The organism is Pseudomonas sp. UV AK001, assembly GCF_046097675.1.
Classification (GTDB): domain Bacteria; phylum Pseudomonadota; class Gammaproteobacteria; order Pseudomonadales; family Pseudomonadaceae; genus Aquipseudomonas; species Aquipseudomonas kribbensis.
This window is the reverse complement of sequence record NZ_JBJUVZ010000009.1, coordinates 56,232-111,420: the sequence shown is the minus strand read 5'-3', so window position 1 is coordinate 111,420 and position 55,189 is coordinate 56,232. Positions and strand designations below refer to the sequence as shown.

The 55,189-nt window shown below is 60.2% G+C and carries 56 protein-coding genes and 1 tRNA gene (2 of these 57 only partly in view); 26 read left to right on the top strand and 31 right to left on the bottom strand.

What is annotated here, in order from left to right:
- From tauB to ACKLNA_RS22800, 5 genes are all read right to left on the bottom strand, one after another.
- Window positions 1-87, bottom strand: partial view of a taurine ABC transporter ATP-binding subunit gene (gene tauB, locus ACKLNA_RS22820; RefSeq protein ID WP_408987170.1) — the beginning only. It extends 708 nt beyond the left edge of the window; only the first 87 of its 795 coding nucleotides appear in the window; it begins with the start codon at window positions 85-87; the stop codon falls past the left edge of the window.
- 16 nt (window positions 88-103) lie between these two features.
- Window positions 104-1,081, bottom strand: a complete 978-nt coding sequence (gene tauA / locus ACKLNA_RS22815) for a taurine ABC transporter substrate-binding protein (protein ID WP_408987169.1) — start codon at window positions 1,079-1,081, stop codon at window positions 104-106.
- A gap of 182 nt (window positions 1,082-1,263) precedes the next feature.
- Window positions 1,264-2,847 (bottom strand): glutamate--cysteine ligase, encoded by a 1,584-nt coding sequence (gshA, locus tag ACKLNA_RS22810; RefSeq protein ID WP_085712708.1) that lies wholly within the window; start codon window positions 2,845-2,847, stop codon window positions 1,264-1,266.
- A gap of 214 nt (window positions 2,848-3,061) precedes the next feature.
- The gene (locus tag ACKLNA_RS22805) at window positions 3,062-3,445 is read right to left on the bottom strand and encodes a PaaI family thioesterase (protein ID WP_085712709.1); all 384 of its coding nucleotides are present in this window, start codon (window positions 3,443-3,445) and stop codon (window positions 3,062-3,064) included.
- Window positions 3,445-5,769 carry a Tex family protein gene (locus tag ACKLNA_RS22800; protein ID WP_265812651.1) on the bottom strand — a complete coding sequence of 775 codons (2,325 nt, stop codon included), beginning with the start codon at window positions 5,767-5,769 and terminating at the stop codon, window positions 3,445-3,447. The genes ACKLNA_RS22805 and ACKLNA_RS22800 overlap by 1 nt, the downstream gene beginning before the upstream one ends.
- A gap of 360 nt (window positions 5,770-6,129) precedes the next feature.
- On the opposite strand from ACKLNA_RS22800, the gene ompR reads away from it, so the two are divergent.
- Window positions 6,130-6,870, top strand: a complete 741-nt coding sequence (gene ompR, locus ACKLNA_RS22795) for a two-component system response regulator OmpR (RefSeq protein WP_007952694.1) — start codon at window positions 6,130-6,132, stop codon at window positions 6,868-6,870.
- 114 nt (window positions 6,871-6,984) lie between these two features.
- The gene (locus ACKLNA_RS22790; RefSeq protein ID WP_085712711.1) at window positions 6,985-8,298 is read left to right on the top strand and encodes an ATP-binding protein; all 1,314 of its coding nucleotides are present in this window, start codon (window positions 6,985-6,987) and stop codon (window positions 8,296-8,298) included.
- A gap of 218 nt (window positions 8,299-8,516) precedes the next feature.
- Here ACKLNA_RS22790 and rimK read toward each other — a convergent pair whose 3' ends face one another.
- On the bottom strand, window positions 8,517-9,422 hold the full coding sequence (gene rimK, locus ACKLNA_RS22785; protein ID WP_007949201.1) for a 30S ribosomal protein S6--L-glutamate ligase: 906 nt from the start codon (window positions 9,420-9,422) through the stop codon (window positions 8,517-8,519).
- Window positions 9,419-9,865: an ATP-dependent zinc protease gene (locus ACKLNA_RS22780; protein WP_169432582.1), complete on the bottom strand. Its 447-nt coding sequence runs from the start codon at window positions 9,863-9,865 to the stop codon at window positions 9,419-9,421. Before ACKLNA_RS22780 ends, rimK begins: the two co-directional genes overlap by 4 nt.
- Window positions 9,866-10,116: 251 nt before the next feature.
- Here ACKLNA_RS22780 and ACKLNA_RS22775 point away from each other — a divergent pair, with 251 nt between their 5' ends.
- Window positions 10,117-10,524 (top strand): RNA-binding S4 domain-containing protein, encoded by a 408-nt coding sequence (locus tag ACKLNA_RS22775; protein ID WP_085712712.1) that lies wholly within the window; start codon window positions 10,117-10,119, stop codon window positions 10,522-10,524.
- A gap of 67 nt (window positions 10,525-10,591) precedes the next feature.
- Here the strand turns inward: ACKLNA_RS22775 and ACKLNA_RS22770 are convergent, their stop codons facing one another.
- Window positions 10,592-11,392 carry a phosphatase PAP2 family protein gene (locus tag ACKLNA_RS22770; RefSeq protein ID WP_114881018.1) on the bottom strand — a complete coding sequence of 267 codons (801 nt, stop codon included), beginning with the start codon at window positions 11,390-11,392 and terminating at the stop codon, window positions 10,592-10,594.
- A 104-nt stretch (window positions 11,393-11,496) separates the two neighbouring features.
- Here ACKLNA_RS22770 and hslO point away from each other — a divergent pair, with 104 nt between their 5' ends.
- Window positions 11,497-12,399, top strand: a complete 903-nt coding sequence (gene hslO / locus ACKLNA_RS22765) for an Hsp33 family molecular chaperone HslO (protein ID WP_085712714.1) — start codon at window positions 11,497-11,499, stop codon at window positions 12,397-12,399.
- A gap of 181 nt (window positions 12,400-12,580) precedes the next feature.
- Complete coding sequence (locus tag ACKLNA_RS22760; protein ID WP_085712715.1) at window positions 12,581-14,122, top strand: phosphoenolpyruvate carboxykinase; 1,542 nt, start codon at window positions 12,581-12,583, stop codon at window positions 14,120-14,122.
- 172 nt (window positions 14,123-14,294) lie between these two features.
- Here ACKLNA_RS22760 and ACKLNA_RS22755 read toward each other — a convergent pair whose 3' ends face one another.
- The 5 genes from ACKLNA_RS22755 to ACKLNA_RS22735 form a co-directional block, all read right to left on the bottom strand.
- Window positions 14,295-14,567, bottom strand: a complete 273-nt coding sequence (locus ACKLNA_RS22755; protein ID WP_248744133.1) for a type II toxin-antitoxin system RelE/ParE family toxin — start codon at window positions 14,565-14,567, stop codon at window positions 14,295-14,297.
- Window positions 14,567-15,010, bottom strand: a complete 444-nt coding sequence (locus ACKLNA_RS22750) for a hypothetical protein (protein ID WP_134825142.1) — start codon at window positions 15,008-15,010, stop codon at window positions 14,567-14,569. Before ACKLNA_RS22750 ends, ACKLNA_RS22755 begins: the two co-directional genes overlap by 1 nt.
- 157 nt (window positions 15,011-15,167) lie before the next feature.
- Window positions 15,168-15,467 (bottom strand): hypothetical protein, encoded by a 300-nt coding sequence (locus ACKLNA_RS22745; RefSeq protein ID WP_085712718.1) that lies wholly within the window; start codon window positions 15,465-15,467, stop codon window positions 15,168-15,170.
- A 347-nt stretch (window positions 15,468-15,814) separates the two neighbouring features.
- Window positions 15,815-16,942, bottom strand: coding sequence for a hypothetical protein (locus ACKLNA_RS22740; protein ID WP_408987168.1), 1,128 nt, complete (start codon window positions 16,940-16,942; stop codon window positions 15,815-15,817).
- Between the two features lie 102 nt (window positions 16,943-17,044).
- The gene (locus ACKLNA_RS22735; RefSeq protein ID WP_408987167.1) at window positions 17,045-17,326 is read right to left on the bottom strand and encodes a hypothetical protein; all 282 of its coding nucleotides are present in this window, start codon (window positions 17,324-17,326) and stop codon (window positions 17,045-17,047) included.
- A 303-nt stretch (window positions 17,327-17,629) separates the two neighbouring features.
- Here ACKLNA_RS22735 and ACKLNA_RS22730 point away from each other — a divergent pair, with 303 nt between their 5' ends.
- From ACKLNA_RS22730 to ACKLNA_RS22715, 4 genes are all read left to right on the top strand, one after another.
- Window positions 17,630-18,133, top strand: coding sequence for a polysaccharide deacetylase (locus tag ACKLNA_RS22730; RefSeq protein WP_408987166.1), 504 nt, complete (start codon window positions 17,630-17,632; stop codon window positions 18,131-18,133).
- Between the two features lie 386 nt (window positions 18,134-18,519).
- Entirely contained in the window at window positions 18,520-20,448 is a 1,929-nt protein-coding gene (locus ACKLNA_RS22725; RefSeq protein ID WP_408987165.1) for an ATP-dependent DNA helicase RecQ, read from the top strand.
- A gap of 109 nt (window positions 20,449-20,557) precedes the next feature.
- The gene (locus ACKLNA_RS22720; RefSeq protein ID WP_408987164.1) at window positions 20,558-21,781 is read left to right on the top strand and encodes a 3-hydroxyacyl-CoA dehydrogenase NAD-binding domain-containing protein; all 1,224 of its coding nucleotides are present in this window, start codon (window positions 20,558-20,560) and stop codon (window positions 21,779-21,781) included.
- 31 nt (window positions 21,782-21,812) lie between these two features.
- A complete protein-coding gene (locus ACKLNA_RS22715; RefSeq protein ID WP_408987163.1) occupies window positions 21,813-22,244 on the top strand; it encodes an acyl-CoA thioesterase in 432 nt (143 codons plus the stop codon).
- A 64-nt stretch (window positions 22,245-22,308) separates the two neighbouring features.
- Here ACKLNA_RS22715 and ACKLNA_RS22710 read toward each other — a convergent pair whose 3' ends face one another.
- The 4 genes from ACKLNA_RS22710 to ACKLNA_RS22695 form a co-directional block, all read right to left on the bottom strand.
- Complete coding sequence (locus ACKLNA_RS22710; RefSeq protein ID WP_408987162.1) at window positions 22,309-22,788, bottom strand: glycine zipper domain-containing protein; 480 nt, start codon at window positions 22,786-22,788, stop codon at window positions 22,309-22,311.
- Between the two features lie 210 nt (window positions 22,789-22,998).
- Window positions 22,999-25,347, bottom strand: coding sequence for an FdhF/YdeP family oxidoreductase (locus ACKLNA_RS22705; protein ID WP_408987161.1), 2,349 nt, complete (start codon window positions 25,345-25,347; stop codon window positions 22,999-23,001).
- The gene (fdhD, locus tag ACKLNA_RS22700) at window positions 25,344-26,183 is read right to left on the bottom strand and encodes a formate dehydrogenase accessory sulfurtransferase FdhD (RefSeq protein WP_085712726.1); all 840 of its coding nucleotides are present in this window, start codon (window positions 26,181-26,183) and stop codon (window positions 25,344-25,346) included. Before fdhD ends, ACKLNA_RS22705 begins: the two co-directional genes overlap by 4 nt.
- Before the next feature lie 92 nt (window positions 26,184-26,275).
- Window positions 26,276-27,163, bottom strand: coding sequence for a LysR family transcriptional regulator (locus ACKLNA_RS22695; RefSeq protein WP_085712727.1), 888 nt, complete (start codon window positions 27,161-27,163; stop codon window positions 26,276-26,278).
- 137 nt (window positions 27,164-27,300) lie between these two features.
- On the opposite strand from ACKLNA_RS22695, the gene lysM reads away from it, so the two are divergent.
- Complete coding sequence (lysM, locus tag ACKLNA_RS22690; protein ID WP_408987160.1) at window positions 27,301-27,741, top strand: peptidoglycan-binding protein LysM; 441 nt, start codon at window positions 27,301-27,303, stop codon at window positions 27,739-27,741.
- 41 nt (window positions 27,742-27,782) lie between these two features.
- On the opposite strand, the gene yrfG is transcribed toward lysM, so the two are convergent.
- The gene (gene yrfG / locus ACKLNA_RS22685) at window positions 27,783-28,445 is read right to left on the bottom strand and encodes a GMP/IMP nucleotidase (RefSeq protein WP_408987159.1); all 663 of its coding nucleotides are present in this window, start codon (window positions 28,443-28,445) and stop codon (window positions 27,783-27,785) included.
- Window positions 28,446-28,533: 88 nt separating this feature from the next.
- Here yrfG and nudE point away from each other — a divergent pair, with 88 nt between their 5' ends.
- Both nudE and cysQ read left to right on the top strand, forming a co-directional pair.
- Entirely contained in the window at window positions 28,534-29,100 is a 567-nt protein-coding gene (gene nudE / locus ACKLNA_RS22680; protein ID WP_102620611.1) for an ADP compounds hydrolase NudE, read from the top strand.
- Window positions 29,101-29,105: 5 nt separating this feature from the next.
- Window positions 29,106-29,939, top strand: a complete 834-nt coding sequence (cysQ, locus tag ACKLNA_RS22675) for a 3'(2'),5'-bisphosphate nucleotidase CysQ (protein ID WP_408987251.1) — start codon at window positions 29,106-29,108, stop codon at window positions 29,937-29,939.
- A gap of 15 nt (window positions 29,940-29,954) precedes the next feature.
- On the opposite strand, the gene ACKLNA_RS22670 is transcribed toward cysQ, so the two are convergent.
- Genes ACKLNA_RS22670 through rfbC form a run of 4 tightly spaced genes read right to left on the bottom strand, consistent with a single transcriptional unit; the run spans window position 29,955 to window position 34,195 of the window.
- Window positions 29,955-30,410 carry a YiiD C-terminal domain-containing protein gene (locus ACKLNA_RS22670; RefSeq protein WP_408987158.1) on the bottom strand — a complete coding sequence of 152 codons (456 nt, stop codon included), beginning with the start codon at window positions 30,408-30,410 and terminating at the stop codon, window positions 29,955-29,957.
- Entirely contained in the window at window positions 30,407-31,792 is a 1,386-nt protein-coding gene (locus ACKLNA_RS22665) for a sigma-54-dependent transcriptional regulator (protein WP_408987157.1), read from the bottom strand. The genes ACKLNA_RS22670 and ACKLNA_RS22665 overlap by 4 nt, the downstream gene beginning before the upstream one ends.
- Complete coding sequence (locus ACKLNA_RS22660) at window positions 31,789-33,597, bottom strand: ATP-binding protein (RefSeq protein WP_408987156.1); 1,809 nt, start codon at window positions 33,595-33,597, stop codon at window positions 31,789-31,791. Before ACKLNA_RS22660 ends, ACKLNA_RS22665 begins: the two co-directional genes overlap by 4 nt.
- Before the next feature lie 52 nt (window positions 33,598-33,649).
- Window positions 33,650-34,195, bottom strand: a complete 546-nt coding sequence (gene rfbC / locus ACKLNA_RS22655) for a dTDP-4-dehydrorhamnose 3,5-epimerase (RefSeq protein ID WP_408987155.1) — start codon at window positions 34,193-34,195, stop codon at window positions 33,650-33,652.
- 180 nt (window positions 34,196-34,375) lie between these two features.
- Between rfbC and ACKLNA_RS22650 the strand changes: the two genes are divergently transcribed.
- The 3 genes from ACKLNA_RS22650 to ACKLNA_RS22640 all read left to right on the top strand — a co-directional run bounded on the left by ACKLNA_RS22650 (window position 34,376) and on the right by ACKLNA_RS22640 (window position 39,032).
- Complete coding sequence (locus tag ACKLNA_RS22650; RefSeq protein ID WP_408987154.1) at window positions 34,376-37,288, top strand: aminotransferase; 2,913 nt, start codon at window positions 34,376-34,378, stop codon at window positions 37,286-37,288.
- Window positions 37,289-37,467: 179 nt separating this feature from the next.
- Window positions 37,468-38,574 carry an agmatine deiminase gene (gene aguA / locus ACKLNA_RS22645; RefSeq protein WP_114881031.1) on the top strand — a complete coding sequence of 369 codons (1,107 nt, stop codon included), beginning with the start codon at window positions 37,468-37,470 and terminating at the stop codon, window positions 38,572-38,574.
- A gap of 245 nt (window positions 38,575-38,819) precedes the next feature.
- Window positions 38,820-39,032: a hypothetical protein gene (locus tag ACKLNA_RS22640; protein WP_065257771.1), complete on the top strand. Its 213-nt coding sequence runs from the start codon at window positions 38,820-38,822 to the stop codon at window positions 39,030-39,032.
- A gap of 64 nt (window positions 39,033-39,096) precedes the next feature.
- Here ACKLNA_RS22640 and ACKLNA_RS22635 read toward each other — a convergent pair whose 3' ends face one another.
- Complete coding sequence (locus tag ACKLNA_RS22635; protein ID WP_408987153.1) at window positions 39,097-41,184, bottom strand: TonB-dependent receptor; 2,088 nt, start codon at window positions 41,182-41,184, stop codon at window positions 39,097-39,099.
- A 244-nt stretch (window positions 41,185-41,428) separates the two neighbouring features.
- Between ACKLNA_RS22635 and ACKLNA_RS22630 the strand changes: the two genes are divergently transcribed.
- The 6 genes from ACKLNA_RS22630 to ACKLNA_RS22605 all read left to right on the top strand — a co-directional run bounded on the left by ACKLNA_RS22630 (window position 41,429) and on the right by ACKLNA_RS22605 (window position 46,127).
- Entirely contained in the window at window positions 41,429-42,097 is a 669-nt protein-coding gene (locus tag ACKLNA_RS22630) for a DsbA family protein (protein WP_408987152.1), read from the top strand.
- A 298-nt stretch (window positions 42,098-42,395) separates the two neighbouring features.
- Window positions 42,396-43,682, top strand: coding sequence for an OprD family porin (locus ACKLNA_RS22625; RefSeq protein WP_114881034.1), 1,287 nt, complete (start codon window positions 42,396-42,398; stop codon window positions 43,680-43,682).
- Window positions 43,683-43,914: 232 nt separating this feature from the next.
- Complete coding sequence (locus ACKLNA_RS22620) at window positions 43,915-44,661, top strand: 2OG-Fe dioxygenase family protein (protein WP_114881035.1); 747 nt, start codon at window positions 43,915-43,917, stop codon at window positions 44,659-44,661.
- A gap of 79 nt (window positions 44,662-44,740) precedes the next feature.
- Window positions 44,741-45,118, top strand: coding sequence for a GNAT family N-acetyltransferase (locus ACKLNA_RS22615; protein WP_007952618.1), 378 nt, complete (start codon window positions 44,741-44,743; stop codon window positions 45,116-45,118).
- Window positions 45,115-45,831, top strand: a complete 717-nt coding sequence (locus tag ACKLNA_RS22610; RefSeq protein ID WP_085608636.1) for an AzlC family ABC transporter permease — start codon at window positions 45,115-45,117, stop codon at window positions 45,829-45,831. The genes ACKLNA_RS22615 and ACKLNA_RS22610 overlap by 4 nt, the downstream gene beginning before the upstream one ends.
- Entirely contained in the window at window positions 45,810-46,127 is a 318-nt protein-coding gene (locus ACKLNA_RS22605; protein ID WP_007952614.1) for an AzlD domain-containing protein, read from the top strand. The genes ACKLNA_RS22610 and ACKLNA_RS22605 overlap by 22 nt, the downstream gene beginning before the upstream one ends.
- Here the strand turns inward: ACKLNA_RS22605 and ACKLNA_RS22600 are convergent.
- Entirely contained in the window at window positions 46,044-46,970 is a 927-nt protein-coding gene (locus ACKLNA_RS22600; RefSeq protein ID WP_115076202.1) for a LysR family transcriptional regulator, read from the bottom strand. The two genes, ACKLNA_RS22605 and ACKLNA_RS22600, sit on opposite strands and share 84 nt — an antisense overlap.
- 459 nt (window positions 46,971-47,429) lie before the next feature.
- On the opposite strand from ACKLNA_RS22600, the gene ACKLNA_RS22595 reads away from it, so the two are divergent.
- The 4 genes from ACKLNA_RS22595 (at window position 47,430) to ACKLNA_RS22580 (ending at window position 49,303) form a co-directional block, all read left to right on the top strand.
- Window positions 47,430-47,720, top strand: a complete 291-nt coding sequence (locus ACKLNA_RS22595; protein WP_408987151.1) for a type II toxin-antitoxin system RelB/DinJ family antitoxin — start codon at window positions 47,430-47,432, stop codon at window positions 47,718-47,720.
- The gene (locus ACKLNA_RS22590) at window positions 47,686-48,000 is read left to right on the top strand and encodes a type II toxin-antitoxin system YafQ family toxin (RefSeq protein WP_119428637.1); all 315 of its coding nucleotides are present in this window, start codon (window positions 47,686-47,688) and stop codon (window positions 47,998-48,000) included. The genes ACKLNA_RS22595 and ACKLNA_RS22590 overlap by 35 nt, the downstream gene beginning before the upstream one ends.
- 324 nt (window positions 48,001-48,324) lie before the next feature.
- Window positions 48,325-48,543, top strand: coding sequence for a 4-oxalocrotonate tautomerase family protein (locus ACKLNA_RS22585; protein ID WP_065257763.1), 219 nt, complete (start codon window positions 48,325-48,327; stop codon window positions 48,541-48,543).
- Window positions 48,544-48,592: 49 nt separating this feature from the next.
- Window positions 48,593-49,303, top strand: a complete 711-nt coding sequence (locus tag ACKLNA_RS22580; RefSeq protein ID WP_408987150.1) for an SDR family NAD(P)-dependent oxidoreductase — start codon at window positions 48,593-48,595, stop codon at window positions 49,301-49,303.
- Between the two features lie 58 nt (window positions 49,304-49,361).
- On the opposite strand, the gene ACKLNA_RS22575 is transcribed toward ACKLNA_RS22580, so the two are convergent.
- On the bottom strand, window positions 49,362-49,628 hold the full coding sequence (locus tag ACKLNA_RS22575; RefSeq protein ID WP_408987149.1) for a DUF3077 domain-containing protein: 267 nt from the start codon (window positions 49,626-49,628) through the stop codon (window positions 49,362-49,364).
- Between the two features lie 500 nt (window positions 49,629-50,128).
- Here ACKLNA_RS22575 and ACKLNA_RS22570 point away from each other — a divergent pair, with 500 nt between their 5' ends.
- Window positions 50,129-50,554 carry a type II toxin-antitoxin system HicB family antitoxin gene (locus ACKLNA_RS22570; protein ID WP_408987250.1) on the top strand — a complete coding sequence of 142 codons (426 nt, stop codon included), beginning with the start codon at window positions 50,129-50,131 and terminating at the stop codon, window positions 50,552-50,554.
- Window positions 50,555-50,653: 99 nt separating this feature from the next.
- Here the strand turns inward: ACKLNA_RS22570 and ACKLNA_RS22565 are convergent.
- The 6 genes from ACKLNA_RS22565 to ACKLNA_RS22540 form a co-directional block, all read right to left on the bottom strand.
- A tRNA-Thr gene (locus ACKLNA_RS22565) sits at window positions 50,654-50,729 on the bottom strand.
- 76 nt (window positions 50,730-50,805) lie between these two features.
- Complete coding sequence (locus tag ACKLNA_RS22560) at window positions 50,806-51,621, bottom strand: FkbM family methyltransferase (protein ID WP_408987148.1); 816 nt, start codon at window positions 51,619-51,621, stop codon at window positions 50,806-50,808.
- 344 nt (window positions 51,622-51,965) lie between these two features.
- On the bottom strand, window positions 51,966-53,201 hold the full coding sequence (locus ACKLNA_RS22555) for a methyltransferase (protein ID WP_408987147.1): 1,236 nt from the start codon (window positions 53,199-53,201) through the stop codon (window positions 51,966-51,968).
- The gene (locus tag ACKLNA_RS22550) at window positions 53,182-53,871 is read right to left on the bottom strand and encodes an ABC transporter permease (RefSeq protein ID WP_085712748.1); all 690 of its coding nucleotides are present in this window, start codon (window positions 53,869-53,871) and stop codon (window positions 53,182-53,184) included. The genes ACKLNA_RS22555 and ACKLNA_RS22550 overlap by 20 nt, the downstream gene beginning before the upstream one ends.
- Window positions 53,868-54,563, bottom strand: coding sequence for an ABC transporter permease (locus ACKLNA_RS22545; RefSeq protein ID WP_114881079.1), 696 nt, complete (start codon window positions 54,561-54,563; stop codon window positions 53,868-53,870). The genes ACKLNA_RS22550 and ACKLNA_RS22545 overlap by 4 nt, the downstream gene beginning before the upstream one ends.
- A gap of 78 nt (window positions 54,564-54,641) precedes the next feature.
- A protein-coding gene (locus tag ACKLNA_RS22540) for an ABC transporter substrate-binding protein (protein WP_085712750.1) crosses the window boundary here: on the bottom strand, window positions 54,642-55,189 show its 3' portion. 202 nt of this gene lie beyond the right edge of the window; only the last 548 of its 750 coding nucleotides appear in the window; the start codon falls outside the window, past its right edge; the stop codon is at window positions 54,642-54,644.

Sequence of the window (55,189 nt, the reverse complement as noted above, 5' to 3'; positions counted from 1 at the left end):
CCCCAGAGTCAGAGAGATATCCGCCAGCACCGGTTCCGGGCTGCCGGGATACTGTGCGCTGATGCGCTCCAGCTGTAGCAAGGCCATCGCGATTAACTCCCGATCAGTTGGTGATGTACTTGGGGGTGACGTACGGCGTGTAGTCCGGCAGTACCGCTTCGACCTTGCCTTGCTCCTTGAGGAACGCGGCGGTGTCGGTGATGGCCTTGGTGGTCGGCGCGCCGAGGTCACTGACCTGATCCGCCGCCAGCGGGTAGACGTTGCCTTGCAGCAACAATGGGATGTCGCTGGCCTTGGCGCCGGACAGTTTCACCAGTTTGTCGACGTTGCTCTGATTGGCCAGCCAGGCTTTCGGATCCTTGCGGTAGTCGGCGTAGGCGTCGAGGGTGACCTTGGCGAACGCGGTGACGATTTCCGGATGCTTCTCGGCGAAGTCCTTGCGCACGATCCAGGCGTCGAAGGTCGGCGCGCCGAACTTGGCCAGCTCGCCGGAAGTGATCAGCACTTTGCCGTTTTCCTTGGCCACGCCCAGCGCCGGATCCCAGACGTAGGTGGCGTCGATGTCACCGCGCTTCCACGCGGCAATAATTGCCGGCGGGGCGAGGTTGAGGACGGTGACTTTCGAAGGATCAATGTTCCAGTGCTTCAGCGCGGCCAGCAGGCTGTAGTGACCGGTGGACACGAACGGCACGGCGATTTTCTTGCCGACCAGATCCTGCGGCGTCTTGATGCCGGAGCCGTCGCGGGCGACCAGCGCTTCGGCGGCACCGATCTGGGTGGCGATGAGGAAGGTTTCCACCGGGACTTTGCGGGTGACGGCTGCGGTCAGCGGGCTGGAACCGAGGTAGCCGATCTGCACGTCGCCGGAAGCGATGGCCGAGATGACGTCCGCGCCGTTGTCGAACTTGCGCCAGCTGATGTCGGCCTTGGTGGCTTTCTCATAGGCGCCGTCGGCCTGGGCGACTTTCGCCGGGTCAACGGTGGTCTGGTAGGCGACGGTGAGGTCGGCGGCCTGGGCCAGGAAACTCGCAGCGGCCAGAGAGGCCACGGCCAGCAGGCGAAGCGGGACATTCAGTTTCATTGAAGAGCTCCATATCAGGCGACCGAGCGTCGGCGTGAAAGGAGACTAAATGATCTAAGAAACTAAAAATAAATAACTTTTTAGACTTAGCTTATGAGCGGAAAAATCTAAGGGAGAGAGCGTGATCGTTCCCACGCGGACGGTTCGACGCCTCGACGTGGGAACGATCAGAGAAGGAAGTGTCAGTTGCTGATCGCCAGAATACTCGCCTGATACGACCCGACAAATACGTCGAAATCGCCCACCTCGTTCTGCTCCAGCTCAGCCTGTTGCGCCAGTGACGAGCGCGCCAGTTCTTCAAACTTCGCCTGTTCGTCAGCCGCCAACGGTTCGCTGCGGAAGAACTCGGCGTGGGCCTGGCTCTGGCGCAGGGAGAACTGCGCGAAGCTTTCCTTGTGTTCTGCCATGGCCGCCAGCACCTGGGCCGATGGCGTCAGGGACGAATCCTTGACCTTGGCCAGTTGCGCATCGAGGGCCTTGCTGTGGGCATCGCCGCCGTGGCTCTGATCCAGCAGCGCGGCCAGCGGAGCGATTTTTTCCAGCAGCTCCGCCGCCCATTCCTTCATGTCGACCGGTTGACCGTCGCGCTGCAATTGCAGGCCCGGACGGCGACCTTCCTTGACCACGCTGAGGAAGTTCGACGTGGCGTTGCCGCAGCTGATGTTGGTCAGCAGCGGGCTGTCGTTCAGCGCGCAGTACAGCAGGAACGCGTCGAGGAAGCGCGACTCGGTGAGGTCGATGCCCATCGGCAGGAACGGGTTGATGTCCAGGCAGCGCACTTCGACGTACTGGATGCCACGGGCCATCAAGGCCTGGATCGGCCGCTCGCCGGTGTAGGTCACGCGTTTCGGGCGGATGTTCGAGTAGTACTCGTTTTCGATCTGCAGGATGTTGGTGTTCAGTTGCACCCACTCGCCATCCTGGTGCGTGCCGACTTCAACGTACGGCGCGTATGGCGTGGCCACCGCCTTGCGCAGGCTGTCGGTGTAGCTCGCCAGGTCGTTGTAGCACGGCGTCAGGCCGGCCTGGGCGTTGCTCTGGTAACCGAGGTCGCTCATGCGCAGGCTGGTGGCGTAAGGCAGGTACAGCGTATCCGGATCCAGTTGTTCCAGCTGATGCGAACGGCCGCGCAGGAACCCCGCGTCCAGCGCCGGCGAAGCACCGAACAGGTACATCAGCAGCCAGCTGTAGCGACGGAAGTTGCGGATCAGCGCGATATAGGACGACGACTGGAAATCCCGGTCGGTGCCGACGAAGCCTTCGGCTTCTTTCAGCAGCGGCCAGAGTTTTTCCGGCAGGGAGAAGTTGTAGTGAATCCCGGCGATGCACTGCATGGTCTTGCCGTAACGCAGGGCCAGGCCCTTGCGGTAGACGTACTTCAGCTGACCGATGTTGGAGGTGCCGTAATAGGCGATCGGGATATCTTCCTCGGCCGGCAACGGGCACGGCATCGACGGACTCCACAGGTACTCGTTGCCGAGCTTGCTGTAGGCGAAGCGATGAATCTTGTCCAGGCTCGCCAGCGTATCGGCCGGGTCTGGCAGGGCAGGCGTGATGAATTCCAGCAGCGACTCGGAATAGTCGGTGGTGATCTGTTCGTTGGTCAGCGCGGAACCCAGGCTTTCGGGGTGCGGCGTTTGCGCCAGTCGACCCTCGCCGGTCACGCGCAGGCATTCACGTTCGATGCCGTGCAGGCACTGTTCGAGCAGAGAGAGGTTGGCGCGCTCACCGAGCAGAGCCAGGCGGCGGTTGAGAAGTTCGCTCAATTTGGATTCCTTCACGCGTCAGTCGCCCCAATATGGGGGTGGGCAGGACGGTCTACAAGGGTGAAGTTGAAACTGGCGTTTTCGCCTGGTTTTCGGGCCATGAAAGCCCCATTGCAAACGCCAACTTCAGTCCCTGAATCTGGCAGACGCGGGCGAGGAAAACTCCGACGCTGCGATCACAGCGCCGAAATTAACTCAAATCGATGACGAGTAGCTACAGGACAGCGAACGTGCCTTGCGCTTTTGCGACCAGTTTGTCGCCTTGCATCACGTCGGCTTCGACCACCAGCGTGCGCCGGCCCGGGTGGATCACCCGCGCCGTGCACATTACCTCGCCCTCGGAGACGGCGCGGATGTAGTTGATCTTGCACTCGATGGTCGCGCTCTGCTGGTCAAAGCCGTGGGTGCTGGAACAGGCCAGCCCCATGGCGATATCGACCAGACTGAACAGCGCGCCGCCGTGCAGCTTGCCGCCGCGGTTGCGCAGTTCCGGTTCCAGCACCAGGGCGACTTGCGCCACCCCGGTTTCCAGGCTGTGCAGGCGGCAGCCCAACAGCTTGAAAAACGCGCTCTCGACGAGCCCGGCCGGAATCTCCATCAGCGCTTCTTCAACTGCTTGGCGTTGGCGAACAGCGACGCCATCGCGTTATTGGCTGGAGCCGCCGGGGTGCTTTCCTTGCGCGGAGCCGAACCCTGCGACTGGCGCGGCGCCGAGCCCGGACGCGAACCACGGGCGCCGTCGATTTTCTCGCCCGGCGTGTCGCTCATGCGCATCGACAGGCCGACGCGTTTGCGCGGGATGTCGACTTCCATGACCTTCACTTTCACCACGTCACCGGCTTTCACTGCTTCGCGCGGATCCTTGATGAATTTCTCCGACAGCGCCGAGATGTGTACCAGACCGTCCTGGTGCACACCGATGTCGACGAACGCACCGAACGCGGTCACGTTGGTCACCACACCTTCGAGGATCATCCCCAGTTGCAGATCCTTCAGGTCCTCGACGCCTTCCTGGAACTCGGCGGTCTTGAACTCCGGACGCGGGTCGCGGCCGGGTTTTTCCAGTTCCTGGAGGATGTCGGTGACGGTGGGCAGACCGAAGGTCTCGTCGGTGAATTTCTTCGGATCCAGGCGCTTGAGGAACGAGGCGTCGCCGATCAGCGAGCGGATGTCACGGTCGGTTTCAGCGGCGATGCGCTGCACCAGCGGATAGGCTTCCGGGTGAACGGCCGAGGAGTCCAGCGGGTTGTCGCCGTTCATCACGCGCAGGAAGCCGGCGGCCTGTTCGAAGGTTTTCTCGCCCAGACGCGCGACTTTCTTCAGCGCGGCGCGGGTCTTGAACGCGCCGTGCTCGTCACGGTGAGTCACGATGTTCTGCGCCAGGGTCGCGTTGAGGCCGGAGATCCGTGCCAGCAGCGCCACGGAGGCGGTGTTCACGTCCACGCCCACGGCGTTCACGCAGTCCTCGACCACGGCGTCCAGGCCGCGCGCCAGTTTCAGCTGCGACACGTCGTGCTGGTACTGGCCGACACCGATGGATTTCGGATCGATTTTCACCAGCTCGGCCAGTGGATCCTGCAGACGGCGGGCGATGGACACGGCGCCCCGGATCGACACGTCGAGATCCGGGAATTCCTTGGCTGCCAGTTCCGATGCCGAATACACCGATGCGCCGGCTTCGGAGACCATGACCTTGGTCATTTTCATCGCTGGATATTTTTTGATCAGCTCGATGGCCAGTTTGTCGGTCTCACGGCTGGCGGTGCCGTTGCCGATGGCGATCAGATCGACCGAGTGCTTGGCGCACAGGGCGGCCAGGATGGCGATGGTCTGATCCCACTTGTTGTGCGGCACGTGCGGGTAAACCGTGGCGTGATCGAGCAGCTTGCCGGTGGAGTCGACCACCGCGACCTTGCAACCGGTACGCAGGCCTGGGTCGAGGCCCAGAGTGGCGCGCGGGCCGGCCGGGGCGGCCAGCAGCAGGTCGTGCAGGTTGTGGGCGAACACGTTGATCGCCTCGGTTTCGGCGCCGTCGCGCAGCTCGCCGAGCAGATCGGTTTCCAGGTGGGTGTAGAGCTTGACCTTCCAGGTCCAGCGCACCACTTCACCCAGCCATTTGTCGGCCGGACGGTTCTGGTTCTGGATGCCGACGTGCTGGCCGATCATGCCTTCGCACGGGTGCAGGGTGCCCGGCAATTCTTCGCCGACTTTCAGCGCGGAGCTGAGAATGCCTTCGTTGCGGCCACGGAAAATTGCCAGCGCGCGGTGCGACGGCATGCTTTTCAGTGGTTCGTCGTGTTCGAAGTAGTCGCGGAACTTGGCGCCTTCCTCTTCCTTGCCGGCGATCACGCGGGCACTGAGGGTGGCTTCCTGCTTCAAATAGTTGCGCAGTTTATCCAGCAGGTTGGCGTCTTCGGCGAAGCGCTCCATGAGGATGTACTTGGCGCCTTCCAGCGCTGCCTTGGCGTCGGCCACGCCTTTTTCGGCGTCGACGAAGCGCGCGGCTTCGGCTTCCGGGGCCAGGCTCGGGTCGTTGAACAGACCGTCGGCCAGTTCGCCGAGGCCGGCTTCCAGGGCGATCTGGCCCTTGGTGCGGCGCTTCTGCTTGTACGGCAGGTACAAGTCTTCGAGGCGGGTCTTGGTGTCGGCGAGTTTGATTTCGCGCTCCAGCTCAGGAGTGAGTTTGCCCTGCTCCTGGATGCTGGAAAGGATGCTGATGCGCCGTTCGTCGAGTTCTCGCAGGTAGCGCAGACGCTCTTCCAGATGACGCAGCTGAGTGTCATCGAGGCTGCCGGTCACTTCTTTCCGGTAACGGGCGATGAAGGGAACGGTAGAGCCTTCATCGAGTAGCGCGACGGCCGCTTCGACCTGTTGCGGGCGTACGCCGAGTTCCTCGGCGATGCGGCTGTTGATGCTGTCCATAAAACCACCTGACAAATTGTGAAAGCAGGCTCGCAGGCGCATAAATAAGGGCCCGGAGTCTGGTGGGGCGGCCTGACGCTTGCCGCTGCCTGGGTCAAAAGGCATTCCATTGACCCGTGAAATCGAACAATTACTGCGGCGCCCATGAAAATAAAGGACGGCCACCTGCCGTAACGATTCAGACGTTGCCTGGCACAAAAGGCCGCGCATTATAACCGGCGTTCTGTCATTCGGGGGCGACACGGTCTGTAGGCTCAAGCCCCGGTTTTCTGGCAGTGAAGGAAAAATCTGCTAACAATGCACACGGTGCGTATAACGGCAGCTACGCCATAATGCGCGCCGAGCTAAAAGGAGCATCCAATGAGCAGCACTGCACAAACTGCTGAAGGCGAAAAAATTCTTATTGTTGACGACGATCCGGGGCTGAGCAGCCTGCTGGAACGCTTCTTCGTCAGCAAGGGCTACCGTGCCCGCGCCGTACCGAACACCGAGCAGATGGATCGTCTGCTGTCCCGTGAAGTGTTCAACCTGGTCGTTCTCGACCTGATGCTGCCGGGCGAAGACGGCCTGACCGCTTGCCGTCGTCTGCGTGGCGCGAACAATCAGATCCCGATCATCATGCTCACCGCCAAGGGCGACGAGCTGAGCCGGATCAAGGGCCTGGAACTGGGCGCCGACGATTATCTGGCCAAGCCGTTCAATCCGGACGAACTGATGGCCCGTGTCAAAGCCGTGCTGCGCCGTCAGGCCGCACCGGTGCCGGGCGCGCCGGGCAGCGAAGAAGAGAACGTCACGTTCGGCGACTACGTGTTGTCCCTGGCCACCCGCGAACTCAAGCGCGGCGACGAAGTGCACATGCTCACCACCGGTGAGTTTGCGGTACTCAAGGCCCTGGTGATGAACGCCCGTCAGCCGCTGACCCGCGACAAGCTGATGAACCTGGCCCGTGGCCGGGAGTGGGATGCCCTGGAGCGTTCCATCGACGTGCAGATTTCCCGTCTGCGCCGGATGATCGAACCCGATCCGTCCAAGCCTCGCTACATCCAGACTGTCTGGGGCGTGGGTTATGTGTTCGTGCCGGATGGCAACTCCACCAAGTGACGGGTGATTTGTAGGAACGGGTCTGCGGGAAACGGTCGAAAGTGCCGGCTCCGCAGACTCGTTATCCGCAATATGCGAGCATTGCTCGCTCCTGCAAGTGCGTAGCGGTTATCCATGAAAACCCCTGTCTGGTTCCCCCAAAGTTTCTTCTCCCGCACCCTGTGGCTGGTGCTCATCGTCGTATTGTTTTCCAAGGCACTGACCCTGGTTTATCTGCTGATGAACGAGGACGTGCTGGTGGACCGTCAATACAGCCACGGCGTCGCCCTGACACTGCGCGCCTATTGGGCCGCCGATGAAGAAAACCGCGCGAAGATCGCCGATGCCGCGACCCTGATCCGGGTGGTCGGTGCCGGTGTGCCGGAAGGCGAACAGCACTGGCCGTACAGCGAAATCTACCAGCGGCAGATGCAGGCGGAACTGGGGGCCGACACCGAGGTTCGACTGCGCATGCATTCGCCGCCGGCGTTGTGGGTGCGCGCGCCGAGCCTGGGTGACGGGTGGCTGAAAGTGCCGCTGTACCCGCACCCGTTGCGCGGCCAGAAAATCTGGAACGTGCTCGGCTGGTTCCTCGCCATCGGTCTGCTCTCGACCGCGTCGGCGTGGATCTTCGTCAGTCAGCTTAATCAGCCGTTGAAACGTCTGGTGTATGCCGCGCGGCAACTCGGTCAGGGCCGCAGCGTGCGCCTGCCGATCAGCGATACACCCAGCGAAATGACCGAGGTTTATCGCGCCTTCAACCAGATGGCCGAGGACGTCGAACAAGCCGGGCGTGAGCGTGAACTGATGCTCGCCGGGGTTTCCCATGACTTGCGGACACCACTGACCCGATTGCGACTGTCGCTGGAACTGATGGGCGACCGCACCGACCTGACCGACGATATGGTGCGCGACATTGAAGACATGGACGCGATTCTCGACCAGTTCCTCGCGTTCATTCGCGATGGTCGGGACGAGTCGGTGGAAGAAGTGGATCTTAGCGATCTGGTGCGCGAAGTCGCGGCACCGTACAACCAGAGTGAAGAGAAAGTGCGGTTGCGCCTGGAGCCGATCCAGCCGTTTCCGCTGCGTCGGGTGTCGATGAAACGTCTGTTGAACAACCTGATCGGCAACGCACTGAACCATGCCGGCGGTAGTGTGGATGTCGCGGCCTATGTGTCTGGCGACACCAGTGCGCCGTATGTGGTGCTGAGCGTGATGGACCGTGGGGCGGGGATTGATCCATCGGAGCTTGAAGCGATCTTCAACCCGTTCACCCGTGGCGATCGGGCGCGGGGCGGAAAGGGCACCGGGCTGGGGCTGGCGATCGTGAAACGGATTGCTTCGATGCATGGCGGCAATGTCGAGCTGCGCAACCGCTCCGGTGGCGGGTTGGAGGCGCGGGTGCGGTTGCCGCTGGGATTGATGCTGCCGCGGGATGCGGTGTAGATCAAAAGCTCGCCCTCATCGGAACGCCGCCCGCCCAGCCCTCTCCCGGAGGGAGAGGGGGCCGACCGAGGAGTCTTGCGTCATGCATCGACCTGCAAAATCAGGTCGATTATGGATTCAACTGTGCTCGTTCAAGTCGGCGTACTTCTTCAATATCCCCCAATCAGTCCCCTCTCCCTATGGGAGAGGGTTAGGGTGAGGGGCTCTTGCTCTTCGCTCTATCCCTTACCCTTGGTGCGGGTCATGTTCGGCCCGCCATTCTTCTCGAGATGCTCGATGATGATCCCCGCCACATTCTTGCCGGTGGTGGTCTCGATCCCCTCCAGGCCCGGCGACGAGTTCACTTCCATCACCAGCGGCCCGTGATTCGAACGCAGGATATCCACACCCGCCACCGCCAGGCCCATGACCTTGGCGGCGCGCAATGCGGTCATGCGTTCTTCCGGGGTGATCTTGATCAGGCTGGCGCTGCCACCCCGGTGCAGGTTGGAGCGGAATTCCCCGGGCTTGGCCTGACGCTTCATCGCCGCGATCACCTTGTCGCCGACCACGAAGCAGCGGATGTCCGCGCCGCCGGCCTCCTTGATGTATTCCTGCACCATGATGTTCTGTTTCAGGCCCATGAAGGCCTCGATCACCGACTCCGCCGCCGTCGCGGTTTCGCACAGCACCACGCCGATGCCCTGGGTGCCTTCCAGTACCTTGATCACCAATGGCGCGCCGTTGACCATGTCGATCAGGTCGGGAATGTCGTCCGGCGAGTGGGCGAACCCGGTCACCGGCAGGCCGATGCCCCGGCGTGACAGCAGTTGCAGCGAACGCAGCTTGTCCCGGGAACGGGCGATGGCCACCGATTCGTTGAGCGGAAATACCCCCATCATTTCGAACTGGCGCAGCACCGCGCAGCCATAGAACGTCACCGATGCGCCGATCCGCGGGATCACCGCATCGAATCCTTCCAGCGGTTTGCCGCGATAGTGGATCTGCGGTTTGTGGCTGGCGATGTTCATGTAGGCGCGCAAGGTGTCGATCACTACCATTTCATGCCCGCGTTCGGTTCCGGCTTCGACCAGACGGCGGGTGGAATACAGACGCGGATTCCGCGACAGCACAGCGATCTTCATGCAACACCTGTGGAGGAGGTAGATACCGGGAACACCGGCTTGTCTTGTACATACTTGATGCCTGGATTGACCACCAGCTGGCCGTCGATCAGGGCTTTGGAACCGAGCAACAGGCGATAACGCATGGACTTGCGGCAGGCGAGGGTGAACTCGACCGGCCAGACCCGATCACCGAGGGCCAGGGTGGTGCTGATCACATAGCGCACCTGGGCCTGGCCGTTGGAACTCTTGATGGTCTTGCGGGTGACCAGCGGCGCTTCACAACGCCGGTGGCGCAACTGCACCACCGTGCCCAGGTGCGCGGTGAAGCGCACCCACTTCTCGCCGTCCCGTTCGAATGGCTCGATGTCGGTGGCGTGCAGGCTGGAGGTGCTGGCGCCGGTGTCGATTTTCGCCCGAAGGCCCGCGACTCCCAGATCCGGGAGCGCCACCCACTCGCGCAGACCGACAACGGTCAAATGGTCAAATGTCTTCAAAAAAATGCTCAACCGGTGAAAACCGATCAGCCCGCAGGGGGCCGGATTTGCGGTATTCACGCAGAATAGTGGTTAAAAGGCGACAGATATCTACGGCCCGGTTTTGCGTCATCTCAAGCACGCCCCGGAATGTGCGCATTGTAATCCGGGACAGCACAATTCATGGCACGACAGAAACGGTAGTACAGTTCATCAATATTTCAGAATGAGGAAATTCCATGGCACAAAAAAGCGAAGAGGACGACAAGGTCCGTCTCGATAAATGGTTGTGGGCTGCGCGTTTTTTCAAAACCCGTGCCTTGGCCAAAGCAGCCATTGAAAGCGGCAAGGTGCATTGTCGGGGAGAGCGCTGCAAGCCTGGCAAAGAGCCACGCATCGGCGATGAATTCGAGATTCGCACCGGCTTCGATGAAAAGACTGTAGTGGTCCAGGCCCTGTCGATCGTGCGTCGTGGCGCACCGGAAGCGCAGACGCTGTATGCGGAAACCGAAGCCAGTATTGCCAAGCGCGAGGCGGCTGCGGCGATGCGCAAGGCCGGCGCGCTGGGCGTGACCACCGACGGTAAACCAAGCAAGAAGCAGCGCAGGGATCTGTTTAAATTTCGTGGGAACAGTGGCGGAGAATAAAAAATCGCAGCCTGCCGGTCCTGACTCAAGACTCGTCAAAGGCTGCGATTTTTTCAGCGGTCGTCGATTATCGTGCGGACACGACGGTCATTCGCGAAACCACCGGCAACTTGGCCAGCAGCCCGAAAATCGGCGCCGTGACCTTCAGCCAGAAGTTCGCCGCGTGATAGGCAAACGGTGTGTAGTAACCCCAGCCCAACGCCCACACCGCCAGCAGCAGTCCACCGATGTAGTCGTCCTGGCCCCAATGCGCACCGGCCACCAGGCGCGGCAGCATGAACAGCAGCGCCAGGCCCCAGACCGTCAGGAACTGGCCGGCTGAGCGACTGAATACACCCATGAACAACGCCCAGATCAGCAGCACCGAAGCGTGGTCACCGGGGAAACTCTGGCTCGAGCGATCCTTCAGCTCAAAGGTCTTTTCCAGATGCGGGAAATAGTCGCTCATATGGACGGCGCCTTCGAGCACCATGGAAGGGCTGTTGTGCTGCCAGCCCATGTGGTCGGCGAATTTGGAAAACAGCGCGCGGATCACCACCATCAGCAGCAGGATCGAGAAAAATCCGAAGAACGCGCGACGTACGTCAATCGCCTTGAACACCCAGTCGCCCTTGATCAGCAGCGTCAGCAGAATCAGTCCGACGACAACGTCGAACGGGCGCAGACTTGCAATTGCCCAGATGTGGAGCCATATGGGGTTGCTGGCCAGCGGAGTATTGAGTGAGCGGAACAGCCACTCGTCGAAAACCACACACAGCATCTGGCCTGTAGGCCATAACCAGAAAGCCAGTAGTGCCAATGGCACCGCATTGCACAGAACCAGCCGGCCGAGGTTCCACCTTGATTGGAACAAACCCGGATTGTTCATAAAATGCCTCCCGTGGCTGAACATAGGCATCAAAATGGATGCCAGAAGCGCGGGATTTTCATTCTTTGTAACCTTTTTGTCATTAAATTCAGATACCTAGACCTATGACCGATTTCCTCGATACCGATTACACCCAACGCTTCATCTTCGATGACAGCGACACGCGCGGCGAACTGGTGTCGCTGGAACGCAGCTACGCCGAAGTGCTCGCCAAGCACCCGTATCCGGAGCCGGTTGCGCAATTGCTGGGCGAGTTCATGGCTGCCGCATCGTTGCTGGTGGGCACCCTGAAATTCGATGGCTTGCTGATTCTTCAGGCACGCTCCGAAGGCCCGATTCCGCTGCTGATGATCGAGTGCTCCAGCGAGCGTGAAATCCGTGGCCTGGCCCGTTACGAGGCGGACCTGATCGCCCCCGACGCGACCCTCGCCGACCTGATGCCCAATGGTGTTCTGGCGCTGACGATCGACCCGACCGTAGGCCAGCGTTATCAGGGTATCGTCGACCTCGACGGCGAAACCCTGTCCGATTGCTTCACCAACTACTTCGTCATGTCCCAGCAGGTCGGCACCCGCTTCAAGCTCTGCGCCGATGGCCGTCGCGCCCGTGGCCTGCTGCTGCAGCAACTGCCGGCCGATCGCCTGAAAGATGAAGAAGAACGCGCCGCCAGCTGGCAGCACATTACCGCGCTGGGCAACACCCTGACTGCTGATGAACTGTTGAGCCTGGACAACGAAACCGTTCTGCATCGCCTCTACCATGAAGAGCAGGTTCGTCTGTTCGATGTGCAGAAACTGCGTTTCCACTGCAGCTGCTCCCGCGAGCGTTCGGGCAATGCACTGGTCAGCCTGGGTCTGGAAGATGCGCAGCAATTGGTGGCCGAACAGGGTGGCAGCGTCGAGATCGATTGCCAGTTCTGCAACCAGCGCTACCTGTTCGATGCGGCGGATATCGCTCAATTGTTCGCTGGCGCGGGCGTCGAGACGCCGTCAGATACCCGGCACTAAAACGGTTCAGCGCAGGTAAATTCACTGCTCAACGACGGAATAACGCCGTTACGACGGGAGGACCCTACTCTTTTTGGGCTTTTCTGGCATAATCCGGCCCACTTTTTTCGCGGTAGTAGTGCACGACTTTCTACTACAAAACGTTTGGAGCACACTCGGCCACTGGCCGACGGGGAATCTCATGACGCAAGCCAATAACGCCGTGTACACCGATCTGAGTGTTGATGATCTGGTAAAAGAAGCCCTGAAACGCGGTGAAGGCGAGCTTGCCGATACCGGCGCTCTGGTAGTTCGCACCGGTCACCGCACCGGCCGTTCGCCAGTCGACCGTTTCATCGTTGAAGAGCCTTCCACCCAGGACGCGATTGCCTGGGGCCCGATCAACCGCAAGTTCCCGGCCGACAAGTTCGACGCGCTGTGGGCTCGTGTCGAGGCGTTCAACAACGCGCAAGAGCATTTCGTTTCCCACGTGCATGTAGGCGCGGCCGAAGATCACTACCTGGCCGTGAAGATGACCACTCAGACTGCCTGGCAGAACCTGTTCGGTCGTTGCCTGTTCATCAACCCGGCCCAGTACAACCCGGCCGGTCGTGAAGAGTGGCAAGTGCTGAACGTCGCCAACTTCGAGTGCGTGCCTGAGCGTGACGGCACCAATTCCGACGGTTGCGTGATCCTCAACTTCGCCCAGAAAAAAGTGCTGATCGCCGGCATGCGTTACGCCGGTGAAATGAAGAAAGCCATGTTCTCGGTGCAGAACTTCCTGCTGCCGGCTTCCGACGTGCTGCCAATGCACTGCGCTGCCAACATCGGCGAAGCAGGCGACGTGACCCTGTTCTTCGGTCTGTCCGGCACCGGCAAGACCACCCTGTCGGCCGACGAAAGCCGTTACCTGATCGGTGACGACGAACACGGCTGGGGCGAAGGTGTTGTCTTCAACATCGAAGGCGGCTGCTACGCCAAGTGCATCGACTTGTCCGAGAAGAACGAGCCGGTCATCTGGAAAGCCATCAAGCACGGCGCTGTACTGGAAAACGTCGTGATCGACGATGCCAAGCACGCCGACTACGCCGATGTCAGCCTGACCCAGAACAGCCGCGCAGCCTACCCACTGGAGCACGTTGCCAAACGTTCCGAGAAGAACCTGGGCGGCGAGCCGAACGCTGTGATCTTCCTGACTTGCGACCTGACCGGCGTACTGCCGCCAGTGTCGATCCTGAACAACGAGCAGGCGGCCTACCACTTCCTGTCCGGCTACACCGCACTGGTGGGCTCGACTGAAATGGGTTCGGGCAGCGGTATCAAGTCGACCTTTTCCACCTGCTTCGGCGCACCGTTCTTCCCGCGTCCGGCTGGCGAATACGCCGAGCTGCTGATCAAGCGCATCAAGGGCTTCGGCTCCAAGGTCTACCTGGTCAACACCGGCTGGACCGGCGGTGGCTACGGCGTCGGCAAACGCTTCAACATCCCGACCACCCGTGCGGTGATCGCAGCGATCCAGAGCGGTGCCCTGGTCGGTGCCGAAACCGAACACCTGGACACCATCAACCTGGACGTGCCACTGGCCGTACCGGGCGTCGAAACCAACCTGCTCAACCCGCGCAACACCTGGGCTGACAAGGCTGCGTACGACGAAGCTGCCAAAGCACTGGCCGGTCTGTTCATCGAGAACTTCAAGAAGTTCGACGTGAGCGACGCGATCAAGGCTGCCGGGCCTAAGTTGTAAGACTTGGTTCTGGTGAATGAAAAAGCCGCCTCTTAGGGGCGGCTTTTTTGTGGGTGATTGGTTGGACTTCGTTGTCAGATCAACTGCCATTATTCCCGCAGAGTCCGCGCTAAACAGCCAGAATAATGCTACTTAAGGAGCCGCGAACTCCTAAGCATTTTTTCTCCAGCCATCATGGCCATTGCCGTCTGGTATGCAGCACTCGCAACACCTCCACAACATCAACTTTGATTGCGTAGATGATGACGTAGTTTGGGGTGACGACGATTTCGCGGGTGCCTTCCGCGATACCTTTTCGGTATATGGCAGGGTGCTTGCGAGCGCTTTCTCCTTTCAGTTCGAAAACCTCATCGAGCTCAATCGCTGCAACGGGATTTTCCTGTCCGATACGCTCCATGATGTTGTCTCGGTCATCCAGCGCCTCTTGGCGCCAGACCAACCTCATCAACGTACTCGCTGACGCAGGGCATCCCGCTTGGCGGCAAATATCCTGCGAGCGTCTTCATCGCTGACGCTGGGCCTTGGGTCATCAATGCTGATTTGTACCTGTTGTTTGACCCATTCTTCGTATGCAGCGGCTTCATGAGCTTGCTTCATCGCTTCGGCGCGATCAGGGCGAGCATAGGTTTTTATTTGAAGAGGATCATAACTGGAGGCATCCACATCGAAGTGATTGATACCCACTCCTTGCAGGTAGGTCACCAGTGTTTCGAACCGCTTGAACAGCCGCACCTGACCACTGCGCTGTGCTGCCAGTGAATACTCTTTGCTTCCTTGCTGAACTTGAATCGACCAGCCACCGGGCTTGGCGACGATATGTGCGCTACTGATCGAACCGTTCTCAAACAGTCGCGTGAGAGTGCTGTGATCGATGGTTTCAGTGGTCATGAAAGCAAGCCCTTGGCTGAACAATGGCTCCCATCGTACGCAATCAATAATAGTTTGCAAAATTCAGGTCCTTAATGTTTTGCGCCGGAAATGCCAGCGTCAGTGTTCTGGATAGAGGCAGGCAGTTCTAGCCATGAACACGCCTGCCCGAAGTTCGTCAGGCCGGGGCTTTCCAGCTGAGCATTTTCTGCTGGGCGACTTGCAGCAGGTCGCAGCCGTCTTTGGTCAGCAGGTAGAGGGCGTGGGTGATGTGCGGGATGTCTTCGACGTCGGCGTGTTTGAAGCAGAGACAGTAGAGGGTTTGCAGCAGGTCGCTGGAAGCGCGCAGGCGTTGGACGGCGCATTCGAGGATGTCTTGCGGGTTGGCATCGGTGTCGATGACCAGGGGCTTGGTGTCGGTGAGGTTGGAGTCGAGTGGACGGTAGCGATCGGAGTGGAGCTCGTTCCATGATTTCATTTTTTAGATCCTCAATTGCTTCGAATGAAGCCACCAAATCGTGACCAAGCGACTGGAGGCGACTGTGTTCGGGTTGGTCAACCGGTGAGGATCATGCACATACCCGGCACGCTCGAAAGCGTCCCAAACACAGCCACCATAACGCTGCTGGCAATTGAGTACCGGCAGCATACAGCGGACGCGAATGCATGATCCAATCGGGTGACCAAGCCCGAGCCGCTGAATTGGCAGCGACAGTCACAACTATAGGTTTCGACCTAACGGCGCCGATAGAAGACAAGGCGCCGCTGCGTGTAGGATCGGGATGCAGATTCGAGCAGGCCGTTCCTACAGATCAATCACGGTTTTCAACGAATCGCCCGATACGCCTCAACATCCAGCACACTCGTCGTCAGCCCGGTCGCCGAGGTGTAGATCGTGCCTTTCACCGTCGAGAACGGGACGCCCTTGCTGCCCAGCGACACATAGCGTTCGCCTTGGTCCAGTTCGGTGAACCAGGTGTAGGAGCACTTCTCCATGGACTTGTATTTCGCTGCTGCGTTGACGATGGCGGCGGTGTGGTTTCGAAGGTCGGCGTCAGTAAGGTTGAGGTTCTTGTCGAGCACGGTGCCCCAGCGTTTCAGGCACACCTCGGCAAAGTGACGGACGATCAGGCCAGGTTCGGCCACAACCTTCGGACCACTGACGCCATCGGCCGAAGCATTGCCGACCAGGGTGGCGTGACGCCCGGGCATGGGGAAAATGCTGGTCTTGGTGCCGGTCGCGGTTTGCGGGATGACGCAACTGAAACCCTTGGAGCGTTCGTCTCGTGCATAAAAACCCACGTACTCTTTCACGTTGTAGTTGAGCTTTACCCGGTGTTCCTGAAAGTTACCGATACCGGGCACGGGATCAATGGCAAAGATATTGACTGGAATGTTTTTCAGCACACTGTCGTTGAACATGGCATTGGCCAGCATATGGCAACTAATGCCGCCACGGCTCCAGCCCACCAGATTGACCTTTGTTGGAATGACACCGTCCTTGCGGAAGGTTTTGATGATCTGCTCCTGTAACTTCTGTTGCGTGACGCTGCGTTCGCCATAGTTATATTTGCGCCATAGCCAGGAACCCTCGACCTTTACATCTTCAATCGGAATGCCGGCAGCTTTGAGGCGGTTGTATTCCGCTTCGGTCAGTTGCTCGCGCTGCCAGTCGCATTTGCCTTTGATGATGTTCATCGCGTGCTGGACGTTTTCCTCCCAGCCCTTGCCAAACAGGGTTCCGCTGAGCCCATAGTCCTTGGATTTGGTGAACAGTTCATCGGCCTGCAGGTTGCTGGTGCCGGGGCCATCGACCACGATCCATTCGGCAAACTCGCGCCCGGCGTGATGGGAGGCGAGTGTGGAAACCAGTTCGCCATCCCAATAATTTTCGTGGGCATTATCAAACTTTGTGGAGCCTGTACCGCAAAAGAAAATAGTTAGCGTAGTCATATTGTTGCTCTTGGTTGATGTAAGAGCAGACAGGCTAGTTCTTAACTTTGCACTTATGAAAGAAAAGGGTTGTTGCGAACTTTGTAAGTTTGGCGGGTGGCGTCAATTGTTTATTCGTTGCCTGGCAACTTCCAGCAAGTCACAGCCGTCCTGCGTCAATAAATAAAGCGCATTGACGATATTGGGGATGTCTTTCACATCGGCCTGTTTGAAACACAGGCAGTAAAGAGTTTCCAGCAGGTTGTTGGCTGCACGCAGTCGCTGATCGGCGGCGTCGAGGAGATCGCGGTGGTTTGCCTCGGTATCAATGACCAGCACAGGTGTTTCGCTATAGCTGGTCGTGAGTGCGCGGAATCGGGTGTTTAGCGGTTTGAACATGTTCATGATCGGGTGTGTCCTTTACGAAGTCGCTTTGGCGGGCCGATACAGTGCTTGAAGTCGCGCCGGCCACTATAGAAGGGCGCCATCGAGCGGGACAAGACGGCCACGATGGACAGAATTCGTAGGGGTTTTTCCGGGGTTCGGGCATTTGCCCTACGCGTTTTTCAAGCTTTTTCACAGCCAAACCCTGATCAGCGAAATTTCCCACGTGTTTATCGGGCGATTCCCGTTAAACCTCTGTATGGTGCGCGCCAGAATCCGTAGGGCGTTTCCAAGCGTCCGACACACGCTTAAAGGGAATTAGGTATGCAGTGGCTACGAATGGCCTCGATCATTTTGCTGTGGGCCAGTGGTTGTCGCGTGGCAGTGGCCTCCGATACGGCCAACGGGTTGGCGCTTGCCAACCTGGAGCGCAGCGGCTGGCCTGACTCACTCACCACTCAGGACAACATCGACACAGCCTCCCGCGCCGAAGTGCTGATCTTCGGCAAGGCCCTGCTGGCCAGCGAAGCCCTGGATGAACAGGAACTCAAACAACGACTGGGCGTGCAGCAGATGCAGCTCAAGTCGATCCGGCAAGTGCGCGACGGTCTGTGGGATCGCTTGCTCAGCACTTACCGCAACGCCAGTCAGAACTGTGATGAACAAGCGTTTTGCCCGCGGGTGCGCAGCGTCGCCGATCTGCGCCAGCTGGCGGCGGCATTCACCGGTGATATCAGCCCTGCCCATGCACAATGGGCAAGCAAAAGCCTGGACGTGCATGAGCGGGTACTGGATGAGCAACTGCGGGTGGCCGTGTTGCGGCCATAAAGCTGCTTTTGCGGGTGTCAGGCCGAAGAGGTTTCACCCGTTGTCACGGCGAAAGCCCAGGGCGGTGGAAAGTTGTCGGGAGAGGGCGTGCATCCGCTCAGTAACAGGGATGCAAAGATCAGGGCGAGGGGCAGTTTCAAACGGTTCGACATGTTCACTCCTTGATAAAAATCCATGGGCATCGGCCATCCTGGCTCGAAGCGTGACGGACATTACCCTCAGGTCGATTCACACGGCGATGAACAAAGTGTTTCATTTGTTTGATCCCGTGGCGTGGCCGCCGACGCTGTATCATCCCGTATCGATTTGCCCCCCGACCTTTTCTCGATTCGCTGCGATCGCCCGCTAGGCTGTTGGCATCTCAGCGGTCAACGGAGTGACAGCGAATGCACAACACCCTGGAACAGGTTTTCGGTTATCCACAATTTCGACCCGGTCAGGAAGCGGCAATCAGCGCTGTGTTGGCCGGACGCTCGGCGGCGGCGATCTTTCCCACCGGCTCCGGTAAATCTCTTTGCTACCAGGTGCCGGCGCTCCTGCTGCCACACCTGACGCTGGTGGTCTCGCCGTTGCTGGCGTTGATGCAGGACCAGCTCGAGTTCTTGCGGCGTCACGGCATTTCGGCGGGGAGCATCGACTCGGCACAAAGCCGCGAAGATGCCAATAATGTGATGGCCCGCGCCCGTTCGGGTGAGCTGAAGATCCTGATGATTTCCGTCGAGCGCCTGAAAAACGAGCGCTTCCGCAATTTTTTGCAGCAGGTGCCGATCTCGTTGCTGGTGGTGGATGAGGCGCACTGCATCTCCGAATGGGGCCACAACTTCCGGCCCGACTACCTCAAGCTGCCGGACTACCAGCGCCAGTTCAACATCCCGCAGACCCTGTTGCTGACCGCCACGGCAACGCCGAAAGTCATCGCCGACATGCAGGCGAAATTCGCTATCGCCGCCGAAGACGTAGTGACCACCGGTTTCTATCGGCCCAACCTCAACCTGCTGGTGGAGCCGGTGCGCGGTGAGGACAAGCGGCGACGGCTGGTGCAATGGATGGCCGAGCGGGCAGGCCAGCCGAGCATCGTCTACGTCACTCTGCAGAAAACCGCCGAACACATCGCCGAACATCTGGGGCGCAATGGCATTCAGGCCGAGGCTTACCACGCCGGGCTGCCTCATGAACAACGGGACGCGATCCAGAAGCGCTTCATGGGCGGGCAGTCCAATTGCATCGTCGCCACCATCGCGTTCGGCATGGGCATCGACAAGAGCGACATCCGCAACGTGGTGCATTTCGACCTGCCCAAATCCATTGAAAACTACAGCCAGGAAATCGGCCGCGCCGGGCGTGACGGGCAACCGTCCGACTGCCTGGTGCTGGCTAACCGCGACAGCCTCAATGTGCTGGAAAACTTCGTCTACGGCGACACGCCGGAGCGCGATGGCATTCGTCATGTGCTGGACGAGTTGCAGGCCGCCGCGCCTGAAGGTCAGTGGGAGTTTTTGCTCGGGCCGTTGGCGGATCAGAGCAATATCCGCGCGCTGCCATTGAAGACGTTGCTGGTGCAACTGGAGCTGCGAGGGCTGATTGCCCCGCGCTACGCGTACTACGCGGAATACCGCTTCAAATATCTGCTGGAACCCGAGGCGTTGCTTGAGCGTTTCGAGGGCGAGCGCAGGGATTTCGTCGCGGCGATCATCCAGACCTCGAGCCGCGCACGGACCTGGGCCACGGTGAATTTCGAGGCGATGTACACGCAACATTCCGCTGAGCGCAACCGCGTGGTGAAGGCGCTGGATTACTTCCAGGAGAAGGGCTGGGTCGAGCTGGAAAGCAAACAGATGACCGAGGTCTACAACGTGCTGCACAGCAGCTTCGACAGCCAGGTCTTGAGTGGCGAGCTGCATGACTACTTCTCCCGCCACGAACAGACCGAAGTGGCGCGGATTCACGCGATGCTCGAATTGTTCGCCACCGAGCGATGCCTGGGCTATCGACTGGCCGAATACTTCGGCGATCACAACGCCCCCGAGCAGTGCGGGCATTGCTCGGTGTGTCACGGGCAGATTGCCCGGTTGCCGGCGCCTCCGGAATTACCGGCGCTTGTGGATAAAAGTTTCCCGGCGTTGTGCGGCGACTTTATCCACAGGCACGAGCAACAGACCGGCAGTGCGCCTTCGGCGGAGCGGCTGACGCGGTTTCTGTGCGGGATCAGCGTGCCGCTGTTCACCAGGCTCAAGGCGCGGACGATTGCCGGGTATGCGGCGCTTGAGGAGTATCCCTACGCGGACGTGCGGGCCTGGGCTCAGGCGCATCTCTGAAGCGGCGAATCCATCTGCTGAATGTCGATCATCACGGCAATAAACTTCAAAAATGCCCGGTGGCTGACTATGGTGAAGGCTGTCTTTGGATCTCCAACAAGAGAACAACATGAGCCAGACATCCTTCGAAATCCGCCAGGCCGCCGTGATCGGCGCCGGTACCATGGGCCGCGGCATTGTCATGTGCCTGGCCAACGCCGGCGTTTCAGTGCAATGGGTCGACAACAATCCACAGATGCTCGAGCAGGCGCTGAAGGCGGTGGCCGATACCTATACGCATAACGTGCGTCAGGGACGGATCGATCAGGCCGAGGCCGATGCGCGAATCGCCCGGGTCAGCGCGGCGGCAGATTATGTGGCGATCCGCAATGTCGATCTGGTGATCGAAGCGGTGTATGAGAATCTCGAGCTCAAGCAGAAGATCTTCCGTGAACTCGACGGCTTGCTGAAGCCGGAGGCCCTGCTGGCGAGCAACACCTCGGCGCTGGACATCGATGCAATTGCCGCTGCCACAAGACGACCGACTCAGGTGCTGGGTCTGCATTTTTTCAGCCCGGCGCACATCATGAAATTGCTGGAAATCGTCCGTGGCGCGCGAACCTCGCCAGCCGTGCTGGAAGCGGCTCTCGAGCTGGGCAAACGCATGGGCAAGGTCAGTGTGGTGTCGGGCAACTGTCACGGTTTCATCGGCAACCGCATGCTTCATCCTTACGTGCTCGAGGCGCGCAAGATGCTGCTCGAAGGGGCCTGGCCACAGCAGATCGACGCGACGTTGCAGGGCTTCGGTTTTGCCATGGGGCCGTTTCGCATGTACGACGTCGTCGGCATCGATCTGGAGTGGCGTGCCCGGGAGCTGGCCGGCAAGGGCCAGGATGCGCCGGAGGTCCAGGTGGATAACCGCTTGTGCGAGCTGGGGCGGTTCGGACAGAAATCCGGTAACGGCTATTACCACTACGAACCGGGCAGTCGTCAGGCCGAGCATGACCCCGAGGTGGATGCGCTGGTGTTGAGCGTCAGCGAAGGTCTGGGGTTTCATCGCCGTGACATCGGATCCGAGGAGATCCTTGAGCGTTGCCTTCTGGCGTTGGTCAATGAGGGCGCGAAAATCCTGCAGGAGGGGATTGCCGAGTCGGCCCATGACATCGATCAGGTCTACCTGAATGGCTATGGCTTCCCGGCAGAGAGGGGCGGGCCGATGGCCTGGGCGGACGATCAGGGGCTGGCAGGCATTCACAAGCGGCTGCTGGCGCTGGAGACCCGACAGGGTGACCAATGGCGACCAACGCCATTGATTGGCGAGCTGGCGGCGCGAGGAAAAGGTTTTTACCTTTAGACTGGGCCGATCACTCAAGGAAGCGACACTGATGTCCAACCCGATGCCGCAACGCACCGATTACCCGCATTTCCAGCCGATCATCACGCGCTGGCATGACAACGATGCCTACGGTCACGTCAATAACGTCACCTACTACAGCTTTTTCGATACGGCCGTGAACACCTACCTGATTCAGGTCGGTGGCCTGAATATCCACGATGGCGAGGTGGTGGGGTTTGTGGTGAGTTCGTCCTGCGATTACTTCGCCTCGATTGCATTCCCAGACTTGATCGAAGTCGGCTTGCGGGTCGGCAAACTGGGCAACAGTTCAGTGCAGTACGAGCTGGCGGTGTTCAAGGCTGGCGAACATGAAGCCTGTGCGGCGGGGCGCTTCGTTCATGTATTCGTTGATCGGGCGTCGAATCAGCCAGTGGCCATTCCGGCCGGTTTGCGCGGAGCGCTGGAACGCCTGGCCATCTGACAGGCAAAAAAAATCGCAGCTCGGGGGAGCTGCGATCTGGCTGTACCGGCAACGAGGTCAGGCCTCAGTCGCGATAGTAGCGGTGGTGCTTGCGATGGCCGTAGGCATGGCCGCGACCATGGTGGCGGTCACGGTAGTAGCGACGATCGTCACGGCCGCGATCGTAATGACGGTCTTCGCGATTGCTTTCGTTGCCCATGTAGTTACCCAGCGCGCCACCGGCGCCGCCACCTGCTGCGGCGCCGATCAGGCTGCCGGTGGTGCCGCCCATGCTGCGGCCGACCACGTTACCGCCGGCTGCGCCCAGCGCACCGCCAATGGCGGCTTCGCCACGGCTGTGTTTGTTGGCGCCAACCGCGCTACCACCCGCGCCGCCCAGGGCCGCGCCAATGGTTGAACCTGTGCTGCCGCCCAAAGATTGACCGACGACCGAGCCAAGAACCCCGCCCAATGCGCCGCCCACACCTGCTTCGGTGGTGCCTCCGGCAGAAGCGAAGCCACTGACCAGGCCAAGGGACAACAAGAGAATCTGGGAGAACTTCATAGAGGAGCCTCAAAGGGATGACGGCGCGATCCTGAGGCTGTGTAACAAGGCTGACAATCGAAATCCGACGAATAACACGACTTGTATACAATTATGCAAGTTACTGATTTTTGGGTGGAACTTAACCGATTTTGGCCGGTCTTTAGCTACTTCACAAAGGCCGCTTTTATGCAAAAGCGGCCTTTTTTGTGGGCGCAGAAAAGTTTTGTATCAGGCCGACTTGGCCATGATCAACCCCGTCTCGCTTGCCGCTTCCAAACGAATGGCGATGAACTTCGACGTCGGCGTATGGCTGCCATCCCCGGTGCTTTCCAGCGGCACCAGCGGATTCACCTCTGGATAGTAGGCAGCTGCCTGACCCGCCGGAATATCGAACGCCAGCAGCGTGAAGCCCTTCACCCGACGCTCGCGGCCATCGTCCCACAGCGACACGATGTCTGCCTTCTGCCCCGGTTTGAAGCCCAGGCGGATGATGTCCGCCTCGTTGGCGAACAGCACGTCACGCTGTCCCTTCACGCCGCGATAACGGTCGTCGAGACCATAAATCGTGGTGTTGTACTGATCGTGAGAACGCATCGATTGCAGGATCAGGTCCGGCAGTTTACCGGTGGCGCGGGTGCGCTCATGAATCAGGTCCTTGGGCAGCATGTTCGGCTTGAAGTTGGCCCGGCCCGACGTGGTGTTCCACTTGCGCGCGCCGGCGCTGTTGCCGAGGTAGAAGCCGCCCGGGTTCTTGACCTTCTCGTTGAAGTCCTTGAAGCCCGGAATGGTGTCGGCGATCAGTTCGCGGATACGGCGGTAGTCGGCCACCAGCCAGTTCCAGTCCACCGGTTTGCTGCCCAGGGTCGCGGCGGCAATGCCGGCGATGATCGAGGGCTCCGAGCGCATCTGGTTCGACAGCGGCTGCAGCTGGCCGTTGGAGGCGTGCACCATGCTGAACGAGTCTTCCACGGTGACGGCTTGCGGGCCTTCGGTCTGGATGTCGATGTCGGTACGGCCCAGGCACGGCAGGATCAATGCGTCCTTGCCGTGGGCCAGGTGGCTGCGATTGAGCTTGGTGCTGATCTGCACGGTCAGGTCGCAGTTGCGCAGGGCCTGGAAGGTGCGCGGGCTGTCCGGCGTGGCCTGGGCGAAATTGCCGCCCAGACCGATGAACACCTTGGCGCGACCTTCGGCCATCGCGTGAATCGCTTCGACCACGTTGTGCCCGTTGTGGCGCGGGACCTTGAACTGGAAACGACGCTCCAGAGAATCGAGGAACGCCACCGGCGGGCGCTCGTTGATGCCCATGGTGCGGTCACCCTGCACGTTACTGTGGCCGCGCACCGGGCACAGACCGGCGCCGGGCTTGCCGATGTTGCCGCGCAGCAGCATCAGGTTGGCTATTTCCTGGATGGTCGGTACCGAGTGGCGGTGCTGGGTGATGCCCATTGCCCAGCACATGATCACGTTCTTGCCTTTGGCGTACATGCGCGCCGCTTGCTCGATTTCCACCAGGGTCAGGCCGGACTGCGCGACGATCTGCTCCCACGGCGTGTCATCGACGACGCCGAGGTATTCCAGCACGTTGACGCTGTGTTCATTGAGGAAGTCGTGATCGAACACTGCCGGTGCGCCAGCCTTCTGCGCATCCCGCTCCCATTGCAGCAAGAACTTGGCCATGCCGCGCAGCACCGCCATGTCACCGCCCAGTGCCGGGCGGAAATATGCGGTGTTGGTCGGTTTGTCGCCGTTGGTGAGCATTTCGATCGGGTGCTGCGGGTGCTGGAAACGTTCCAGGCCGCGCTCTTTCAGCGGGTTGATGCACACCACCTGAGCGCCGCGTTTCACCGCTTCACGCAGCGGTTCAAGCATGCGCGGATGGTTTGTCCCCGGGTTCTGGCCCCAGACGAAAATCGCATCGGCGTGTTCGAAGTCGTCGAAGGTCACGGTGCCTTTGCCGACGCCGACGCTTTGTGCGAGCGCCACGCCGCTGGCCTCGTGGCACATGTTCGAGCAGTCGGGGAAGTTGTTGGTGCCGAAAGCGCGCACGAACAGCTGATACAGATACGCCGCTTCGTTGCTGGCGCGACCGGAGGTGTAGAACTCGGCCTGGTCCGGACTCGGCAGGGCTTGCAGGTGCCTGCCGATCAGCGCGTAGGCATCGTCCCAACTGATCGGCTTGTAGCGATCGGTTTCGGCGTCATACACCACCGGCTCGGTCAGACGGCCCTGATATTCAAGCCAGTAGTCGCTCTGCTCCAGCAGCGAGGTGACGCTGTGTTTGGCGAAGAACTTGCCGTCCACCCGGCGCTTGGTCGCTTCCCAGTTCACTGCTTTGGCGCCGTTCTCGCAGAACTTGACCATGCCGCTTTCCGGCGAATCGCCCCAGGCGCAGCCCGGGCAGTCGAAGCCGCCGTTCTGGTTGGTCTTGAGCATCATGCGCAGGTTTTTCAGCGCGTTGTCGCTGGTCAACCAGGCCTGGGCCACGCTGATCAGCGCGCCCCAGCCGCCTGCGGCACCCTTGTAGGGTTTGTAGCGCGGGACGGGTTTCTGGTCGGCTTGATGGTGTTGGCTCACGGGTGTTTCTCCATTTCTGGGCTATACACCCGCGGCGCGTTCTTCTGCGGCAGGTGGATGAGATTAAGGTTGTGGCGACGGGCCCATTGCACGGCGAGGCCGGTGGGCGCGGACAGACTGACGAGGGTCTGGATCCCGGCGCGCAGGACTTTCTGGATCAATTCGAGACTGCAACGGCTGGTGACAATCGCCAGGCCGCCGGTTGTGGATATCTTTTGCCGGATCAGGCCGCCGATCAGTTTGTCGAGAGCGTTGTGCCGGCCGATGTCTTCACGGCCAAGCAGCAATTCACCGCTGGCATTCATGAACACTGCCGCGTGTACCGCGCCGCAATGCTGGCCGAGCGGCTGGAACGCGCCGATGCGCTGGCGCAGACCGTCGAGCCATTCGACCGGCGGCAAAGGCGCGCCGGGCAAGACCTTGAGGTCGGGCAACGCCTGTTCCACCGCCTCCACACCGCACAACCCGCAGCCGCTGGTGCCGGCCAGTTGCCTACGCTGTTGCTTGAGATTCCAGAACGCGCGATTGGCGATGGTCACCTGGGCGTACTGCGCCGAGCCCGAACCGGTCAGTTGCAGGTCGTAGATGTCGGTGGCGTCTTCGATAATGCCGCTGCCGAGGCTGAAGCCAACGATGAAGTCTTCGAGGTCGGTCGGTGTCACCAGCATCACGGCCTGGCTGATGCCGTTGTAGGCAATCGCCAGCGCGACTTCCTCGGCCAGCGCGGTGCTGGCCGACTCCGCCAGGGGCAGGTCGCTGTAGCTGTAGGTCTGACTGGCGGCGGGCGCGGGCGTTTCGAGTGCAGGCGCCGCGCAGGCCGGGCGCTTGGCGTTCATGGCATCACCGACGGATTGATCAACGTTAAGACTAGGCGCGGCAACTTGTCGCGTCTAATCGCTAGTGTCGATCTATCGATAGATGCCGTCGATCAAGCGGCCGCTGGCGATTTCTGATACAGCGCGAAACAGGCCTCGGCAAGTGCCGAGCGCGGGGCGCCACGGCGCATGATCAGGCCCAGTCGTGCGAGGGTCTGGGCGTTTTCGATTGGCTGCAAGCGCAGGTGATCGGTGAGGCTTTCGAGACCGCCGTCCAGCGGCATGATCGCGCAGCAGAATCCGCCGTGCACAGCTTGTAACAATTGATGCACGGCGTCGGTCTGCAACAACGGCTGCGGTGTCAGGCCCCGGCTGTGGAAGTTGTGGTCGATGGACTGGCGAAAGTGCATGCCGCTGGTGAGCATGCCCAGCGGCAGTTCGATCAGCGCCTGCCAGCTCAGCGGTGCTTCGCCGAAACTGAAGGAGCGCTGATCGTAGAGCAGGCCCATGCGGGTTTCGTCGAACGCCAGGGATTCGAAACGTTCGTTGTCGAGACGGTCCAGATAGGACACGCCGATGTCGATCCGGTTGTCCGCCAATTGTTCGAGGATCTGCTCGGAACTCAGCGCCGACAGTTCGAAGCGCAGCTCCGGGTGTGCCGCGTGCAGGCGTTGCATCAGCGGCAGCGGATCGAAACTCGACAGCGGCACCACCCCCAGACGCAGGGTACCGATCAGGTTGCCACGACAGGCTGCCGCTTCCGCCTGCAGGCCGTCATAAGCCGCCAGCACCGTACGCGCCCAGGCCAGCACTCGTTCGCCTGGCGCAGTAAAACCTTCGAAGCGCTGCCCACGATTGACCAGCGGCAGGTCGAGTTCTTCTTCGAGGCTGCGCAGGCGCATCGACAGGGTCGGCTGGGTGATGTGGCAGCGGGCGGCGGCCTGGCCGAAGTGGCGGGTTTCGTCGAGGGCGATGAGGAATTTCAGCTGCTTGATGTCCATCTTCGCTCCGGGGCGCTGGCAAGGGTGGGCGATTCTACCGCTTGCACGGGGGCAGGGTCATTGGTCGGGCCGGAACCGGCGGGGTTCGGGGTGGTCTAGGCTTGGGCGTCTGGAACTTAAATCAAGGAGTGTGCGCTATGAGTCTTTTGAGCTTTGTTAAAGGGGCCGGTGAAAAGCTGATCGATCTGCTGACCCCCGGCAATGCCAATGCCAGCGAGCAGTTGAAGGAACACATCAGCAAGGTCGGGCTCGGTAACCCGAATGTCCAGGCCACCGTTGATGGCGACAAGGTGACGGTCACCGGCGAAGTGGCGAGCCAGGAAGAGAAAGAGAAGATTCTGCTGGCCGTCGGTAACATCGAAGGCGTGGGCAGTGTCGATGACCAGATCACGGTCACCGGGCCGGTGGTGGCCGCCGCACGTTTTGTGGTGGTGAAAAAGGGCGATACCCTCAGCGCGATTTCCCTGGCGGTGTACGGCAATGCCAACCAGTACAACAAGATCTTCGAAGCCAACAAGCCAATGCTCAAGGATGTGAACAAGATCTATCCGGGGCAGACGCTGCGTATTCCTGATTAACAACAAACCTGCAGGAGCTGTTTCGGCAGCTCCTGCAAGGTTCAGAGTCCGCTGATCAAATCCCGATAATCCTCGACCGCCGCAAACTCCGCCGTGTCCTTCGGCCCTTTGCGACTGTCCGGCTCCTTTACTGCCAGCAAATGCGCCACCCCGAAATCCCGTGCACTGCGCAGGATCGGCAAGGTGTCGTCGATGAACAGGCTGCGCGCCGGGTCGAATCCGATATCGGCCTGCAGGGCATCCCAGAACTGCGGGTTCTCCTTGGGGAATCCGTAATCGTGGGAGCTGATCAGTCGCTCGAAGTACGGCGCCAGCTCAACCCGTTCCAGTTTCAGCGACAGCGAATCGCGATGGGCGTTGGTGATCATCACCACGCGTTTGCCGGCGCGGTTGATCGCCGCGAGAAAAGTGTCGGCGTCCGGGCGCAGAGCTATCAGATGGGCGGTTTCCAGCTTCAGTTCGCGCACCGACAGCTTCAATTCCACGCTCCAGAAGTCCAGGCAATACCACTGCAATTGACCGGCATGGCGCTCAAACAACGGCTGCAATTCCATTTCCGCCATGGCCCGGCTCACGCCATGCAGTTCTGCGTAGCGCTGCGGCAAGTGTTCCAGCCAGAAATGGTTGTCGAAGTGCAGATCCAGCAACGTGCCGTCCATGTCCAGCAGAACGGTATCGATGTCGGACCACGGTAATGAAGGCATGGCAACGTCTCGAACGGTAGAAAGATATCCGACGCAAACAATCGGAAAAGCCGCGTTATAGTAGCGCGTTCACGCCAAGGAGCTTTGCATGCGCCAGAAACCAACCGTACTCGCCCGGGAAATCGTCGCCACCAGTCGTCTGTTCTGCGTCGAAGAGCTGAAACTGCGCTTTTCCAACGGCGTGGAGCGCACCTACGAGCGGCTGGTGGGCAAGGGAGCCGGTTACGGCGCAGTGATGATCGTGGCCATGCTCGATGCCGAACACGCGGTGCTGGTCGAGGAATACTGCGGCGGTACCGACGAGTACGAACTGTCCCTGCCCAAAGGGTTGATCGAGCCGGGCGAAGATGTGCTGGCGGCGGCCGAGCGTGAGCTCAAGGAAGAGGCAGGCTTTGGCGCACGGCAACTGGAGCACCTGACCGAGCTGTCGCTGTCTCCCGGCTACATGAGCCAGAAGATCCAGGTGGTGCTTGCCAGCGATCTGTATGAAGAGCGACTGGAAGGCGACGAGCCGGAGCCGATGCGGGTGGACAAGATCAACCTGCGGGATCTCTCTTCATTGGCGCAAAATCCGCAGTTTTCCGAAGGTCGTGCCTTGGCGGCGTTGTACCTGGCCCGCGATCTGCTGACCCAGCGCGGTTTTTTCCAGTCATGAGTGAGATGTCTATGAGTTTTCCCCATCCGTTGATGGCGCCGGTGGTTGAGCTGGCGCTGCGGGCCGGCGAGGCGATCCTGCCGTTCTGGCGCGCTGATGTGGCGGTGACCGCCAAGTCTGATGATTCACCGGTGACGGCGGCGGATATCGCTGCGCACCATGTGATCGTTGCCGGCCTGACTGCGCTGGATCCGAGCATCCCGGTATTGTCCGAAGAGGACGCCAGCATTCCGCAAGACGTGCGTGCCGGCTGGCAGCGCTGGTGGTTGGTGGATCCGCTGGATGGCACCAAGGAGTTCATCAGCGGCAGCGAAGAGTTCACCGTCAACATTGCCCTGATCGAAAATGGCCGCGTGGTGTTCGGGGTGGTTTCGATGCCCACCAACGGACGCTTCTACGTCGGCGGTGCCGGGCTTGGTGCCTGGCGTGGTGATACGGGCGGCACGCCGGTGGCGATTCAGGTGCGTGACGTGCCTGGCCCTGGCGAAGCCTTCACCGTGGTTGCCAGCCGTCGCCATTCCAGCCCGGAGCAGGAGCGGTTGCTGGCCGGCTTGAGTGCAAGCCTTGGCGAGTTGCAACTGGCCAACATCGGCAGTTCTCTGAAGTTCTGTCTGCTGGCCGAAGGTGCGGCGGACTGCTATCCGCGACTGGCGCCGACATCCCAATGGGACACGGCGGCGGCGCAAGGCGTGCTGGAAGGTGCGGGTGGCGAGGTGTTGGGGTTGAACGGTGAAGCGTTCTGCTACCCGGCACGGGAATCACTGCTGAACGAGTTCTTTTTGGCGCTGCCGGCAAAAGCGGCGTGGCGCTCGAAGCTGCTGGAACTGGCCCGTTCCTGAGCACATTTCCATACCTCAGCGGTGCAGCACGTACTGCCCGCTGAAGGTCACTGCATCCTCATCGCTGCCTGCATTGACGATCCGCGTCTGCAGGGTCAGTCGAGCCCGTCCGTAACGCTGATACATCGCCAGGAATTTCTTCCACACAGCCGCACTCGGCGCCGGGCAAATCGCGATGGCATCGCCGGTCACCGGCAGCGGATAACTGATCTGTCCTTCCTGAATGACGATGTGTCCGTCGTCGATGCCTTCTTCCTTCAAGCGCAGATGCAGCCAGCCCCAGCCAGCCAGCACCGCGCCGCAATACAGACTGCCGCCGAACATGGTGCTCTTGTGGTTGACGTTGGCCTCCAGCGGCAAGTGCAGACGCAGTTGCTGTTCCTGCCAGTCGAGGACTTTGAGGCCCATGTCCCGGGTCAGCGGGATGTCGTGATGGAGGACGGATTCCAGATAATGACTGTCGTGCTTCATTCGGATTCGTCTCCATGGTTGCTGCTGTCGGCGAAGTTCAGACCGTGCTTGCGCAGTTTGTCGTGCAGGGTCTTGCGCGGAATACCCAGGGCTTCGGCGAGACTGCGCACCGAGCTGTGCGAACGGGCCAGTTCGGCGGCAATCAAGGACTTCTCGAAATGTTCCACCTGTTCACTGAGGCCACCGCTGGTGACCTCGATGGTCGCGCTGCTGCCGTCGGGCTGAGTGTTATCCAGCGCCAGTTCCAGGCCGAGGGCGAAACGCTCCGCTGCGTTCTGCAATTCCCGCACATTGCCCGGCCATGTGTGACGCAGCAGCAATGCCCGTTGCGCCGGTTGCAGTTCATGGGGTGGCAGGCCGTGGCGAGCGCTGGCTTCATCGGCATAGTGCTGGAACAGCACCAGCGCGTCTTCGCCGCGTTCACGCAGTGGCGGGATGCGCAGTGGCGCGACGTTGAGGCGGTAATACAAGTCCGCCCGGAACCGCCCTTGATCGGCGGCCTGGCGCAGGTCTTCCTTGGTCGCGGCGATGACGCGGATGTCCAGCGGGATCAATTGATTGCCGCCCAGCCTTTCGACGACTCGCTCCTGCAGCATGCGCAGCAGTTTGACCTGCACATCCATGCTCATGCTTTCGATTTCATCGAGGAACAACGTGCCGCCATTGGCGAATTCGAACTTGCCGATCCGGCGTTTTTGCGCGCCGGTGAATGCGCCGGGCTCGTGGCCGAACAGTTCGCTTTCCACGACCGATTCGGCCAGCGCTCCGGCGTTGATCGCCACGAACGGACCGTTGCGCCGGCTCGACAGGTCGTGCAAGGCCCGGGCGACGACTTCCTTGCCGGCGCCGGTTTCGCCGAGGATCAGAACGTCAGCCTTGGTCGCGGCCAGTGCACCGATCTGTTCGCGCAGACGTGCCATCGGGGCCGAGTGGCCGACCAGTCGGGCACTCAGTTCGTTGCGGTCACTCAGGGCCATGCGCAGGCTGCGGTTGTCCAGCACCAGACGGCGTAGGGCCAATGCGCGGCGCACGCTGTCGAGCAGGGCGTCGCTGGCGAAGGGTTTTTCCAGGAAATCGTAGGCGCCGGCACGCATGGCCTGGACGGCCAACGGCACGTCGCCATGGCCAGTGATCAGCAGCACGGGCAGCTCGGGATCCTGAGCGTGAAGTTCATGGAGCAACTCAAGACCATCCATGCCGGGCATACGAATGTCGCTGACTACCACCCCTGGCCAGTCATGCTCCAGTTGGGCGGCCAGCCCCTTGGCTTCGGACAGCGGAAGGATTTTCAGGCCGGCCAGATCCAGCGTCTGGCCGAGGGCCTGACGCAGGTGTGGATCGTCGTCGATCAGCACCACCTGAATGCGGTTGTCGATGGTCATGCACTTCGATCCTCGGACGGTTGCAGGCTGACCCCGGGCGCGCCGGCGCGCAGCCGCAGGGTGATCAAGGCGCCACCTTGCTTGTGGTTGGCGAACGACAGTTCACCGCCGAAGGCGCGCATCAGGGTTTCGCAAATGGCCAACCCCAGACCAAGACCCTGAGTACGGGTCTTGGTGGTGTAAAACGGTTCGCTGGCCCGGCCCAGCGCTTCCATGCAGAAACCCGGGCCGTTGTCGCGAATGTACAGATTGACGCCCTCGCCGGTGGATTCGGCACTCAGCCACAGTTTGCGCGGCGGGCCTTTCTCGGTCAGGGCATCGAGGGCGTTGGCCAACAGATTGCCGAGGACCTGGCGCAGGCGGGTTTCCCCGGCCTCGACCCACAAGGTTGCGGCGGGCAGGTCGCGGATCAGCTCGACGTCCATGCTCCGGCGACGTTTGGCCAGCAACGCCAGCGCATCGTCCAGTGCCGGTTGCAGGGCCACGCTTTCCGGGGCGTGACGATCGCGGCGGGCGAAGGCGCGCAGGTGGGCGATGATCGACGCCATGCGCCCGGTCAGTTCGCTGATCAGCTTGAGGTTGCCGCGAGCGTCGTCGGTGCGCTGATGGTCCAGAAGCACTTCGGCGTTTTCCGCGTAACTGCGAATTGCTGCCAGCGGTTGATTGAGCTCGTGGCTGATGCTCGCCGACATGGTGCCCAGCGCAGACAGCTTGCCGGCCTGCACCAGATCGTCCTGGGCGCGCACCAGTTCCTGTTGGGCCTGTTCGCGCTCCAGCACTTCCTGTTTCAGACGCCGGTTGAGTCCTTCCAGATCGCTGGTGCGTTCGGCGACCCGGCCTTCAAGTTCCCTTCGCGCCTTGGCTTCGAAAGCGATCCGTTCCAGGTAATGGCGGCGGCGCTGCATCATCAGGCCCAGCAACAGCATCACCACCAGCAAGGTCGCGCCGCCGACGGCCACCACGGTCCGTACCGGGCGATCGATCAGGGTACGCGGCGCCAGAATGCTGACGCTCCAGCCGGTTTCCTCGATCTCACGCGTCTGGGTCAGCCAGGCTGTCGAGCTGAGATTCAGCGGACGCGGTGAGCGGGTCGGATAGGGCTGAATGGCGGTGATCGCCGAACGTTCGTCGTCATTCAGCGGACGGGTCGAACGGAATCGCCACTCCGGGCGCGACGTAAGGATGACCACGCCATTGTGATCGGTCACCAACAGTTGTTCCGGGGTTTTGCCCCACAGACTTTCGGTGTGGTCGAGATCGACCTTGATCACCAGTACGCCGATGATTTTCTCGCCGCTGCGCACGGCCGCCGCAAAGAAGTAGCCGCGTTTGGCAGAGGTGGTGCCAAGGCCGAAGAAGCGGCCCAGACGCCCGGCCATGGCTTCGCTGAAGTAAGGCCGGAACGAGAAATTGCGCCCGACGAAACTGTCGTGCTTGTCCCAGTTCGAGGCCGCGAGCGTCTTGCCGGAGGTGTCCATCAGGTACATGACTTCGGCACCGGTCTGGGCGGCGATGTTTTTCAGCAGGCGATTGGCGTTGCCCTGGGTGACGCCGTCGTCCGGCGCACCGATGATCGCCCGCAGGGCCGGCAGGTCCCCGAGGATCTGTGGCAGCACTTCGTAGCGATGCAGGGTGCCCAGCAGGTTGGCGACGTAGAGGTCGAGCGTCTGGCGGTTCTGCCCGATCAGTTCGCTGCGGTAATAGCGCTCGGCCAGATGTTGCAGCGGCCACAGCAGCGGGGCCAGGCACAGGGCCAGCAGGGCGAGGCTGCGCCAGCGGGGGCGGCGGGGTAGGGTCGGAGTCATGAGCATCGAGCGCCTGTGGATACAGGCGCATTATGCCTAGGCTTGGGGCACTTCAGGAAAAGACGTCGGCGTCCTTGAGCAGTGCACCCACCTGATCCTTGGCCGACAGTTTCGGCTCTTCGTTCAACTGCCAGTCGATACCCAGATCCGGGTCGTTCCAGCGAATGCTGCGCTCGGCCGACGGGGTGTAATAGTTGGTGGTCTTGTAGAGGAATTCGGCGAACTCGCTCAGCACCACGAAACCATGGGCGAAGCCTTCCGGCACCCACAGCTGACGGTGGTTGTCGGCAGACAGACGTACAGCTACCCATTTGCCGAAGTGCGGTGAGCTGCGACGGATATCGACGGCCACGTCGAGCACTTCACCGGCCGTGACGCGGACCAGCTTGCCCTGGGTGTTTTCCAGCTGGTAGTGCAAACCGCGCAGGACGCCTTTTTGCGAACGGGAGTGGTTGTCCTGAACAAATTGTGTATCCAGGCCGGTCGCGTCCTGAAAAGCCTTGGCGTTGAAGCTTTCGTAAAAGAAACCGCGCTCGTCACCAAATACCTTGGGTTCGATGATCAGAACATCGGGCAGGTCGGTGGTGATTACATTCATGAAAATTTTCCAGTGGCTGGTGTGGATGGCCGACATTCTTGCGCAAAGTGCCGGTGGGCGCGAGTGCAGACTTGCAAATACGCCCGGCGCGCACGGCACGGGGGACGGATGGTCGGGGGGTTGCTTATCACCCGAAGCAGTGGCGATATAGGCGCCTAATAAAATTTCAGGGGTCGTTCCATGTCGTTCGCCACGTTGATTCACCGCGCCAGTCTTCCAGGCCCACAGGTCACTGCTGAGCAGGCCTTGCAGGTTCTGTCGCAGCATTACGGGCTGGACGGCACGTTGCAGGCACTGGGCAGTCAGCAGGACCTCAACTATCGCGTGGACAGTGAGCGTGGACGATTCGTGCTGAAGATCTGCCGGGGCGACTATTCACTGGTGGAGTTGCAGGCCCAGCACGCCGGCCTGAAGTATCTGGCCGAACATTGCGATGTCCACGTTCCCCGGGTCATCCCGGCCAATGACGGCCAGGATCTGTTGTCGCTGGAGATCGGCGGTGAAGCGGTGCACGTGCGGCTGCTCGACTACATCGAAGGTCAGCCGCTGACCGCGCTCGATCATCTTGGCCACGAAGTCGTCGCCGGATTCGGTCGGCTCTGCGGCGAAATGGACCTGGCCCTGGCCGGGTTCGACCACCCGGGGCTCGAACGCACCTTGCAGTGGGATGCACGCCACGCCAGTGCCTTGATCGAGCATCTGCTGCCGGTGATCGAGGATCAGCACCAGCGCGCACTGATCGCCGAGGCCGCCAAACAGGCCGGGCGCCGTCTGCAACCGTTGCTGGAAAAGCTGCCGGTGCAGGCGATCCATATGGACATCACCGACGACAACGTGGTCTGGCAGCGTGATGCCCGACGGCACTGGCAGTTGCAGGGCGTCATCGATTTCGGTGATCTGGTGCGCACCTGGCGCATCACCGATCTGTCGGTCACCTGCGCAGCGTTGCTGCATCATGCCGGGGGCGATCCGTTCGTGATCCTGCCGGCGGTGCAGGCCTATCACTCGGTCAATCCGCTGCAACACGAAGAACTGTTGGCGCTGTGGCCGCTGATCGTGGCGCGGGCGGCGGTGCTGGTGCTCAGTGGCGAGCAACAGGTCAGCATCGATCCGGGCAATACCTACAGCCGCGACAACCTTACTCATGAGTGGGAAATCTTCCGGGTCGCCACGTCGGTGCCGCCGGCATTGATGGAGGCGGCGATTCTCTCGGCGGTCGGGCAGGCATTGCCGGCCATCGACAGCGAAGGCTTCGCGCCGTTGTTGCCTGGTCTGGTCGGGCGCGAGTTTGCGCTGATTGATCTGGGTGTATTGAGCGCGCATTTCGAGGCCGGCAACTGGGAACAGCCAGGTATTGATCAGCGCCTGTTGAATGAAGCCGCCGCGATCCATGGTCTGGCTGCCAGTCGATACGGGCAATACCGTTTGTCCCGCACCCGGCCTGACAGCGCCGATGAGCCCGAGACGTTCCCGCTGCACGTCGAGTTGCGCGTGCCTCAGGGTACGACGGTGGAGGCGCCGTTTGCGGGCGTGCTGCACCCGTCGAGCGACGGCGCACTGCGACTCGACGGCCCGCAACTGAGCCTGCGTCTGCGGGGCGTGACGCCGTCGTTGCATGACGGCGCGGCGCTGGTCAAAGGCCAGGTACTGGGTTCGGTGGAAGGTCCGCTGATCGTGCAATTGATTCGCGATGTGCGCCTTGAGGCTCCGCTGTTCTGTACGCCGACCCGCGCGCCGGCGTGGCAGGCGCTGTCCCCATCGCCGGCAGCACTGCTGGGCCTGGCCTGCGACGCCGAGCCGGAGCTGGACGCGAAAACCCTGCTGGCCCGTCGTGACGCCAGTTTCGCCCGCACTCAAAAACATTATTACGTCGACCCGCCACGTATCGAACGCGGCTGGCGCAATCACCTGATCGACATGCAGGGCCGCTCCTACCTCGACATGCTCAACAACGTCGCGGTGCTCGGGCATGGTCACCCGCGCATGGCGGCGGTTGCGAGCCGGCAGTGGTCGCTGCTTAACACCAACTCGCGGTTCAACTATGCGGCGGTTGCGGAGTTTTCCGAACGTCTGCTGAAACTGGCGCCGGAAGGCATGGATCGGGTGTTCCTGGTCAACAGCGGCAGCGAGGCCAATGATCTGGCGATTCGCCTGGCCTGGGCCTACAGCGGCGGGCGCGACATGCTCAGTGTGCTGGAGGCCTATCACGGCTGGACGGTCGGTGCGGACGCGGTATCGACGTCGATTGCCGATAACCCGCAGGCCCTGAGCAGCCGTCCGGACTGGGTGCACCCGGTGACTGCGCCGAACATCTATCGCGGCGAATTCCGTGGCCTCGATTCGGCGCCGGACTACATGCGCAGCGTTGAACACAACCTGGCCAAAATTGACGAACAGAAACGCCAACTGGCCGGGTTCATCTGCGAGCCGGTCTACGGTAATGCGGGCGGGATTTCGCTGCCGCCGGGCTACCTGAAAAAAGTCTATGAACTGGTGCGCGCCCGGGGCGGGGTGTGCATCGCCGACGAGGTGCAGGTCGGCTATGGGCGCATGGGCCACTTCTTCTGGGGCTTCGAAGAACAAGGCGTGGTGCCGGACATCATCACCATGGCCAAAGGCATGGGCAATGGCCAGCCACTCGGCGCGGTGATCACCCGCCGGGAAATCGCCGAAGCGCTGGAAGCCGAGGGTTACTTCTTCTCGTCCGCCGGTGGCAGCCCGGTGAGTTGCCAGATCGGCATGGCGGTGCTCGATGTCATGGAAGAAGAAAAGCTCTGGGAAAACGCCCAGGTCGTCGGCGGTCACTTCAAACAGCGGCTGGAGGCGTTGATCGATAAACATCCGCTGGTCGGCGCGGTGCATGGCTCGGGGTTCTATCTGGGGGTCGAACTGATCCGCAATCGGCAGACCCTGGAGCCGGCAACCGAAGAAACCACGCTGCTGTGCGATCGCCTGCGGGAGCTGGGGATCTTCATGCAGCCGACCGGCGATGACCTGAACATCCTCAAGATCAAACCGCCGATGGTCACCTCGCGCCAGAGTGTGGATTTCTTTGTCGACATGCTGTCGAAGGTGCTGGAAGAAGGCCTCTGAGCCTGTGGCAATCCGATTAATACCGATTTCTATCGGTATTAATCGGCAAAAACAAAACTCGGTATTTGTTTTTAGCTTTTAAAGTCGATATTTATCGTTTATAAAGTCGCCATCGTCCGTCGTCCAAACCTGTTCGGCGCGTTGAACAACCTCGACCGTTCCCTGGAGTCCTGATCGACATGACCACCTTGAAAAGTACCCCACGCGCCGATGGCTTCTACATGCCGGCCGAATGGGCGCCGCAGACCCAGACCTGGATGATCTGGCCCGAGCGTCCGGACAACTGGCGTCTGGGCGGCAAGCCGGCGCAGGCCGCACACGCTGCTGTGGCCAAGGCCATCGCGCGTTTCGAACCGGTGACCGTGGCGGTCTCCGCCGGCCAGTACGAAAACGCTCGCGCGCGCCTCGATGTACCGAATATCCGCGTGGTCGAGATGTCCAGCGATGACGCCTGGGTCCGCGACAGCGGCCCGACCTTCGTGATCAACAACAGCGGTGAAGTGCGCGGTGTGAACTGGGACTTCAACGCCTGGGGCGGCTTTGACGGCGGCCTGTATTCGCCGTGGAACCGCGATTCCCAGGTCGGCGGCAAGATCCTCGAAATCGAGCGCAGCCCGCGCTACCGCACCGAAGGCTTCGTGCTCGAAGGCGGCTCGATTCATGTCGACGGCGAAGGCACGCTGATCACCACCGAAGAATGCCTGCTCAACCGCAATCGCAACCCGCACCTGAACCGCGAAGAAATCGAAGCGGTGCTGCGCGACAACCTGTCGGTGGACAAGATCATCTGGCTGCCGGATGGCCTGTTCAACGACGAAACCGACGGCCATGTGGATAACTTCTGCTGCTACGTGCGTCCGGGCGAAGTGCTGCTGGCGTGGACCGACGATCCGCAGGATCCGAACTACCCGCGCTGCCAGGCCGCGATGAAAGTGCTGGAAAGCAGCACCGACGCCAAGGGCCGCCCGTTCACGGTGCACAAGATGCCGATCCCGGGGCCGCTGTTTGCCACCGAAGAGGAATGCGCGGGCGTGGACCCGGTGGACGGCACTCAGGAGCGCAATCCGAGCGTGCGTCTGGCCGGTTCCTACGTGAACTTCCTGATCGTCAACGGCGGCATCATCGCGCCAAGCTTCGACGACCCGATGGACGCTCCGGCCCGGGAGATTCTGCAGAAGCTGTTCCCGCAACACGAAGTGGTGATGGTGCCGGGCCGCGAACTGTTACTGGGGGGCGGCAACATTCACTGCCTTACCCAACAGCAGCCCGCGCCGCACAAAGAGTGAGTGCGGATGTAACAGCTTGAGTTGATTGGAAAATCGACCGGGCAGTCATTTGTTGCCCACGCTTGAAGAGAAACCCGCAGCCCGTCAGGACTGCGGGTTTCTTTATGTCCGCTGGTCGACAATTTGATTACGTTGGCATAGCTCTTGTATCGCTCATGACGCACTAGGGAGGGGGGAGAACTTCAACAGTTCTGTCATAAACCTTGGATAACGTAGCCGCTCACGAACGGGGAGAGAGCGCTGAAATGAACGCCGAAGTGAACGTAATCAGCGAGCGGACGTTGCATCCCATGGCTGTAAATAGTGAGTCGCTCCAGATTGTCGCGCACTGGTTGAAGTCCAATGGAACGCGTCAGATCAGGGAACCTGATCCGCGCCGGATGATGATCGAGCGTTACCCCGCTGGCCTGTTCAGCGAGGCCGAACTGGACGCACTTTGGGATGTGATGGAAGGATAAGAAGAACAAACAAGGATTGTAAAAAGCGCTGCCGGGATGGCAGCGCTTTTTTTATGGGCGCGAATCAGAAGCTGTAGGTGCCGGTCATGACCAGGCTGCGCGGCGCGCCCGGCTGGATCTGGAAGGCACTGGTGGCCGAAGCGTAATACTCGCGGTCGGTGATGTTGTTCAGTGCTGCACGCAGGTCCCAGTCCTTGTGGCGGTAGCCGACCAGCGCGTCCCAGCGCCCGTAGCCCGGCAACACGGTGGTGTTGGCGTTGTCGGCGTAACGCTGGCCGACCAGAGTCAGGCCGGTTTCGCCGTACCAGCCCATCTCGGGTTTCCAGGTCAGGAACAGACTGCCGTTGTGCTTGGCGACGTTGTTGACACGTTTGCCTTCCAGGCCATTGTTGTCCTTCTCAATGGTCGCGTCCTGTACACCAACGCCGCCGCGCACGTACCAGTTGCCGACGATCTTGCCGGTGCCGGTCAGTTCGATCCCGCGTGAACGTTGCAGGCCGCTGAGTACGGTCAGAGTCGGGTCGTTTGGATCGGTGGTGCGGCGGTTGTAGAGCTCCAGCTCGTAGATCGCCAGGGTGGTGCTCAGGCGATCGTCGAGCCAGTCGCTCTTGACCCCGATTTCCTTCTGCTTGGTCAGTTCCGGGCTCAGGTCATTGGTGTTGCCGGCCGCACCCGGAGTGATGCCGATCAGACCGCCGCCGACTGGCGAAAACGTCTTGGTCCACGACGCGTAGAACGAGTGATTCTGCAACGGCGTCCAGACCACGCCGAAACGCGGGCTGGTGCTGTGGCTGTCGCGGTCTTCGGAAATGTTGCGCAGCTTGTTGGTCGACTCGATATCGAAAGTGTCGTAGCGCAGGCCGGCCAGCAGTTGCCATTGATCGTTCAGGCGCAGTTGATCCTGAACGTAGATGGCGCGGCTTTCGACTTCAGTGTGGCTGCTGCTCGACACCTGCATGCGCCCGGTGTGGCGCAGGTCGCGGTTGGGGTTGTACAGGTCCAGCGACGGCACCGGTTGGGTGCCACGGCCGGTTGCCGCGTTGTAAAGCGTCGGGTCCCGACGCTGGCTGCCGGTTTCAATCCCGGTCAGCAGACGATGTTCGAGGCCGAAGGTATCGAATCCGCCTTCCAGTTCGACGTTGTTGTAGACGTTGCGGGTGGTCAGGTCCTGTTGCCAGTGCTGGCGGGTGACCTTGTTGGTTTTCGCGTCGAAGCCAGTGAGGTAGGTGTTGTCGAAATCGCTGTCGAGCTTGAACACACCGAGGGTGTGGCGCAGTTGCCAGTTGTCGTTGAGTTCATAGCTGAGTCGGGAACGCAGGGATTGCGTCTTGTCGTCGATGAAGTCGTGATCGTTGCCGTAGGTCGTGTCCCGGCCGACATCCGCCGGACGTCCACCGACCCCGGGAATGCCGCGATCCGGTGTGCGGTTGTAGCGGCTGTATTCGTATTGCACCAGCCAGTTCAGGTCAGGCGTGAGCTGCCAGCTCATCGATGGCGCGAACAGTTTGCGGTTGCCGCTGACGCCGTCGCGGAAGCTGTTTTCGTCCATGTTGCCCATGTTCAGACGCAGGCTGATGTTTTCGCTCGGGTTGGCGCTGAGGTCGGCGTACAGGCTGCGCAGATCTTCGCTGCCGCCCTGGGCCTCGATGGTCGAGCGGCGGCCGAACTCGGGTGCCTTGCTCACACGGTTGACGATCCCGCCCTGGCTGCCGCGGCCGTACAGCACAGCGGCCGGGCCTTTGAGTACCTCAACGCGTTCGATGTTGTGCAGATCGCGCTTGTACTGGCTGTCGTCGCGGATGCCGTCCAGATAGAAGTCGTTGCTGGCGTCGAAACCACGGATGCGCAGGCTGTCGAAGCGCGTGTCGCCGCCACCGCTGACGTTGGGAATCCCGCTCAGGGCGTCTTCGATGTCATTGATGCCGTAATCCGCGACGTGGGCGGTCTTGATCGAGTCAATCGCCTGCGGCACGTAGCGCACCGGGGTGGACGTGCGGGTCGCGGTGTTGCTGACTTTTACGCGCGGGTCGTCGATCTGCGTTTCGGCGCTGATGGAAGTAGCGGGAAGCTCAGTCGCGGAGTAAGCGAAACCGGAGGACAAAAAGGCGGAAAGCCCAAGCGTGACGGGCGTGAGACGGAACGGGGCAGGCATTGAAAAGCGCATCCGAAAGGGTGGAAGAATTCGAGCGCGCGAATGGTAATGCTTTGCATTTGCTTCCGTTAATTATTCTGGAAAAGTTCCGTAGTTTGATTGTGTCAATTTGTTTCTGGTTTGTATCTGAGTGGATAACGACTGCATTCGACCGATTGCCGAAACAGACTGAAAGCCATTCCGGCGTTTTTCCGCAACGGCCAAGGGACTAACGTGGCTGCCATCGATTTCCCGGAGTTTTCAGATGATCCTTCACTACATTTACGACCCTCTGTGTGGCTGGTGCTACGGCGCCAAACCGCTGGTTCAGGCCGCACAGCAAGTGCTGCCGGTGATCGCCCACGCGGGCGGCATGATGACCGGTGCCAACCGCCAGAGCGTTTCACCGCAACTGCGCAATTACGTGATGCCTCACGACCGGCGCATTGCCGAGTACACCGGACAGCCGTTTGGCGAAGCCTATTTCGAAGGCTTGTTGCGTGATCACACGGCGGTATTTGATTCCGCTCCGCCGATTGCTGCTGTCATGGCAGCAGAAAACATCGATGGGCGTGGTCTGGAACTGCTGGGCCGTTTGCAAACCGCACACTATGTAGAAGGCCGGCGAATTGCCGATGAGGCCGTCCTCGTGGAGTGCGCGGTAGAGATGGGCTACGAGGCAGACACGTTCCTCAGAACCCTGAAAGCGACTGACACCGATCAACACATCAAGAACAGCCGCGCATTGTTGGCGAAACTCGGCGGCCAGGGCTTTCCGACCTTTGCGCTGGAACAGGGCGGCCAGTTCACCCTGATCGATATCGGCCCGTGGCTCGGCAAACCGCAGGCGTTTGCACAATGGTTGAGCGATTCGATTCCGTCGGCACCCGACGCGCAAGCCTTGCCGGTCTGTGGCCTCGACGGTTGTGTGTGACCCGGCATCAAATCCCTGACTACAGGCATTTCCCCGCACGTAGCTTTCGAAAAATTTACTTTTATTAGACGATTTTTGCCTATTTAAAGACGATTCTTGAAATTGACACATTGTTCAGGGCGCGGCTACGATTCGGCCCAACGCCTGTGGCTAACCGCCATGACTCAAAATCAGGAGCAGGCCCGCCATGACATTGTCTTGAGCGGGCCTTTTTGTTTCGGGGTGAATAAAAGAGTGCATCAAGCGCCGTTTCAGCCGTTCGACACAGCGCGTTTCAACCCGTAATAAGGAAAACAAAATGTTGAACAAGCGGATCAGTCTGATCGCATTGGGGATGTTGAGCGCCACTCAGGCCATGGCTAACGACCAGGCCGAGTCCAAGGGTTTTGTGGAAGACAGCAGCCTGAAAGTGCTGCTGCGCAATGCCTACATCAATCGTGACTACAAAGACGGTATTCAGGACAAGGCCGAGTGGGGCCAGGCGGCCATCGGTACGTTCTCGTCCGGTTTCACCCAGGGCACTGTCGGTGTGGGTGTGGACGCATTCGGTCTGTACGCACTGCGTCTGGACGGCGGCAAGGGCCGCAGCGGCGCTGGCGGTATCGACTTCTTCAAGCAGGGTGACAGCGGCAACGCGGCTGACGACCTGTCCAAGGGTGGCGCAGCGGTGAAATTCCGTCTGTCCAGCACCACCCTGACCTACGGCGACCAGATGCCGGCCCTGCCGGTGCTGAACTACGACAACTCGCGTCTGCTGCCGGAAAGCTACACCGGTACCTTGATCACCTCCAAAGAGATCAAGGGCCTGCAACTGGATGCCGGTCGTTTCACCGCGGAATCGCGCAAAAGCGCTGAAGGCCGTGACAGCGGTGGTCTGAAGTCGATCAACGTATTGGGCGGTAGCTACCAGTTCACCGAACAGTTCAAGGCTGCGCTGTACGCGTCCGACGTCGAAGACGTGATGAAGAAGCAGTACGTGAACGCCAACTACGTGTTCCCGATCGACAAGGATCAGTCCCTGACCCTGGACTTCAACGGCTATCGCACCAAGCTGGACAAGTCTTACGCCGAACTCAAAAACTCCGGCGGCCAGGACAACAAGATCTGGAGCCTGGCAGCGACCTTCGCCACTGGCCCGCACTCGTTCACCGTGGCTCACCAGCGCAGCACCGGCGACAGCAACCTGGGTTATCCGTACGGCGGCTATCAGAACGCCGGTGCACGTCAGGGTGATGGCGGCAACACCATCTACCTGGCCAACTCCTACTGGTCGGACTTCAACGCTGAAGACGAGCGCAGCTGGCAGTTGGGCTACGGCCTGGACTTCGGCGCATTCGGTGTGCCGGGCCTGAGCTACAACTTCGCTTACGTGCGTGGCGACAACATCACCACAGACACCAGCACCGGTGGCACCGAGCGTGAAATCTTCAACCAGTTCAAGTACGTCGTGCAAAGCGGCCCGGCCAAAGACCTGAGCGTGAAGGTGCGCAGCTCGATCCTGCGCGTGTCGCAGAAGTCCAGCGACTACAACGTCGGTGGCAACGAAGTGCGTGTATTCGTGGATTACCCGATCAACGTCTTCTGATGATCGGCTGAACCCGCGAAACGCGATAAAAGACCCCGACTGGTTCGGGGTTTTTTTTTGACGGTTTTTCTGAAAAAAGCATAAAAACCCGTGTTTTTGTCATTTGAAATGCACTTTCAGGCCGTTTCAAATCGCGTTTCAAACAGGGCTTTAAATGCCTGAAATTCTTTCTCATGGACGCAAATTCTCCACCTAATAGATTAGGCCGCTCAATGCAGCGGAGAATTTGGTAATGATCGTTTTAACCAGAGAAGTGGGCGAATCGCTACGGCGCGACAAGTACGCCAACGTGCAGGGTGCTGACTTCAATCTCTACGGTCATTTCGCCGACTTCGTCAGACTGACCAAAAGTTGGGAAAACATGGAGCCTGACAGTTACTACGGTCAGGCCGAAGCCGGCATGCGTTACCGTCGTTACAGCGACTTTGAATACAACCCCAAGACGCGCGAACTGAAGCAACTGGAACATCGCGCGTACGTGCAGTCCAAGGAGAACAACGCCTATGTGGGCGGTGTGGTGCGACACTTCCAGGACTTCTCGGACGAAGTCATCGAATCGCCGGTGATGCGCAGCCTGATTGACACCGATTTCGAAGTGTACAAAAGCGTGTTGCCGGAAGAGTTGCACGATGAAATCTGGCAATGCCAGATCCATCAGATCCGCATCGAGATCAAACCGGGCAAACAACTGGAAATCACGCCGGAAGGTATTCACTGCGACGGTTATCCGTTCAGCGGTGTGCACTTCTGGGGTCGCAACAATGTCGAGGGCGCCGAAAGTCGTCTGTACGACATTCACGAGCAGCAATTGGCGTCGACCACTTACCAGGAAATCCTCGACACCACTTACTTCCTCGACCGCGACATGCGCCACTACGTGACACCGGCGCGCAACACCCACTCCCATGCCATGGCGTATCGGCAGATTCTGGCGATTTCCTTCTCGCGGCCCGGGACCGCTTTCGACATTGTTCGCTAATCAGATCACCCAAATAGACGGCGTCGAATGCTCGACGCCGGTGGTGCTGCGGCGCGCGACGGCCAAGGACGCGCAGCGCATGGAGCGTTTCTTCCGCCAGTTCGACGAAGTGTCGTTCTGCGAATGGCAGGACGCCAAATGCCTGCGCGGTGTGCTGATCCAGAAAACCACCACAGCCTATCTCGCCTTCGATGTTGAAGGCGAAATCGTCGGCGCGGTGCTGGGCGGCATGCTCGGCAGTCGCGGCACCATCAACCATCTGGCGGTCAGCCTGCGCTATCGCAGCCAGGGCGTCGGCCAGCGACTGGTGGAAGCAGCGTCGGCCGACATGAAACGGGTCGGTGTGCTGCGGATGTTCCTGTTCGTCGATGATGCTAACCTCGCGGGCAAGCGCTTCTGGACTGCCCAGGGTTTCTGCGAACCTCACGGCGAACGGACATTTGAGAGGGATCTATGAATGAAACATCCGGCAGTGCGCCGCTGATGGTCGACCGTCAGCCGTCGCGCACGTTTGCCGAAGCCAGCCCGGTGGTGGCCGGTTATTTCACCGTATCGTTTGTGTTCGGGCTGATGGCGGTCAACGCCGGGCTGCCGCTGTGGCTGCCGGTGGCAATGTGTCTGTTCGTGTATGCCGGGGCTTCGCAGTTCGCGGCGCTGGCGCTGATCAGCAGCGGGGCGTCGCTGACCACCATCGTGTTGACCACGTTTCTGATCAACGCGCGGCACATGCTGATGTCGGTCTACATGGCGAAGGCCCTGCGGGCGCTGGGCCTGAGCCGCATGGAGCGCTGGTGCTATGCCGGCGGCCTGACCGATGAATCGTTCGCCTTCCACAGCGTCAAGCTGGGCACCGGGGCGCCGGTGAACATCCGTTATCTGATCGGCTTCAACCTGTTCTGCCACACCTCCTGGGTGATCGGCGGATTGCTCGGCGCCCTGTGCGCGCAGTACGCGTCGCACCTGATCAAATACCAGCTCGACTACGCATTGACCGCGATGATGCTCTACGTGCTGGTCTCGCTGTGCAACACCCGCAACAAACTCATCGCCGCCCTGGCCGCGGTGGTCTGCATGGGTGCGCTGAGTCTGGTTGGCAGCTCGCCGTTCAACGTTTTCATCGCCACGTTTGTGGGCTGCGGAGTGGGTGTATGCCTGACCAAACGTTCCTGATTCTGGTGGTCGCGCTGATGATGGCCGTGACCTTTCTGCCTCGGGCGCTACCGTTGCAGGTCAACACCGAGCACTGGCCGCCCTTCGTCGCCCGGGCGCTGGAATACCTGCCGGTGGCGATCGTCGCTGCGATCAGCCTGACACCCTTGTTGATCAAGGATCAGCACATACAACTCGATCGCCCGGAATTCTATGCAGCGATTCCGACGCTGTTATGTGCGTATTTCAGCAAAAACCTCTTTCTCAGTGTGGCGGTTGGGACGGCTGCGTACATTGCGCTCGGCTCGTTCATGTAGCGGCAGATCGACCACGTCGTTCAACGCCTGGCCGGACAGATCCGGATTGTTCACCGCCAGGCGCACTTCGAGGAAATCCTCGAACCCGGGGAAAATCGTCAGGCCGTTCTTCTGCGCGGCCTCGCGTGAGACCATGCCGACGGCGTCCATCTGCGTGATGAGCGACAGGGTCAGCGTTTCGCTGCAGGAATAAATCGTCCGCTGACTGTTCTCGTGATTGCCCAGCCCGGCGTCGAGAAAACGCAAAAAGCTGTGGGAATACGGGCAATCTTCTGCAGGACGTACCTGAAACTTGTTGCCAAGCAACGTCAGCGGATCGTTCTCCTGACCGCAGTGCGCGCCGACCACCTGCACCTGCACATCAGGCAGGACAATGCTCGGCAAGCCCGGACGCTGCGGGCCGATCAGCACCGCGAGGTCGAAGTCTTCGTTCTTCAGCTTGCTGAGGTTTTCCATCGACTCGGCGTAGCTGAATTCCATCTGGTAGTCGGGGAACACATCGATCAGGCGTCCGATCAGTCGCCGGTTGAAATCCGGGTCCAGCGTGGTGTTCAACGCCACTTTCAACGTGCGCTGTCCCGGCACCTTCAACGCTTCGACTTTCTCTTCCATCTGCCGCGTGGCTATCAGCACCCGATCCATATAAGGCGTCAGCTCGGTGCCTTGCGGCGTCAGCGTCAGGCCCTTGTTGGAACGGCGAAACAAGCGGAAACCGAACTGTTCTTCGACCTTGTTCAACTGCGCGGCCAGGGCCTGCACTGTCAGGCACGAATGCTCGGCTGCGGCCGACAACGAGCCGGTCTGCACGATGCGCATGAGGTTGCGTAAGGTTCTGCTATCCATGGGTAATGCCCTCTGAAGTGGGCTGGGTATTGTTGTGTACGTGACGGCCTGAACGGCTCCATTTGCCGGCTATATTCCTGTACCTGAGCATAGTTGTCGCGCAATTAGTAGCGAATTGATGTCCCCGCCGATGGCTGGAGGCTGACACAGGATCGGGGTTTTTGGTGACGCGGGGGTGATTGGGGTCAAAAAAAGTGCACGGTTTGGGTGCGTTTGGGCGGGTTCATCAAGAGAAACGACTGACAGGGTTCACACGTTATGCCTGCACGGTGAGCAGATTCATCTCAGGGAAATTGGCGATTGGGCTGATAGCGGACCTTTGTCAAAGCGGATGAAATGGCAGTGAGTTACGACGGTGAGGCCCCGTATATCAACTTCACATTGACCCAAAACGAATCCCCTGACCACAATGCAGAGGTAGCGCCGATGTAGCTACAAAATCACAATGAGGTAATTGAAATGGGTGCACTACTGAAAACCACCGATGTGCGTTGCCGCATTGATGAGGATTTGAAGGCGCGTGCCACTGAGGTTTTGAACGCTTGCGGGCTCAGTATTAGTGATGCCATGCGTCTGTTTCTCCGTCAGGTCGTTGCGACCCAAGGCTTGCCCTTTGAGGTGCGCGTCCCTTCAGAGAAGACCGCCCGCGCGATGATGGAAGCACGAGATATTCGCCAGCGTTTCGACTCGATAGACGAGATGCTGAGGGCTGCCGATGGCGAAACCGGAGAAAAGGCAAAAACGCGCTGAACGGCCTAAGCAGGCTTCACAAACGTCCGAGTTCAAGAAGTCCTGGGATCGTTACGAGCGTGCCGGGCGTCGAGATATGAATGAAGTTCGTAAGGTGATGGTCATGTTGTTTTTGGGCGAACAGTTGCCTGCGGAGTATGTGGATCATGCACTGAACGGTGATTGGTCTGGATTTCGCGAGTGTCACATCGGCGGTGACTTTTTGATGATTTACGAAAACACACGCCCAGATTTAATCACCTTCGTCGACTTGGGTACTCACTCTGAACTGTTCAAATAGCGCGCACAAAAAAGCCGACATCACTGTCGGCTTTTTTGTTGAGGTCGCTCGATATTGTGCTCCCTCAGCAGGGGAGAAGAGGTCTCACCCGAACGCTGATTTTCAGGTCATCAACGGGGTTCCTAACGCCGGCTATCGCCACCTGATGGCAGCCGGTTTCGCGCTCTTGAGGGGATTCTCTGTTACTGAACTTCGGCTTGTCAATTCATTACACCACCTCACAAATGAAGTACCTCACCCCTACTTTTTCCCCTCCTGGCTCACGCCTAAATTGAGCTCCAACACCTGACCTCATCCCGAAGGCAGGTCACTGGAGTTGTCGTCATGCCATTTGTCAGCGTACGCATCACCCGCGACGGTGTTACCCGTGAGCAGAAAGCTCAGGTGATCGCCGAAATCACTGAAACCCTGGAACGCGTCCTCAACAAACGCCCGGACCTGACCCACATCGTGATCGAAGAAGTCGACACCGATAACTGGGGCTACGCCGGCATCACCACCACCGAATACCGCCGGCAACTGGCGGAGCGGAATCAGTCCTGACCGCGCCCGCTGTCTTGTCGATCACCATCAATCTGTTGAGGATTTCATCATGAGCCACTCGAAAAAAACCGTCGTTATCACTGGCGCCTCCCAAGGTCTGGGCGAAGGCATGGTCAAGGCCTTCCGTGAACTGGGCTACAACATCGTCGCCACTTCGCGCTCGATCAAACCGTCGAATGACCCACAGATCCTGACCATCGCTGGTGACATCGGCGACCCGGCCACCGCACAGCGCGTCATCAGCGAAGGCATGGCACGCTTCGGCCGCATCGACACCCTTGTCAACAACGCTGGCATCTTCGTCGCCAAACCGTTCACCGCCTACACCCCGGAAGACTACGCCGCGGTGCTGTCGGTCAACCTCAACGGCTTCTTCTACATCACCCAACTGGCCATCGCCGAAATGGAAAAACAGAGCAAGGGCCACGTGGTCAACATCACCACCAGCCTGACCGACCACGCGGTAGACGGCGTACCCTCGGTCCTTGCGTCACTGACCAAGGGCGGCCTCAACGCCGCCACCAAATCATTGGCCATCGAATACGCCAAACGCGGAATCCGGGTGAACGCAGTGTCGCCGGGCATCATCAAAACGCCGATGCATGGCGAAGAAACCCACGCGGCACTGGGGGCGCTGCATCCGGTTGGGCACATGGGCGAAATCGACGATATTGCGCAGGCGGTGGTGTATCTGGATAACGCGAATTTTGTGACTGGTGAGATTCTGCATGTGGATGGTGGGCAGAGCGCCGGGCACTGATTGATGCGGGAACACAAAGCCCTTGCAGAGATGCGAGGGCTTTTTTGTGGGCGACGGTTTATGGATCCGGACTCAGGACTTTGACTGCGTCATCGACCAGCGCTTTGCTCAACTCCTGCAAGTATTGCGAAGCGCAGGCGTGGAGTTCCGGGTCGTTGGCGGCAGAAGTATCTGACGTGAGCAGTTTGGAAATGTGGAGCAGATGCGAGGCGTGGGAGAGAGCCGTGACGACCGGGACGCCAGGGTTGGTGCGGAAGAGGGCGTGGTTGGAGTGGAAGAAGAAATGGGTAAGGCCGAGGGTTTTCAGATCGTGGGAATTGGTCATGGCTTCACCTACCGTTTGCTGGTTGGTGGAAAGGGCAGACTTTGGACGGATCGATGCTAATCATTTGTGAAACTCCCTGTATCAAATGAGCGCTGCCAATTCGTTATCAGGCGAATGGGTGGCAGCTATGCGCAGGCTGATAAACCGGAGATACAGGAACCCGGCAGACCCGAAAGTCTCCCACGCACAGCCGCCATTACACGGAATTGCAGGCATTAAAAAGCGCCGGCAAACGTGGATTGGGGCGCTGGTGCGCCTGTATCTTACGCGGGTTATCAGGCCCGGTCGCTGAATTGGCAGCGACGGGTTTGACGGTAGCGTGGGAGAGGGGAGAGCGCAATCGTGGCCAGGTGGTGGCGGGGAGGCCAATAAGCTCGCATGCAACACTTATGTTGCATGAGTAACAAATATGTTGCACGGTCGCTCTAGCGAAGTGGCGAGTGATGCGCGAGAGCAACATCGAATTTCGGTATGCAGTTGGACCCATGAGAGGAAACGTGATGTTCGAATATGCGTTGGAAGTCCACGAGGAGCCGAGCAGTGTCTGGTTGTCCTGCGCAGAAATTCCAGAGATGCACGCCGCAGGTGACACCCTCGAAGAAGCGCTCGACGGCGCTATTGATGCTATGGAAACGGCATTGTCGATCTACGTTGATGATCGCCGGTTGATTCCGACAGGTGATGTGGGAGGGCAGGAAAGTGACGCGGTATTGCGTCTGCCTGCACTGACTGCTGCGAAGGTTGGGCTCTGGAATACACTTTTGGAGTCTGGAGTCAGCAAGGCTGAACTTGCACGTCGCTTGGGGGTGCAACGACCCCAGGTAGATCGGTTAGTCGATTTCCTTCATCACTCCAAGATCGAGAATGTCGAGCGTGCGTTGCAGCAACTCGGGCGGCGAATTTTGCTTTCGGTTGAGGCTGCTTAGGATTGGAGAAAAGCCCCCGACAGCGATTGCTGTCGGGGGCTTTTCATTTGGTGCGGAAACAACAAAGCCCCTGCATTTCTGCAGAGGCTTCGTCTTGTATGGTGCCGGCACCAGGAATCGAACCCGGGACCTACTGATTACAAGTCAGTTGCTCTACCATCTGAGCTATACCGGCGTGTGGGCGACGATTATAGCGACTCGGGTGCTTCTGTAAACCCCTGAATTCTGACTATTTTTGCGCCCTCTGCGAATCACGCTCGGCGCAGGGCGTTGCGCAGTTTTTGCATAGCGCGCCAGGCGCGGCTGTTTTGTATGGCGCGCAGTTCGGCTTCGGCTTGTTCGGCGCGTTGCAGGGCGGTTTCCAGTGCCGGGTTTACCGGGTGGGCGAGGTTGTGGCCTTTGCACAACTGGAAGTTGTCGAGGTTGCACGGTGGCAGGTCGAACGCGGGTTTGAGGCTGATGTGTTCGTTGGCGAGGAAGAAACTGTTGAGGCCATCGAACAGGACGTTGGTGTAGCCGGTGTCGATCACCAGGTGTTCCCAGGTGTGGTCGCGCTCCCATGGGGTTTCGATGAGGATGATCCATGGTCGGAAGCGGCTGAAGTCCATACCACGCAGTACGGTTTCTTCGTGGCCTTCGACGTCGATTTTCAGAAAGTGGATCGGCCGTTCACCGGCATGTTCTTCGCAGATCGAGGTCAGTGTGCGTGCGTTGACGGTGAGGCTTTGCACGTCCATGCCAAGGTTTTTGCGCTCTTGCGCAACGACCGGGTCGGCGGTGGACAGGCCGGTGCCGGGAATGCCGTAGAAGGTCACTTCGCCGGGCTCATCACTGGCGATGCATTGCAGCGTGGTGTCGCGGGGGCGTTGCTGGCGGAGGGCGTCGTGGAAGTTCTGCATCGGCTCGACGTTGATGCCGCTCCAGCCACGATCGTAGAACGCCTTGGTCACCGAATCGTGGATCGGGTCATTGGCGCCGACATCGATGTAGAAGCCGTTTTCAAAGAACTTGAGGGCGCGCCACAGGCGGATGTCTTCGAAATTCTGTGCGTAAGAGATGAACGTCACGGTCACTCCCTGTCGGTCAGATTCTTCTTGTTCGTGCGTGCGCTGCCGGCACGGTGTGAGCCTGTATAGCAAGGGTGGTAGGCCGGTGCAATTGTCCTCTCCCCCCGTCCGCGATTCGGCGGTTATGTCCTTTTGCTTGGGGGCTTATGCACAACGGGCTTTGAAGAGGGCGGGCTTAGAGTGGATTTTGTGGAAGGGTTCTCATTTGATGCGCAAATCCCTGTTTTACCGGTTTTTTATTTGTGTGAACAAAAAATGACCAAGGCTGTTAATGGCTTGAAACAGGCGTGGATATTGGATCCACGAGAATTCCATCAACAGAGTTATCCACAGGCTGTGGAGATTTAAGCGCGTTCGGCCAGCAGCAGGAAATTGCGCGGTGTGAGCGGCGCTTCGCAGAAGGTGCCGAGGCGTACGACGTATCCCTGCTCGGTGAGGAAAAGTGCCCGATCAAGGTTCAGCCAAAGCTCCAGCGGGCGTCGGAACAGTCCGCGCAGCAATTCCAGGTTGCGAACTTCGGCCAACCGCTGCCAACCGGCGGCTTCCAGTGCCGGCCAATCCTGCTCGCCGATTGTGGATAACTCTTTCAGCGTCGCCAGGTCGCGACAGTAATCGGCGAACGATTTTTCCAGCCATGCGCTCGGCAGGGAAGGTGTCGGCAAGTATTCGTCGACGCTGCGTACTTGCCGTTGCAGCAAATCGAAAGCCAGTCGGCGGGCCATGGAGGTGTCACGCTGACGTCGGACTCGGGCCCCGGCGGTGACGGTTTCGCTCATCGGCAGGGATAGATCTTCCAGTGAGAGCTGTAGGGCTGATCGCGAACCTGCGGAGGACAATGGCTGATATTCAGTGCGACTGATCCGGTTGTAGCAGCATGGTGCGATCGCCAATTGTCGGCATCCAGTCGCCGAAGCCAGTTGCATCAGGCGCACATGCAAGTCGCCGCAAGCGTGCAGGGCGACGGGCGTGTGTTCGCTGTTCAGCAATAAAGCCGCGTCCGCCGCGAGCACATCCTGCTCGATATGCAGTGCGTGCAAGTGATGACGCTGACTCAGTGCCTGACCGCTCGCGACCAGTGTCGGGTCATATTCCAGACAGGTGAGTTGCTGACCGGCGCCGAGCAGGCGCCGCCCCAAATGGCCTTTGCCCGAACACCAATCCAGCCAGTGCTTCGGTTGTGAGGCAAACGACAAGCGGCTGGCGAAGGCCTCAATCTGCTGCCATTTGCGCCCGGGCACATCGACATTCAGGCGATGGCCGGCAACTTCCAGGTCATGCGCAGGCAATTCACCCAGCGCACTCAGCTCAAGCGACAACGCCGCCAATGAAGCAAACGGCTCCGGCGCACTCAAGAGTTCGGCAGGATTGTTGTGGGCGTTTTCCGCATCTTCCAGCGAGCGCCCGCGTAGCCACGAGGCCAGCTCCGGGCAGGACGCTTCCCAGGGAAGTTGCAGATGAGTAAACGGGCGGGGCTTCCACAGCGCCTGATGTGCTGTGAGAAATGTATCCAGTGCCGTGAAACGGGCGAGTAGGGCCTCGCCCGTCAGCACGTCAGAAGAATCAGCGTCCCTGGCACGCATCGACGCGCAGCCAGCGTTCCAGCAATTTGAAACCGCGAACCAGCACGTAGGCCATCACCAGGTAGAACAAGCCGGCAGCGAAGAAGATCTCCACCGGCAGGTAAGTGCGGGCAATGATTGTGCGGGCCATGCCGGTCAGTTCCAGCAGCGTCACGGTGCTGGCCAGGGCGCTGGCCTTGAGCATCAGGATCACTTCGTTGCTGTAGGCCGGAAGACCGATGCGCGCAGCGCGCGGCAAGATGATGTAGAACAGCGCTTTCGGCCGGGACATACCCAGCGCCCGCGCCGCTTCGATTTCGCCCGGCGGAATCGCCTGGATCGCGCCGCGCAGGATCTCGGCGATGTAGGCGGCGGTGTGCAGGGTCATGGTCGCGGTCGCGCACCAGAACGGATCGCGCAGGTACGGCCACAGCGCGCTGCTGCGCACCGCGTCGAACTGCGCCAGGCCGTAATAGACCAGGAACAGTTGAACCAGCAACGGCGTGCCACGGAAAAAGAAGATGTAGGCGTAGGGCAACGAACGCACATACCACAGCTTCGAAGAGCGGGCGATGCCCAGCGGGATTGCCAGCAGCAGACCGGCGATGACTGCGATGGCCACCAGTTCCAGGGTCAGGGTCGCGCCCTGCGCCAGTTTCGGCAGCCACTTGATGATGACTTCCCAGTTCATTGAGCGCTCCTCGCGAAGCCGCGTGCGGCGCGTTTTTCCAGGAAGTGCATGCCGGTCATCGCCAGTACCGTCAGGCACAGGTACATGAGGGCGGCGACCATATAAAAGGTGAACGGCTGTTTGGACACGGTCACGCCGATCTGTGCGTGACGCATGATTTCTTCCAGGCCGATGACCGACACCAGCGCGGTGTCCTTCATCAGAATCATGAACAGGTTACCCAGACCGGGCAGGGCGATACGCCACATCTGCGGCATGATCAGCCTGGTGAAGATCCGCCATTTCGACAGGCCCAGGGCCACGCCGGCCTCACGGTGGCCCTTGGGAATGGCGAGGATCGCGCCACGGAACACTTCCGTGGCGTAAGCGCCGAAGCACAGGCCCAGCGCGATGACGCCGGCGGCGAAGGCGCTGAGTTCCAGTTCGGGATTGCCGAAGAACTCTCCAAGCGCGCGCATGGCGTTGACCGTACCGAAGTAGATCAACAGCACCCAGAGCAATTCCGGGACGCCGCGCACCAGGGTCGAATAAGTGCCGCCAAGCCATTGCAGCGGCTTGTACGGGGAAGTCTTGGCCAGGGCGCCGAGCAGACCGAGCACCAGCCCGAGGCACAGGGCCGTAAGTGCCAGTTTGACGGTCATCAGCGCGCCGGCGGCGAGCGCCGGGCCGAATCCGTAGAGGTCGATAATCATGGATTTCTTTTCAAATCGCGGCAGGCAAGGCCGGGAGCCTGCACCGTCGGATCACGGCGCAGGTCCCGCACGTCAGGATCAGTAGATGCTGAACGGGAAGTACTTGTCGTTGATCTTCTTGTAGGTACCGTCGGCGACGATTTCCTTCAATGCGGCGTTCAGCTTCTCGCGCAGCGGGTCGCCTTTGCGCACGGCGATGCCGATCTTGTCGCTTTCCACGACCGGGTCGCCCTTGAACTCGTAGTTCTTGCCGGCGTCGGTTTTCAGCCAGTCATAGTTGGCGTACTTGTCGGCTAGGATGGCGTCGACACGACCGGAAGTCAGGTCGAGGTAGGCGTTTTCCTGGGTGTCATACAGTTTGACCTGGATATCGCTACCGTAAGTGTCTTCAAGCCAGGTGCCAGCCAGGGTCGCGCGTTGCGTACCGATGATCTTGCCCTTGAGCGCGTCCTTGTCGGTTTTGAAGTCGACGTTTTTCGGCGCGATGAACTGCAGCTTGTTCGAGTAGTACGGGTCGGTGAAGTCCACTGCGCCCTTGCGCTCGTCGGTGATCGACAGCGAGGAAATCAGGAAGTCGAACTTCTTGGCGTTCAGGGCCGGGATGATGCCGTCCCAGTCGGAAGTCA

Coding starts and splice junctions, on each gene's coding strand:
- tauA (WP_408987169.1), bottom strand. CDS start 1,081: ATGAAACTGAATGTCCCGCTTCGCCTGCTGGCCGTGGCCTCTCTGGCC.
- ACKLNA_RS22805 (WP_085712709.1), bottom strand. CDS start 3,445: ATGGAGATTCCGGCCGGGCTCGTCGAGAGCGCGTTTTTCAAGCTGTTG.
- ACKLNA_RS22800 (WP_265812651.1), bottom strand. CDS start 5,769: ATGGACAGCATCAACAGCCGCATCGCCGAGGAACTCGGCGTACGCCCG.
- ompR (WP_007952694.1), top strand. CDS start 6,130: ATGAGCAGCACTGCACAAACTGCTGAAGGCGAAAAAATTCTTATTGTT.
- ACKLNA_RS22790 (WP_085712711.1), top strand. CDS start 6,985: ATGAAAACCCCTGTCTGGTTCCCCCAAAGTTTCTTCTCCCGCACCCTG.
- rimK (WP_007949201.1), bottom strand. CDS start 9,422: ATGAAGATCGCTGTGCTGTCGCGGAATCCGCGTCTGTATTCCACCCGC.
- ACKLNA_RS22775 (WP_085712712.1), top strand. CDS start 10,117: ATGGCACAAAAAAGCGAAGAGGACGACAAGGTCCGTCTCGATAAATGG.
- ACKLNA_RS22770 (WP_114881018.1), bottom strand. CDS start 11,392: ATGAACAATCCGGGTTTGTTCCAATCAAGGTGGAACCTCGGCCGGCTG.
- hslO (WP_085712714.1), top strand. CDS start 11,497: ATGACCGATTTCCTCGATACCGATTACACCCAACGCTTCATCTTCGAT.
- ACKLNA_RS22760 (WP_085712715.1), top strand. CDS start 12,581: ATGACGCAAGCCAATAACGCCGTGTACACCGATCTGAGTGTTGATGAT.
- ACKLNA_RS22755 (WP_248744133.1), bottom strand. CDS start 14,567: ATGAGGTTGGTCTGGCGCCAAGAGGCGCTGGATGACCGAGACAACATC.
- ACKLNA_RS22750 (WP_134825142.1), bottom strand. CDS start 15,010: ATGACCACTGAAACCATCGATCACAGCACTCTCACGCGACTGTTTGAG.
- ACKLNA_RS22745 (WP_085712718.1), bottom strand. CDS start 15,467: ATGAAATCATGGAACGAGCTCCACTCCGATCGCTACCGTCCACTCGAC.
- ACKLNA_RS22740 (WP_408987168.1), bottom strand. CDS start 16,942: ATGACTACGCTAACTATTTTCTTTTGCGGTACAGGCTCCACAAAGTTT.
- ACKLNA_RS22735 (WP_408987167.1), bottom strand. CDS start 17,326: ATGAACATGTTCAAACCGCTAAACACCCGATTCCGCGCACTCACGACC.
- ACKLNA_RS22730 (WP_408987166.1), top strand. CDS start 17,630: ATGCAGTGGCTACGAATGGCCTCGATCATTTTGCTGTGGGCCAGTGGT.
- ACKLNA_RS22725 (WP_408987165.1), top strand. CDS start 18,520: ATGCACAACACCCTGGAACAGGTTTTCGGTTATCCACAATTTCGACCC.
- ACKLNA_RS22720 (WP_408987164.1), top strand. CDS start 20,558: ATGAGCCAGACATCCTTCGAAATCCGCCAGGCCGCCGTGATCGGCGCC.
- ACKLNA_RS22715 (WP_408987163.1), top strand. CDS start 21,813: ATGTCCAACCCGATGCCGCAACGCACCGATTACCCGCATTTCCAGCCG.
- ACKLNA_RS22710 (WP_408987162.1), bottom strand. CDS start 22,788: ATGAAGTTCTCCCAGATTCTCTTGTTGTCCCTTGGCCTGGTCAGTGGC.
- fdhD (WP_085712726.1), bottom strand. CDS start 26,183: ATGAACGCCAAGCGCCCGGCCTGCGCGGCGCCTGCACTCGAAACGCCC.
- ACKLNA_RS22695 (WP_085712727.1), bottom strand. CDS start 27,163: ATGGACATCAAGCAGCTGAAATTCCTCATCGCCCTCGACGAAACCCGC.
- lysM (WP_408987160.1), top strand. CDS start 27,301: ATGAGTCTTTTGAGCTTTGTTAAAGGGGCCGGTGAAAAGCTGATCGAT.
- yrfG (WP_408987159.1), bottom strand. CDS start 28,445: ATGCCTTCATTACCGTGGTCCGACATCGATACCGTTCTGCTGGACATG.
- nudE (WP_102620611.1), top strand. CDS start 28,534: ATGCGCCAGAAACCAACCGTACTCGCCCGGGAAATCGTCGCCACCAGT.
- cysQ (WP_408987251.1), top strand. CDS start 29,106: ATGTCTATGAGTTTTCCCCATCCGTTGATGGCGCCGGTGGTTGAGCTG.
- ACKLNA_RS22670 (WP_408987158.1), bottom strand. CDS start 30,410: ATGAAGCACGACAGTCATTATCTGGAATCCGTCCTCCATCACGACATC.
- ACKLNA_RS22665 (WP_408987157.1), bottom strand. CDS start 31,792: ATGACCATCGACAACCGCATTCAGGTGGTGCTGATCGACGACGATCCA.
- ACKLNA_RS22660 (WP_408987156.1), bottom strand. CDS start 33,597: ATGACTCCGACCCTACCCCGCCGCCCCCGCTGGCGCAGCCTCGCCCTG.
- rfbC (WP_408987155.1), bottom strand. CDS start 34,195: ATGAATGTAATCACCACCGACCTGCCCGATGTTCTGATCATCGAACCC.
- ACKLNA_RS22650 (WP_408987154.1), top strand. CDS start 34,376: ATGTCGTTCGCCACGTTGATTCACCGCGCCAGTCTTCCAGGCCCACAG.
- aguA (WP_114881031.1), top strand. CDS start 37,468: ATGACCACCTTGAAAAGTACCCCACGCGCCGATGGCTTCTACATGCCG.
- ACKLNA_RS22640 (WP_065257771.1), top strand. CDS start 38,820: ATGAACGCCGAAGTGAACGTAATCAGCGAGCGGACGTTGCATCCCATG.
- ACKLNA_RS22635 (WP_408987153.1), bottom strand. CDS start 41,184: ATGCCTGCCCCGTTCCGTCTCACGCCCGTCACGCTTGGGCTTTCCGCC.
- ACKLNA_RS22630 (WP_408987152.1), top strand. CDS start 41,429: ATGATCCTTCACTACATTTACGACCCTCTGTGTGGCTGGTGCTACGGC.
- ACKLNA_RS22625 (WP_114881034.1), top strand. CDS start 42,396: ATGTTGAACAAGCGGATCAGTCTGATCGCATTGGGGATGTTGAGCGCC.
- ACKLNA_RS22620 (WP_114881035.1), top strand. CDS start 43,915: ATGATCGTTTTAACCAGAGAAGTGGGCGAATCGCTACGGCGCGACAAG.
- ACKLNA_RS22615 (WP_007952618.1), top strand. CDS start 44,741: ATGGAGCGTTTCTTCCGCCAGTTCGACGAAGTGTCGTTCTGCGAATGG.
- ACKLNA_RS22610 (WP_085608636.1), top strand. CDS start 45,115: ATGAATGAAACATCCGGCAGTGCGCCGCTGATGGTCGACCGTCAGCCG.
- ACKLNA_RS22605 (WP_007952614.1), top strand. CDS start 45,810: ATGCCTGACCAAACGTTCCTGATTCTGGTGGTCGCGCTGATGATGGCC.
- ACKLNA_RS22600 (WP_115076202.1), bottom strand. CDS start 46,970: ATGGATAGCAGAACCTTACGCAACCTCATGCGCATCGTGCAGACCGGC.
- ACKLNA_RS22595 (WP_408987151.1), top strand. CDS start 47,430: ATGGGTGCACTACTGAAAACCACCGATGTGCGTTGCCGCATTGATGAG.
- ACKLNA_RS22590 (WP_119428637.1), top strand. CDS start 47,686: ATGGCGAAACCGGAGAAAAGGCAAAAACGCGCTGAACGGCCTAAGCAG.
- ACKLNA_RS22585 (WP_065257763.1), top strand. CDS start 48,325: ATGCCATTTGTCAGCGTACGCATCACCCGCGACGGTGTTACCCGTGAG.
- ACKLNA_RS22580 (WP_408987150.1), top strand. CDS start 48,593: ATGAGCCACTCGAAAAAAACCGTCGTTATCACTGGCGCCTCCCAAGGT.
- ACKLNA_RS22575 (WP_408987149.1), bottom strand. CDS start 49,628: ATGACCAATTCCCACGATCTGAAAACCCTCGGCCTTACCCATTTCTTC.
- ACKLNA_RS22570 (WP_408987250.1), top strand. CDS start 50,129: ATGTTCGAATATGCGTTGGAAGTCCACGAGGAGCCGAGCAGTGTCTGG.
- ACKLNA_RS22555 (WP_408987147.1), bottom strand. CDS start 53,201: ATGCGTGCCAGGGACGCTGATTCTTCTGACGTGCTGACGGGCGAGGCC.
- ACKLNA_RS22550 (WP_085712748.1), bottom strand. CDS start 53,871: ATGAACTGGGAAGTCATCATCAAGTGGCTGCCGAAACTGGCGCAGGGC.
- ACKLNA_RS22545 (WP_114881079.1), bottom strand. CDS start 54,563: ATGATTATCGACCTCTACGGATTCGGCCCGGCGCTCGCCGCCGGCGCG.